This is a genomic window from Streptomyces sp. NPDC048361, from assembly GCF_040651795.1.
Taxonomy (GTDB): Bacteria; Actinomycetota; Actinomycetes; order Streptomycetales; family Streptomycetaceae; genus Streptomyces.
Genome location: NZ_JBEZKW010000023.1, coordinates 56,268 through 109,145 on the forward strand (window position 1 = coordinate 56,268; position 52,878 = coordinate 109,145).

General features: G+C 73.3%; 42 protein-coding genes and 1 pseudogene. 15 read left to right on the forward strand and 28 right to left on the reverse strand.

Features of this window, described 5'->3' with window-relative positions:
* The first annotated feature begins 66 nt into the window (after positions 1-66).
* Positions 67-1,182: an AI-2E family transporter gene (locus AB0D31_RS15890; RefSeq protein WP_362722547.1), complete on the forward strand. Its 1,116-nt coding sequence runs from the start codon at positions 67-69 to the stop codon at positions 1,180-1,182.
* Between the two features lie 41 nt (positions 1,183-1,223).
* On the opposite strand, the gene AB0D31_RS15895 is transcribed toward AB0D31_RS15890, so the two are convergent.
* A complete protein-coding gene (locus AB0D31_RS15895) occupies positions 1,224-3,395 on the reverse strand; it encodes a SpoIIE family protein phosphatase (RefSeq protein WP_362722550.1) in 2,172 nt (723 codons plus the stop codon).
* Positions 3,396-4,006: 611 nt separating this feature from the next.
* Here AB0D31_RS15895 and aspS point away from each other — a divergent pair.
* Positions 4,007-5,776 (forward strand): aspartate--tRNA ligase, encoded by a 1,770-nt coding sequence (gene aspS / locus AB0D31_RS15900; RefSeq protein WP_362722553.1) that lies wholly within the window; start codon positions 4,007-4,009, stop codon positions 5,774-5,776.
* A 164-nt stretch (positions 5,777-5,940) separates the two neighbouring features.
* On the opposite strand, the gene AB0D31_RS15905 is transcribed toward aspS, so the two are convergent.
* Entirely contained in the window at positions 5,941-7,005 is a 1,065-nt protein-coding gene (locus AB0D31_RS15905) for an aldo/keto reductase (protein WP_362722556.1), read from the reverse strand.
* A gap of 132 nt (positions 7,006-7,137) precedes the next feature.
* On the opposite strand from AB0D31_RS15905, the gene AB0D31_RS15910 reads away from it, so the two are divergent.
* Complete coding sequence (locus tag AB0D31_RS15910) at positions 7,138-7,971, forward strand: helix-turn-helix transcriptional regulator (RefSeq protein WP_362722559.1); 834 nt, start codon at positions 7,138-7,140, stop codon at positions 7,969-7,971.
* A gap of 47 nt (positions 7,972-8,018) precedes the next feature.
* Here AB0D31_RS15910 and AB0D31_RS15915 read toward each other — a convergent pair whose 3' ends face one another.
* Positions 8,019-8,663, reverse strand: a complete 645-nt coding sequence (locus AB0D31_RS15915) for a class I SAM-dependent methyltransferase (protein WP_362722561.1) — start codon at positions 8,661-8,663, stop codon at positions 8,019-8,021.
* 609 nt (positions 8,664-9,272) lie between these two features.
* Between AB0D31_RS15915 and AB0D31_RS15920 the strand changes: the two genes are divergently transcribed.
* Complete coding sequence (locus tag AB0D31_RS15920; RefSeq protein ID WP_362722564.1) at positions 9,273-9,854, forward strand: XRE family transcriptional regulator; 582 nt, start codon at positions 9,273-9,275, stop codon at positions 9,852-9,854.
* Positions 9,855-9,921: 67 nt separating this feature from the next.
* Here AB0D31_RS15920 and AB0D31_RS15925 read toward each other — a convergent pair whose 3' ends face one another.
* From AB0D31_RS15925 to AB0D31_RS15960, 8 genes are read right to left on the reverse strand one after another with little or no spacing between them, the layout of a single operon-like run.
* Positions 9,922-11,172, reverse strand: a complete 1,251-nt coding sequence (locus AB0D31_RS15925) for a zinc ribbon domain-containing protein (RefSeq protein WP_362722567.1) — start codon at positions 11,170-11,172, stop codon at positions 9,922-9,924.
* 6 nt (positions 11,173-11,178) lie between these two features.
* The gene (locus tag AB0D31_RS15930) at positions 11,179-11,748 is read right to left on the reverse strand and encodes a phage tail protein (protein WP_362722570.1); all 570 of its coding nucleotides are present in this window, start codon (positions 11,746-11,748) and stop codon (positions 11,179-11,181) included.
* Entirely contained in the window at positions 11,745-13,691 is a 1,947-nt protein-coding gene (locus AB0D31_RS15935; RefSeq protein WP_362722571.1) for a putative baseplate assembly protein, read from the reverse strand. The genes AB0D31_RS15930 and AB0D31_RS15935 overlap by 4 nt, the downstream gene beginning before the upstream one ends.
* Complete coding sequence (locus tag AB0D31_RS15940) at positions 13,691-14,131, reverse strand: GPW/gp25 family protein (protein WP_362722574.1); 441 nt, start codon at positions 14,129-14,131, stop codon at positions 13,691-13,693. The genes AB0D31_RS15935 and AB0D31_RS15940 overlap by 1 nt, the downstream gene beginning before the upstream one ends.
* 10 nt (positions 14,132-14,141) lie before the next feature.
* Positions 14,142-16,076: a VgrG-related protein gene (locus AB0D31_RS15945; protein ID WP_362722577.1), complete on the reverse strand. Its 1,935-nt coding sequence runs from the start codon at positions 16,074-16,076 to the stop codon at positions 14,142-14,144.
* Positions 16,073-16,798 carry a LysM peptidoglycan-binding domain-containing protein gene (locus AB0D31_RS15950; RefSeq protein ID WP_362722579.1) on the reverse strand — a complete coding sequence of 242 codons (726 nt, stop codon included), beginning with the start codon at positions 16,796-16,798 and terminating at the stop codon, positions 16,073-16,075. Before AB0D31_RS15950 ends, AB0D31_RS15945 begins: the two co-directional genes overlap by 4 nt.
* Before the next feature lie 2 nt (positions 16,799-16,800).
* On the reverse strand, positions 16,801-17,238 hold the full coding sequence (locus tag AB0D31_RS15955) for a phage tail protein (protein ID WP_267058993.1): 438 nt from the start codon (positions 17,236-17,238) through the stop codon (positions 16,801-16,803).
* A 48-nt stretch (positions 17,239-17,286) separates the two neighbouring features.
* Entirely contained in the window at positions 17,287-19,002 is a 1,716-nt protein-coding gene (locus AB0D31_RS15960; RefSeq protein ID WP_362722582.1) for a hypothetical protein, read from the reverse strand.
* Positions 19,003-19,429: 427 nt separating this feature from the next.
* Here AB0D31_RS15960 and AB0D31_RS15965 point away from each other — a divergent pair, with 427 nt between their 5' ends.
* Positions 19,430-20,200 carry a hypothetical protein gene (locus AB0D31_RS15965; RefSeq protein WP_362722585.1) on the forward strand — a complete coding sequence of 257 codons (771 nt, stop codon included), beginning with the start codon at positions 19,430-19,432 and terminating at the stop codon, positions 20,198-20,200.
* Positions 20,201-21,066: 866 nt separating this feature from the next.
* Here AB0D31_RS15965 and AB0D31_RS15970 read toward each other — a convergent pair.
* The 5 genes from AB0D31_RS15970 to AB0D31_RS15990 all read right to left on the reverse strand — a co-directional run bounded on the left by AB0D31_RS15970 (position 21,067) and on the right by AB0D31_RS15990 (position 24,307).
* Complete coding sequence (locus AB0D31_RS15970; protein WP_162952566.1) at positions 21,067-21,225, reverse strand: DUF6760 family protein; 159 nt, start codon at positions 21,223-21,225, stop codon at positions 21,067-21,069.
* Positions 21,222-21,695, reverse strand: coding sequence for a hypothetical protein (locus AB0D31_RS15975; protein ID WP_362722588.1), 474 nt, complete (start codon positions 21,693-21,695; stop codon positions 21,222-21,224). Before AB0D31_RS15975 ends, AB0D31_RS15970 begins: the two co-directional genes overlap by 4 nt.
* Positions 21,695-22,138 (reverse strand): phage tail protein, encoded by a 444-nt coding sequence (locus AB0D31_RS15980; protein WP_328311868.1) that lies wholly within the window; start codon positions 22,136-22,138, stop codon positions 21,695-21,697. Before AB0D31_RS15980 ends, AB0D31_RS15975 begins: the two co-directional genes overlap by 1 nt.
* A gap of 56 nt (positions 22,139-22,194) precedes the next feature.
* Positions 22,195-23,778 carry a phage tail sheath subtilisin-like domain-containing protein gene (locus tag AB0D31_RS15985; protein ID WP_362722591.1) on the reverse strand — a complete coding sequence of 528 codons (1,584 nt, stop codon included), beginning with the start codon at positions 23,776-23,778 and terminating at the stop codon, positions 22,195-22,197.
* Between the two features lie 373 nt (positions 23,779-24,151).
* Positions 24,152-24,307: a hypothetical protein gene (locus AB0D31_RS15990; RefSeq protein WP_362722594.1), complete on the reverse strand. Its 156-nt coding sequence runs from the start codon at positions 24,305-24,307 to the stop codon at positions 24,152-24,154.
* A gap of 467 nt (positions 24,308-24,774) precedes the next feature.
* Between AB0D31_RS15990 and AB0D31_RS15995 the strand changes: the two genes are divergently transcribed.
* From AB0D31_RS15995 to AB0D31_RS16005, 3 genes are all read left to right on the forward strand, one after another.
* Positions 24,775-28,266, forward strand: a complete 3,492-nt coding sequence (locus tag AB0D31_RS15995) for a BTAD domain-containing putative transcriptional regulator (protein WP_362722597.1) — start codon at positions 24,775-24,777, stop codon at positions 28,264-28,266.
* Positions 28,267-28,316: 50 nt separating this feature from the next.
* Positions 28,317-29,882 carry a peptidoglycan-binding domain-containing protein gene (locus AB0D31_RS16000; RefSeq protein WP_362722600.1) on the forward strand — a complete coding sequence of 522 codons (1,566 nt, stop codon included), beginning with the start codon at positions 28,317-28,319 and terminating at the stop codon, positions 29,880-29,882.
* Positions 29,883-30,112: 230 nt separating this feature from the next.
* Entirely contained in the window at positions 30,113-31,549 is a 1,437-nt protein-coding gene (locus AB0D31_RS16005; protein WP_362722603.1) for a hypothetical protein, read from the forward strand.
* 523 nt (positions 31,550-32,072) lie between these two features.
* Here AB0D31_RS16005 and AB0D31_RS16010 read toward each other — a convergent pair.
* From AB0D31_RS16010 to metG, 4 genes are all read right to left on the reverse strand, one after another.
* Complete coding sequence (locus AB0D31_RS16010; protein ID WP_362722606.1) at positions 32,073-34,112, reverse strand: ATP-binding protein; 2,040 nt, start codon at positions 34,110-34,112, stop codon at positions 32,073-32,075.
* A complete protein-coding gene (locus tag AB0D31_RS16015) occupies positions 34,109-34,741 on the reverse strand; it encodes a DUF4255 domain-containing protein (RefSeq protein ID WP_362722609.1) in 633 nt (210 codons plus the stop codon). The genes AB0D31_RS16010 and AB0D31_RS16015 overlap by 4 nt, the downstream gene beginning before the upstream one ends.
* A 64-nt stretch (positions 34,742-34,805) precedes the next feature.
* The gene (locus tag AB0D31_RS16020; protein WP_362722612.1) at positions 34,806-35,483 is read right to left on the reverse strand and encodes a response regulator transcription factor; all 678 of its coding nucleotides are present in this window, start codon (positions 35,481-35,483) and stop codon (positions 34,806-34,808) included.
* Positions 35,484-35,776: 293 nt separating this feature from the next.
* The gene (gene metG / locus AB0D31_RS16025) at positions 35,777-37,357 is read right to left on the reverse strand and encodes a methionine--tRNA ligase (protein WP_362722615.1); all 1,581 of its coding nucleotides are present in this window, start codon (positions 37,355-37,357) and stop codon (positions 35,777-35,779) included.
* A gap of 109 nt (positions 37,358-37,466) precedes the next feature.
* Between metG and AB0D31_RS16030 the strand changes: the two are divergent.
* Positions 37,467-37,619: pseudogene (locus AB0D31_RS16030) on the forward strand (two-component sensor histidine kinase); the annotation flags it as partial.
* 23 nt (positions 37,620-37,642) lie between these two features.
* On the opposite strand, the gene AB0D31_RS16035 reads toward AB0D31_RS16030, so the two are convergent.
* The 4 genes from AB0D31_RS16035 to AB0D31_RS16050 form a co-directional block, all read right to left on the reverse strand.
* Positions 37,643-39,193, reverse strand: a complete 1,551-nt coding sequence (locus AB0D31_RS16035; RefSeq protein WP_362722618.1) for a VWA domain-containing protein — start codon at positions 39,191-39,193, stop codon at positions 37,643-37,645.
* A 147-nt stretch (positions 39,194-39,340) separates the two neighbouring features.
* A complete protein-coding gene (locus AB0D31_RS16040) occupies positions 39,341-40,309 on the reverse strand; it encodes a hypothetical protein (protein ID WP_362722621.1) in 969 nt (322 codons plus the stop codon).
* 14 nt (positions 40,310-40,323) lie between these two features.
* Positions 40,324-41,811, reverse strand: a complete 1,488-nt coding sequence (locus tag AB0D31_RS16045) for an APC family permease (protein WP_362722623.1) — start codon at positions 41,809-41,811, stop codon at positions 40,324-40,326.
* A 298-nt stretch (positions 41,812-42,109) separates the two neighbouring features.
* Positions 42,110-43,138, reverse strand: coding sequence for a LysR family transcriptional regulator (locus AB0D31_RS16050; RefSeq protein ID WP_362722626.1), 1,029 nt, complete (start codon positions 43,136-43,138; stop codon positions 42,110-42,112).
* 241 nt (positions 43,139-43,379) lie between these two features.
* Between AB0D31_RS16050 and snpA the strand changes: the two genes are divergently transcribed.
* Genes snpA through AB0D31_RS16065 form a run of 3 tightly spaced genes read left to right on the forward strand, consistent with a single transcriptional unit; the run spans position 43,380 to position 44,563 of the window.
* Positions 43,380-44,030, forward strand: a complete 651-nt coding sequence (snpA, locus tag AB0D31_RS16055) for a snapalysin (RefSeq protein WP_362722629.1) — start codon at positions 43,380-43,382, stop codon at positions 44,028-44,030.
* Positions 44,031-44,050: 20 nt separating this feature from the next.
* The gene (locus AB0D31_RS16060) at positions 44,051-44,272 is read left to right on the forward strand and encodes a hypothetical protein (RefSeq protein WP_362722631.1); all 222 of its coding nucleotides are present in this window, start codon (positions 44,051-44,053) and stop codon (positions 44,270-44,272) included.
* 36 nt (positions 44,273-44,308) lie between these two features.
* Positions 44,309-44,563 carry an SdpA family antimicrobial peptide system protein gene (locus tag AB0D31_RS16065; RefSeq protein ID WP_362722634.1) on the forward strand — a complete coding sequence of 85 codons (255 nt, stop codon included), beginning with the start codon at positions 44,309-44,311 and terminating at the stop codon, positions 44,561-44,563.
* Positions 44,564-44,895: 332 nt separating this feature from the next.
* Here AB0D31_RS16065 and AB0D31_RS16070 read toward each other — a convergent pair whose 3' ends face one another.
* From AB0D31_RS16070 to AB0D31_RS16080, 3 genes are all read right to left on the reverse strand, one after another.
* Complete coding sequence (locus AB0D31_RS16070; RefSeq protein WP_362722636.1) at positions 44,896-46,863, reverse strand: FUSC family protein; 1,968 nt, start codon at positions 46,861-46,863, stop codon at positions 44,896-44,898.
* A gap of 258 nt (positions 46,864-47,121) precedes the next feature.
* Entirely contained in the window at positions 47,122-48,135 is a 1,014-nt protein-coding gene (locus AB0D31_RS16075; RefSeq protein ID WP_362722639.1) for an endonuclease/exonuclease/phosphatase family protein, read from the reverse strand.
* A 76-nt stretch (positions 48,136-48,211) separates the two neighbouring features.
* The gene (locus tag AB0D31_RS16080) at positions 48,212-49,015 is read right to left on the reverse strand and encodes an alpha/beta hydrolase (protein WP_362722642.1); all 804 of its coding nucleotides are present in this window, start codon (positions 49,013-49,015) and stop codon (positions 48,212-48,214) included.
* Between the two features lie 59 nt (positions 49,016-49,074).
* Here AB0D31_RS16080 and AB0D31_RS16085 point away from each other — a divergent pair, with 59 nt between their 5' ends.
* Positions 49,075-50,436 (forward strand): PLP-dependent aminotransferase family protein, encoded by a 1,362-nt coding sequence (locus AB0D31_RS16085; protein ID WP_362722645.1) that lies wholly within the window; start codon positions 49,075-49,077, stop codon positions 50,434-50,436.
* Here AB0D31_RS16085 and AB0D31_RS16090 read toward each other — a convergent pair.
* Positions 50,348-50,782 carry a hypothetical protein gene (locus tag AB0D31_RS16090; protein ID WP_362722647.1) on the reverse strand — a complete coding sequence of 145 codons (435 nt, stop codon included), beginning with the start codon at positions 50,780-50,782 and terminating at the stop codon, positions 50,348-50,350. The two genes, AB0D31_RS16085 and AB0D31_RS16090, sit on opposite strands and share 89 nt — an antisense overlap.
* A 101-nt stretch (positions 50,783-50,883) precedes the next feature.
* Between AB0D31_RS16090 and AB0D31_RS16095 the strand changes: the two genes are divergently transcribed.
* Both AB0D31_RS16095 and trpS read left to right on the forward strand, forming a co-directional pair.
* Positions 50,884-51,300 carry a hypothetical protein gene (locus AB0D31_RS16095; RefSeq protein ID WP_362722650.1) on the forward strand — a complete coding sequence of 139 codons (417 nt, stop codon included), beginning with the start codon at positions 50,884-50,886 and terminating at the stop codon, positions 51,298-51,300.
* Positions 51,301-51,633: 333 nt separating this feature from the next.
* Positions 51,634-52,680 carry a tryptophan--tRNA ligase gene (gene trpS / locus AB0D31_RS16100; protein ID WP_362722652.1) on the forward strand — a complete coding sequence of 349 codons (1,047 nt, stop codon included), beginning with the start codon at positions 51,634-51,636 and terminating at the stop codon, positions 52,678-52,680.
* Positions 52,681-52,878 lie beyond the last annotated feature (198 nt).

Sequence of the window (52,878 nt, forward strand, 5' to 3'; positions counted from 1 at the left end):
GACGGGGCGTCACCCGTGTGGGTCGCCCGGCGGGCGGAACCGGCGCGGGGGTGGTCGGCTGGCACCGTGGAGACGTCCAGGCATCTGCTGCCCGAAGCCGCCCGTCGGATCGCCGCCTGGTGCGGCGTCGTGCTGCTCGTCGCCGGGGTCGTGGGCGTGGGGGTCTGGCTGTGCGCCGTGTTCAAGACGGCCGTCACACCCGTGCTGCTCGCCCTGCTCGGTACCGCGCTGCTCGGGCCCGTCCACCGGTGGCTGGTGCGGATCGGGCTGCGGCGCTCGCTTGCCGCGGGGCTGACCTGCGTCGCGCTGGTGGCGGTGGTCGGCGGCGCCGGGTACGTCGTGGTGAGCGCGCTCATCGACACCGGGGACCAGATCCTCGCCTCGCTCAAGCAGGCCGGCCAGTGGGTGGCCGACCACTTCGGGGTGGCCGGCGGGGACGGTGTCACCAACATCGCCGACAACGCCAAGAAGCTGCTGTCCAAATTCGGGGCGAGCGCGGTCGGCGGGGTGCTCCAGGGGCTCAGCCTGCTCGGCACGCTCATCGCCACCAGCGTGCTCGCGCTGCTGCTGACCTTCTTCTTCCTCAAGGACTCCGACCGGGCGGTGGGCCTGGCCCACGCGGTCGCGCCGCGCGGCGCGGGCGACACCGTGGAGGCGATGGCGCGGCGCGCCTTCGAGGCGGTCGAGGGGTTCATGCGGGGTACCACGCTCATCGCCCTCATCGACGCCGTCTGCATCACGGTCGGACTGCTCATCCTCGGCGTGCCCGGCGCGATCGGGCTCGGCGCGCTCGTCTTCATCGGGGCGTACATCCCCTACCTGGGCGCCTTCGTGTCCGGCGCGGTGGCGGTCCTCGTGGCGCTCGCCGACCGGGGGTTCGGCACCGCGCTGTGGACCCTCGGGATCGTCCTCGCCGTGCAGCAGCTCGAAGGACACATCCTGCAACCCGTCATCCAGAGCCGAACCGTGCAGATGCACCCCGCGATGATCATGATCGCCCTGACCGCGGGCGCGGATGTCGCGGGTCTGGTCGGCATGCTGCTCGCGGTGCCGGTGGCTGCGGCCGCGTTCGGGGTGCTCGGGGAGGTGCGCAAGCGGTACGGGGGCGGCGGGGCGCCTCAGCCCGATGTCGGGGCGCCTCAGCCCGGTGCAGGGCCCGCCGGGCCTGCCGGGTCTGTCTAGTCTGCCGGACCTGGCGGACCTGCCGGGGCGGGCGGGTCTGTCTAGTGTGCCGGGCCTGCCGGGGCATCCGCTCCCGCCGGGCCCGACTCGTAGAGCTCGAACCAGATCGACTTGCCGTCGCCCCGCGGGTCCACTCCCCACGCGTCCGCCAGCATTTCCATCAGGATCAGGCCCCGCCCGCTCGACGCCATCTCGCCGGGGCGGCGGCGGTGGGGGAGTTCGTCGCTGGCGTCGGCCACCTCCACGCGCAGGCGGCGGGTGCCGAGCGGGCCCCTCGCCGCCGCCACGAGCAGCGCGTCGCCGTCCGTGTGGACCAGGACGTTGGTGATCATCTCGGAGATCATCAGGACCGCCGAGTCGACCTGCTCCTCGTCCGCCCAGTCGTGCAGCAGCTCGCGCAGCTGCCGGCGCGCGCCCGCGATCTGCTGCGGCTCGGCCTGCGCGACGGTCAGTGCGGTGCGCCGCACCACCTCCGGCGGGATGGTCCCCAGGGAGGTGGCGACGTCGTTGCGGCGCAGCAGGAGCAGCGCGATGTCGTCCTCGCGGCGGTCCACGAGCGGGCCCGTCGTGTGGTGCGAGGAGGGGCCGTGCACGGCCTGGACCAGTTCGTCGGCGAGCTGCTCCAGACTGTCGCCGGTGTGCAGTTCGAGGACCGGCCGCAGCCGCGTCCAGCCGCTCGCCATGTCGTGTCCGCCGGTCTCGATCAGACCGTCCGTACAGATCATGATCGTCTCGTCGGGGTCGAGGACGAGCCGGGTCGTCGGGTAGTCGGAGTCCGCCTCGATGCCGAGCGGGAGGCCGCCCGCGGTCGGGCGGATCAGGGCGGTGCCGTCGGCGGTGCGGATCACCGGATCGGGGTGGCCGGCGCGGGCGATGTCGAGGGTGCCCGCGGCCGGGTCGACCTCGATGTAGAGGCAGGTCGCGAAGCGCGGCGCGTTGTCCTCGTACCCGTCGCCCGAGGGCTCGGGAAGCCCGTACGACTCGGTGATCCCGTACAGGAAGCGGGAGGCGCGCGAGAGGACCGCGTCGGGGCTGTGGCCCTCGCTCGCGTACGCCCGCAGCGCGATCCGCAGCTGGCCCATGAGCCCGGCCGCCCGCACGTCGTGACCCTGGACGTCGCCGATGACCAGCGCGAAGCGGCCGCCGCCGCTGTCCGCGCCGGAGCCGCCGCCGGGCAGCGGAATCATGTCGTACCAGTCGCCGCCGACCTGGAGGCCGCCGCCGGTCGGCACATAGCGGGCGGCGACCGTCATGCCGGGGATCTCGGGGCCGAGCGTCGGCATCATGGAGCGTTGCAGGCCGAGCGAGAACTCGCGCTCGTTCTCCGCCTCGCCCGCCCTGGCCAGGGCCTGGGCCAGCATCCGGGCCACGGTGGTGAGGACCGAGCGTTCGTCGGGCGTGAAGGCCACCGGGTGCTTGAACGCCGCCATCCACGCGCCGATCGTGCGCCCGGCCACGATCAGCGGGACGAACGCCCACGACTGCCTGTCGAAGCGCTGGGCCATCGGCCAGGTGGCGGGGAAGCGGCGCCGGTACTCCTGCGGGCTCGGCAGATAGATCGCCCGGCCGTTGCGTACGACGTCGGCGGCCGGGTAGTCCGTGTCGAGCGCCATGTCCGCGAACGGGCCGTCGTCCCCGGGGTTGTGCCCGTGGTGCCCGATGATCGTCAGCCGCTCGCCGGCCACCCCGAACACGGCGAGGCCGTCCGGCGAGAACCCCGGCATGGAGAGCGAGGCGGCGACCCGCAGCACCTCGGAGGTGGAGCGGGCCTCGGCGAGCGCGCGGCCGGCGTCGAGCAGGAACGCCTCGCGCGAGCGCCGCCAGTCGCCGGTGATGGAGGGGTGCGCGGCGGTGGTGCCGGGCTGGGGCTCGGCGACCTCCTGAATGGTGCCGATGAGCAGATAGTTGTTGCCGTTGAGCATGGGCTTGGAGCGGCTGCGTACGGTACGCAGGACGTGGCCGTGCTCGTCCATGATCCGCAGCCGGACCTCGGCGAGGGTGCCTTCGGCGAGGGCGAGGTGGACGATGCCGTCGACTTCGTTCCAGTCGACCGGGTGGAAGCGGGAGCGGGCGGCGGCCTCGGTGAGTGTCGCGGGGCGGGCGGGCAGCCCGAGGAGCCGGGCGGCCTCGGCGTCGAGGGTGACCGTCCCGGAGGCGTTGTCCCAGCGCCACAGGCCAGTCGCGATCGCGGCCAGGACGTCCTCTGTGCGCATTGCCCCTATTTAAGAAGATGTACGCGTGGGGCGCCACGCGGAGCTTCGCGTTTCTTGGCTCCTCGGGGCGGGCCCGCCCCGAGCGGCTGCGGCCGGGGCATGCGATGGGCTCGCTTTTCGGTGGCGGGCCGGGGCACACGGTGGGCTCGCTTTTCGGTGGCGGGCCGGGGCACACGGTGGGCTCGCTTTTCGGTGGTGCGCCGGGGGATGTGATGGGCTCGCTTTTCGGCGGCGGGCCGGGCCACGTGATGGGTCGGTTTTCGACTGCGGACCGTGCGTGGCTGGTCGCGCAGTTCCCCGCGTCCCTCAACTACTCGGTGCCGGGCAGCATGGGCATGTTCAGCCGGTCCGGCGATCGAGGACGGGCGCCCTTCAGGCGGGCACGGGGTCTGGGGCGGAGCCCCGGAAACGCCGTCGTCTGCGGACCGTGCTCGCGTCCCGCGCAGTTCCCCGCGCCCCCAGGTGGGCTCTCCTTGGCGGGGTGCCCAGTGCGGGCACGCGGGATGGGGGTCCCGCACCGGGCGGTAACCTGGGCGGGTTGATTCCCGCCTGTCTCGCGAAGAATCTCGCGAAGAAGTCGCGACCACAGTTCGCGAAGAATTGGATGAACGATGCACCGCTACCGGTCCCACACCTGCGGCGAGCTCCGCGCCACCGACGTCGGCAGCGACGTACGGCTGAGCGGCTGGCTGCACAATCGCCGAGACCTGGGCGGCATTCTCTTCATCGACCTGCGGGACCACTACGGCATCACGCAGCTGGTCGCCCGCCCCGGCACCGCCGGCGCCGAGGCCCTGGACAAGCTGTCCAAGGAGACCGTCGTACGCGTCGACGGCAAGGTCGTCTCGCGCGGCGCCGACAACGTCAACGGTGAGCTCGCGACCGGCGAGATCGAGATCGAGGTCGGCGAGGTCGAGGTGCTCGGCGCCGCGAACCCGCTGCCGTTCACGATCAACGCCGAGGACGGCGTCAACGAGGAGCGGCGCCTGGAGTACCGCTTCCTCGACCTGCGCCGCGAGCGCATGCACCGCAACATCATGCTGCGCAGCGCCGTGATCGCCTCGATCCGCTCGAAGATGGTCGCGCTCGGCTTCAACGAGATGGCGACGCCGATCCTGGCGGCGACCTCCCCCGAGGGTGCCCGCGACTTCGTGGTGCCCTCCCGCCTGAACCCGGGCAAGTTCTACGCGCTGCCGCAGGCCCCGCAGCAGTTCAAGCAGCTGCTCATGATCTCCGGCTTCGACCGGTACTTCCAGATCGCGCCCTGCTTCCGCGACGAGGACGCCCGCGCCGACCGTTCGCCGGGCGAGTTCTACCAGCTCGACGTCGAGATGAGCTTCGTCGAGCAGGAGGACGTCTTCCAGCCCATCGAGAAGCTCATGACCGAGCTGTTCGAGGAGTTCGGCGGCGGCCGCCACGTCACCTCGCCCTTCCCGCGGATCCCGTTCCGCGAGTCGATGCTGAAGTACGGCAACGACAAGCCCGACCTGCGCGCCAAGCTCGAACTCGCCGACATCACCGACGTGTTCGAGGGCTCGGAGTTCAAGGCGTTCGCCGGCAAGCACGTGCGCGCCCTGCCGGTGCCGGACGTCGCCGGCCAGTCCCGCAAGTTCTTCGACGGGCTCGGCCAGTACGCCGTCTCGCTCGGCGCGCAGGGCCTGGCCTGGGTGCGGGTCGGCGAGGACGGTTCGCTGTCCGGCCCGATCGCGAAGTTCCTCACCGAGGACAACGTCAAGGTCCTCACCGAGCGCCTCGGCCTCGTCCCCGGGCACGCGGTGTTCTTCGGCGCGGGTGAGTTCGGCGAGGTCTCCAAGATCATGTCGGGCGTCCGCGTCGAGGCCGCCAAGCGCGCCGGGCACTTCGAGGAAGGCGTGTTCCGGTTCTGCTGGATCGTCGACTTCCCGATGTACGAGAAGGACGAGGAGACCGGCAAGATCGACTTCTCGCACAACCCCTTCTCCATGCCCCAGGGCGGCCTGGAGGCCCTGCAGACCCAGGACCCGCTGGACGTCCTGGGCTGGCAGTACGACATCGTCTGCAACGGCATCGAGCTCTCCTCGGGCGCGATCCGCAACCACGAGCCCGAGATCATGTTCAAGGCGTTCGAGGTCGCGGGGTACGACCGGGAGACCGTGGAGCGCGAGTTCGGCGGCATGCTCAAGGCGTTCCGCCTCGGCGCCCCGCCGCACGGCGGCATCGCGCCGGGCGTCGACCGCATGGTGATGCTCCTCGCGGACGAGCCGAACATCCGCGAGACCATCGCGTTCCCGCTGAACGGCAACGCGCAGGACCTGATGATGGGCGCGCCGAGCGAGCTGGACGAGTCGCGCCTGCGTGAGCTGAACATCGCGCTGCGCAAGCCGGTGGCCGACAACAAGTAGTCAGCTGTAGCAGGGGAGTTGAGCCCCTTTCGACCCCCTGGGCCCCGTGCCCGGGGGGTCGGTTCGTTTCCGGCCCGCGAGTCCCACGCCGATCCCCGACGAGTCCTGCGTCGGCGCCGCATGCGGTCGGCGGCCCCCGGAGTTCACGGCGCCGGGGCACGTACTCAGCCGCGCGGCTGGATCGTCAGCTTCCCCCTCGTCGCCCCGCGGGCATGCGCGCTCGCCAGCAGTCCGTGCGGGATGCCGGGCTCGATCGCGCCGGCCTCGTCGAGCCGGGCCAGGTGGGCGGCGGTGAGTTCGACGTCGAGGGCGCCGAGGTTGTCCTCCAGCTGGGCGAGCGTGCGGGCGCCGATGACGGGGGCCGTCACGGCCGGGTTCCGCAACGTCCAGGCGAGGGCCACCTGGGCCGGTGTGTGGCCGGTCTCCCCGGCCACCTCGCGCACGGTGTCCGCTATGGCGAGATTGCGCTCGCTCACCATGCCCAGAGCGGCGTTGTGGTCCTTGCGGCTGGTCCCGCCGGAGGGGATGTCGGTGCCGGGCAGGTCGGAGCGGCTGTACTTGCCGGTCAGCAGCCCGCCGCCCAGGGGCGAGTACGGGACCACGCCGAGCCCCATCTCGCGGGCCATCGGGATCAGGTCGCGCTCCCCGGTGCGCTCGACCAGGCTGTACTCGATCTGCAGCGCCACCAGCGGCGACCAGCCCCGCAGGTCGGCGATGGCCTGCATCCGTGACACCTGCCAGGCCGGGACGTTGGACATCGCCACGTAGAGGATCTTGCCCTGCCGGACCAGATCGTCCAGGCCGCGCAGGATCTCCTCGACCGGCGTCGAGAAGTCCCACACGTGCAGATAGAGCAGGTCCAGGTAGTCCGTGTTCAGCCGGCGCAGACTGGACTCCACCGACGCGAAGAGGCTTTTGCGGTGCGGGCCACCGGAGTTGGGGTCGCCCGGGCGGCGCAGCGTCGTGTACTTCGTGGCGAGCACCAGGCTCTCGCGGCGGTCCCCGGCGAAGGCGCCCAGCATCCGCTCGGAGCTGCCGTCGGTGTAGGTGGTGGCGGTGTCGATGAAGTTGCCGCCGTGCTCGACGTACCGGTCGAACAGCCGGCGCGACTCCTCCTCCCCGGCGCCCCAGCCCCACTCGGTGCCGAACGTCGCCGTGCCGAGCGCCAGCGGTGAGACCCGCAGTCCGGAGCGGCCCAGCAGCCGGTAGGTGTCGAGGGTGAGCGACATGGTGTCCTCCTGTGGTGGCGCGGAGCCCGTTCGTGATCCGCCGCTGAGAGCAACCCTGCGCCTGCCATGAAGCGGGCATAAGGGAAGGGCGATCCTGGGAACAGCGTTCCCACCCCGGCTGTTGGACCGGGCATGACGATCTCCGCCGTGGACGCGACACAGGAGCTGGCCGTGTTCCTGCGGACCCGGCGCGAACGGCTCGACCCCGCCGACCTGGGGCTGCCCGCGCGCCGGGGGACCCGGCGGACCCCGGGGCTGCGCCGCGAGGACGTCGCCGAGCTGGCCGGGGTCAGCGTCGACTACGTCGTACGCCTTGAACAGGCGCGCGGGCTGCGGCCCTCGGCGGACGTACTCGAAGCCCTGGCCCGTGCGCTGCGCCTGGCCCCCGTCGAACGCGCCTACCTCTTCGACCTGGCCCAGCGGCGCCCCCGTACCACCGGCTCCCCCGCCACCACGGCGGCGCCGCCCCTGGCCCAGCTGGTGACCGACCTGTCGCCGCTGCCGGCCATGCTCCTGAACCACCGCTACGACATCCTGGCCTGGAACCGCGAAATGGCGGCGCTGCTCCTGGACTTCGGTACGGTGCCGCCGGCGCGGCGCAACGCGATGTGGCTGTGCCTGGCACATCCGGAGATCCGCGCGCGGTATGCCGACCGCGAGCGCGTCGTACGGGACGGGGTCGCGCACCTGCGTGCCGCGTGGGCCGCCCACCCGCAGGACCGGAGGCTGTCCGGCCTCATCACCGAACTCCTCTCGAACGACCCGGAGTTCGCGCTGCTGTGGGCCGAGCGGGACATCGCGTCCGGCGGTCGCGGGCACAAGGTGGTGCACCACCCCGAGGTGGGCCAGGTACGGCTCGGTGCCGAAGTCCTGGCGCCCCTGCACGACCCGGATCAGCGCCTACTGCTCTTCCGCCCGGCGGACGAGGAGAGCCGGGCGGCCCTGAGCCGGCTGAGCGGGGTCTGAGCGCGCTCCGGTCCCCCAACTTATGCCCGGGGCAGCGGAGTTCGTGCCTATCGACCCCGGCGCGCGAACAGGACCGCTCCTGGTGGCCGTTGGTTCAGGTCGAGCAGGAACTCGGCCTCGACGGTGAACCCGGCATCGTGCAGCCAAGCCGTGACGTGGGCGGGGCGGCGCAGATGGATGTGGACCTTCATCGGGTGACCGCCGTACCCCTGGGTCTTCAGGCGGGTCTCGTCGCCCAGGTGGAAGCCGAGCAGCAGGGGTGCGCCCGGCGGCGTCACGCGGTGAAACTCGGCGAAGACCCCGGGAATCGCCTCGTCGGGGATGTGGATGAGGGACCAGAAGGCGAGTACGGCGGCGACGGAGGCGTCGGCCAGGGGGAGGTCCGTCATCGAACCGACCTCGAAGCGCAGCGCCGGATGGTCGCGGCGGGCCACGTCGATCATGCCGGGCGAGAGATCGACGCCGAGGGCGTCCACCCCCAACTCCCCCAGGTGCGCGGTGACACGACCGGGCCCGCATCCCACGTCGGCGACGGTCCCGCCGCCCGCGTCCCGCACGAGTTCGGCGAAGAGCGCCAGGACCGCCCGCAGATACGGCTCGTCCGCGATGGCGTCGCGCAGATGGTCGGCGTAGCTCGCGGCGACGGTGTCGTAGGAGGTCCGGGTGTCCGCCAGCCATGCGTCCGCGCTCATGGGCGGCACGCTAGCCGACCCATTCGGATGAGCGGCACGTCATGTGCGGGTTGTGCGGCCCAGGCCCGTCAGGCGTCAGGGAAGAGCGGGATTTCCCGGCCGTGGACTTCCCGCACATGACGGCGGAGCCGCACCCTGGCATCCACCTCCTGAGAAGGGTTGCGGTCCTGCTGGGCTTGGCTCAATTGGGCAATGATCACCGTGCAGGGCCCGCACCCCTCCTCCCCGTGAAGTGGTTCCGGAGTCGTGTGCGGCTCGTAGGGCGACGGCGGTTGGATGGCATGCATGGGCGCTCCTTCAGGCCCCGGTGCGGGGCGTGTCGGGTCGATCGTGCGACACCCTTTGAGGCGTATCTCCCGTCATCCGGGGCGGCAGTTGGGACGTCCGTCGATACGGTCGGGCACGGCCCGAACGCTCGCAACAAGGGGGTTGACAGTGAACCTGGCCCTTCGTACGGCCATGGACGGCAAAAGGCTGTCCGCTCGACAACTCGCCTTGCGGGTAGGGGTATCCGTGAAGCAAGTGGAGCGATGGCTCGGGGACGCCGAGGTGACCCCTCACGCCAGGAACCGCGTGGATGCCTGTCAGGCGTTGGGAGTGGATGAGGACGTGATCTGGCCGCGGGCGGTCAAGGACCGCATCAAGACGGGCGGGGACCGTGAACTGGTCCACAGCTACCCCTATCGTTCCGCGTGCCCTTCCACGGTCTGGACCGACCTGGTGGAGCGCGCGGGATCCGACATTCTCCTCGCGGGGTACACCAACTACTTCTTCTGGAGCCAGGTCCCCGCTTTTGAGGCGCTCGTACGGAGGAAGGCCGAGTCCGGCTGCCGGGTCCGGTTTCTCCTGGGCGATCCCGACGGCGAGGTGACACGGCAGCGGGAGGCCGTCGAGGACGTGGCGCTGACCGTGTCCACCCGTATCCGGATCACGCAGGAACACTTGGCGCGGCTCGGTGCCGTGGACGGCCTTGAGGCGCGGTTCAGCGCGCCTGGGGATGCCGTCAACCATGTGAGCCTGTCCGTCTTCAGGTTCGATGGCGACGCGCTGGTCACGCCGCATCTGGCCCGCCTGGTCGGCCATGACTCGCCGCTTCTGCATCTGCGGCGGCACGGCCCCGGCGGCATGTTCGACCGTTTCGCCGAGCACGCGGAAGAGCTGTGGGTCCGGGGTGTGCCCATGGGGCGGTAGGCCCTTGAGAACACCCCGGGCCGGGCCCCGCCCTCTGTGCGGAGAAGGGACCCGGGCCCGACCGGCGTCAGGTCTTCGAGCGGGCGAAGAACTCCACCTCCGCGATGGCCACCTGCTTGTCCTTGGCCGAGCCGAAGGCCGAGCGCAGGATGATGCGGACCGAGGCCGCGTCGCGGACGCGGACGTCGATGCGCTGGACGCCGCCGTCGTTGATCGACCGGTGCGAGACGTGCTGCTTGCCGCTGGTGTCGGTCACCACCAGGTCGAACTCCTGCGGCCTTGCCTGCTCCGACTGCTGGCCCGCGCGCTTCGACGTGCCTGGGGTGATCAGCAGCGCCAGCAGGTCGGTGGGCTGGCCGAAGGTGGCTTCCAGGTAGGTGCCCTGGGCGTCGCCCGCGTAGCCGGTGCCCCACCAGGTGTTGGAGTAGCTGTCGCCGGCCAGGCCCGGGGCGTGCTTCGGGTCCCAGTGCGAGGCCGTCCAGGAGGTCGGGTGGACGGCGACCCGCTTGGCGAAGTGGTCCTGTACCGCGCGGGCCGCCGGGGGGCCGCCGAACACGCCGCCCACGATCAGCGCCACCACGGCCGCCGCCACCAGAACGCGGGCGATCCAGCGCTTCCTGTCCCGGTGCAGCGGCGGCCGCTGACCGGCGTACGGCCCCGTCGCCGTGTCCTCGCGGCGCGGGCCGAGCGGGGTCGCGCAGCTCCGGCAGAAGACGCGGTGCTGGTGGTTGGGGGTGGAGCAGGCCGGGCAGGGGGTGCCGTTCTCCGGGGCGGGAGCGGGCGTCGAGGGGCGGACCCGGGGGCGGGCCGCCTCGGGGCGCCCGGGCAGGACCGTACCCGGGGCCTCGTTGGGCCGGGGCGCCGACGGCTCCTGCACGGGGACGAGCAGAGCCCGCGCGGCGTCGGTCGCCGAGGTGACGCGGGCCTCGGGCAGGGGGGTGGTCTCCCCTGCGTCGTCCGTGACGGCGGGCGTCGGGACGGTCACCGCGTCCGGGCGGGCGGGCGGGGCCGCCGGGGCCGGGGGCTGCTCGGAGCCGGTCGCGCCGGGCACGAAGACGGGGGTGCCGGCGGGCGGCGTGGGCGCGTCCGGCGCGATGCTCCGCGCGGCGGCGGGGCCGCCGGCAGGCTGCTCGGCCGGCTCGGACGCGGGCTCGGTCGGCGGCGTGGACGCGGCGGTGTCGGCCGGCGCGGCCGGCTTCGCCGGGCCCGCCGGGGCGCTCCAGCGCAGGAAGGCTCCGCAGGAGTCGCAGAACGACTGGCCGGTGGCGCGCGCCGGGGTGCCGCAGTCGGGGCAGGGGACCATGGCCGGGGTGGACATGAGAGGTCAGTTCCCTTCGGGGGTGAGGGTCTTGCCGGCGGATACCTCGGCCGTGAAAGGGAGGTGCGCGGGGCGGGCCGCCGCCACCACCGCCTGGAGGCGGTAGGGGTCGACGGTGGACGGATCGGCGACCGTGAGGGTCACCCGGAGCGAAGCCCGGTGCTCGCCCGGGAAGGGGCCGAGCGGACGGGCCGACCAGGACGCCCCGCCGCTCTCGGTGATCTCGGGGCGCACCCCGAAGGCCAGCTCGACGGCGCGGGACAGGCCGAGCGCGGTGCCGCGGACCCGGTGCAGCGAGACCGCCGTGGCCACGGCGTGCCGGCGCAGCTCAAGGGACTCGGTGCCGTCGAGCTCCGTGCCGACCCAGCTGGTGAGCCAGTCCACGAAGTCCTCGGGGGCGAGCGCCGGGTCGAAGTAGGCCTCCAGGCAGTCGAGCACGTTGAACAGGGGGGCAAGGACCACGTCGAGGCCCTCGACGAACCGCTGGGCGAAGTCGTCGTCGGCGTACACCGCGGGCAGCTGGATGCCCAGCGGGTGCGAGGACGCCAGGTCGTCGACGGAGCCGCGCGCGCTCATCGGGCCTCGATGACGCGGACGCGGTGGTCGAAGGGGAAGAGCAGGGCGGAAGGGGAGAGTTCGATGCGGTCCGTGGCGTCGCCGCGGCGGCCGGTCAGCGGGTCCGCCGGGTGCAGCAGCACCTCGTCGACCAGCTCGACGCCCGGGACGCGCTGCAGCGCTGCGAAGATCTCGCCCGCCCGCAGCGGCCGGCCGAAGGGCCAGCCCGTGCCGTGGGCGCCGCCGGTCAGCGGGTCCAGGTAGGAGTACAGCGCGTTGAGCGCCTCGTCGCGTACGTAGTCGGCCTTGGCGGCGCGGAACGAGTGCAGGGTCGCCACCACGGTGACGCCCTGGTAGAACGGCGGGCCCACCGCGAGGCGGGTACCCAGCGGGCGGCGCTCGTCGAGGAAGGAGGTGACGCGGCCCAACAGCTCGCCGCCGGGCACCAGTTGCTCGAAGCGCAACCGGCCGCCCCGGTCGGGCACGGCCTGCGGGACGACCAGGACCCGTACCGCGTTGTCGCCCGACTCGACGTCGTCCGCCGCGAGGCAGGCGATGCGTGCGGTCTCGGGGGCGGCGCGGCGCGCCAGCTCCTCGTAATCGCGGGCGGTCACCGCGCGCTCCTGGGCGCGCAGCGCGATCGGCGCCCGCGTCTTGGCCTCCTCGACGGTCTCGCCGTCGACCCCGCCGCGCGCCGCCTCCCGGTTCTCCACGCGGGAGATGTACGGGATGGAGCTGCGCAGCACCTGGATGGAGCCCCGGGCCACATTGCCGGAGCGGCCGCCACCGGTACCGTAACGGGAGGCGCGGATGGCGGCGCCCTTGAGCGGCACGGCGCCGAACTGCCGTACCGAGCCGTCGGGTTGGCGCACGCCCGGGCCGAAGGCTATCTCGCCGGTGGCCGCGTCCAGGGTGAAGTGCCGGTCGAAGGGGCCCGAGGAGGCGAAGTCGCCCACCATCTCCCACTCCTCCCAGCCCTCGCCCGCCGAGATCTCCAGGCGTACGCCGCCGACGACGGGCGCGTGCGCGAGCAGCAGCCGCTGGCCGGGCACGCCCTCGGAGTCGCCGAGCGACTCGTCGCGCACCGTGTCCGAGTGCGAGACGCGGGTGGTGCCGCCGATGGTGAAGGCGGAGGCGCCGCGCACGGTCGGCGAGACGCTGTAGAACGGCTGGCCGGGCGCGGCCTCCACGACCCGGCAGCGCAGCCAGCCCGCGTCGAGGCCGCCCATCCGGGAGACGGCGTGCGCGGCCGGCATGTGCAGGATGACCTCGCCGGGGCGGTTGAGGCCGCCGGTGGAGTCCTCGGCGACCTCGCACTCGGTCCAGCCGTCGGCCGTCCAGGCCTCCCACACCAGCGGGGGCTGGCGCGGGTCGACGCCGACACCGTCGACACGGCTGTCCAGGCGCAGCGCGGCGGTGCAGTGCGGCAGCGCAGCCGTCAGGCCGAACAGCAGCACGTCGCCGGGGAGCGGGCCGGAGCTGAACACCGACACGTCGGTGCCGCCGAGCACGTCCTGCGAGCAGTCCTCCGGCTTGGACGCGGCGGGCTGGCGCAGCAGATGCGAGAGGCTGCACGGCACGATCGTCAGATCGTCCTCGGAGGCGAAGACCACCGCCTCCTCGGTCTCGGTGCGGCCGGTGGCCACCTCGGTGCCGCGGGGCAGCACGACCGGCTCCGGCTGCGGGGCGGAGAGCCAGAACGTCACCGACGCGCGGGCCGCCGACGGCGGGAACAGGGTCACGCCCAGCAGGTCGAGGAAGGCCAACTGGTTCTTCTCGGGGACCCGGTTGAGGCGGTACACGACCTGGTCGGCCATGTGCGCGACGGCCTCGATCAGGGTGACACCCGGGTCGGAGACGTTGTGGTCGCTCCATTCCGGGCAGCGCTGCTGGATGTAGCGCTTGGCGTCGTCGACGAACTGCTGGAAACGGCGGTCGTCGAGGTGGGGTGCGGGCAGGGCCATCAGTGTCGTTCGCTTTCGCCGGCCGTCGGGCCTGGCTCGTCGCCGCCCTCGGAGGGAATCACATAGAAGGGGAAGACGAGGCTGCGCGGGTTGTTGGTGCCCCGCACCGAGTAGCGCACGTCGATGTAGAGCACGGTCGGCTCGTCGGGCGCCGGGGTCACCGTGACGTCCTCGACCTCGATCCTGGGCTCCCAGCGGTCGAGCGAGGTGCGCACCTCGTACCGGATGCGCCCCGCGGTGGCGTCGTTGACGGGCGCGAACACCATGTCGTGCACCGCGCAGCCGAACTCGGGGCGCATCGGCCGCTCGCCCGGCGCGGTCGCGAGCACCAGGCGCATCGACTCCTCGATCTCGCGGTCGCGCCGGGCCAGGGCGATGCCGCCGCCCGGCTCGGTGCGCATCGGAAAGGCCCAGCCGGCCCCGACGAAATGTTCGCTCATCTCGACTCTCCTAAAGGACCGGCATGCCGTTGGCGAGCGGCATGCCCGCCAGGGTGTTCAGGGCCAGGCCCCCGATGCCGTCGATGAGGACGGTCCCACCGTTGATGGCGACGTTGGCGCCGCCGTTGACGGCCACTTCCGCCACGGCGTCCACCGTGACCGCGGCGCCCGCGGCGATGGACGCCTCGGCGCCGGCCGTCGCGTTGAAGGCGAGCCCCGCGTCGATGGTCACGCCCATGCCCGAGGCGATCTGGATTTCGCCGCCCGCCTTCATGTTGATCATTCCGCCGGCCTTCAGGGACAGGTCGGCGCCCGCCTCGATGTCGACGGACCGGTTGCCCTTGATCTCGACGCTGCCGTTGCTGTTGATGGTGATCGAGGTCTTCGCCTCGTTCATCTGGATGTGCAGCCGGCCCTTGCCGGTGCGCAGCCGGATGCCGCTGGACAGCCGCGCCGCCCCGCCCTCTTCGAGGATCTCCACGGTGTGCCCGCTGCGGCCGGTCAGGGAGCGCCAGTTGATCTGCCCGCTCGTCGGGTCGACGGCCGGATAGTTGTCGGGTTCGCGGGTGTGCTTGTCGACGCCGTTGTAGAGCCCGGCGATGACGTACGGGTGCTCGAGGGAGCCGCGGTCGAAGGCGCACAGCACCTCGTCGTTGACCTCGGGCAGCAGCAGCCCGCCGCCGTCGCGCCCGCCGAACTGCGCGACCCGGCACCAGTCGCTCTCGTACGTCGCGGACAGCCACGGGAACGACAGCCGGACCCGGCCCATGCGCAGCGGGTCCTTGGTGTTGGTGACCAGGGCGACCGCGACGCCCGGCATCGGCGGCGCCTGGTCGGTGCCGCCCGAGGCGAGCCCGTACAGCGAACGGAACTGGCGGCCCGACACGGTCAGCCACGTCGTGTACAGGTCGCCGGAGGCGAAGACGTGACGGACACCGGTCGCGGTGTACTTGCCCTCGAAGGGAAAGCCCGCGCCCTTCACGGCGACGGGGGTGCCCGGGGTGAGCTTGGGGTTGCCGGTGACGGCGACCTCCAGCTCGGCGTAGGAGCCCGCCACGTCGTCGGCCAGGGCCTGCGAGGCGTGCATGACCTGCGAGAGCGTGGTGTACGGGACCTGCGTGGCGGTGAGCTCGGATGCGCCGAAGGGCAGTGTCACCTGGCCCGGCTTCATGTCGGCGACGATGTCCTTGCTCTCGACCGCGGGCAGGGGCGCCTGGAGCCTCTGCCGGGTGCGCATGTCCCAGCCGCGCACATTGACCTTCCGCACCTGCCCGGCCGCCGTCATCGTGGCCCGGCTGTGCAGGTTGTTGGCGCCGAAGTCCAGGACGTACGGGCTCTGCGCCGCCGGGGTGGTGTCGGAGGGGGCGCCGGAGGCGGGGTCGAGCCCGGTGAAGTTGAGCTTGCCCATGTTGTCGAAGGACAGCCGCACGTCGTTCTCGGCGGCGAGCCGCGACAGGAAGTCCCAGTCGGTGATGTTGGGCTGGGTCGCCAGGTCGTACACCGTGGGCGTCGACTCGATCTTGCCGATCTTCAGGCCGTTCTGCCCGGCGATGCGGCGCACGATGTCGGAGGCCGTCATGTTCGGGTAGCCCTCGACGCGGCGGTTGCGCAGCAGACGGTGACCGGGATCGTAGCCGCGCACCAGCAGATGGCGGCCCAGGCCGGGCTCGGAGTCCATCTCCAGACCGGTGACCTCGCCGGTCAGCATCGGCTCGCCACGCTTGCCGTCGGTGAACGGGCTGATGACGACCTTCGCCCCGATCTTCAGCATCGGGAACTTGGTGGTGACCTTGGAGTCCTTGTCGCTGAACGTGAGCTGGAAGGCGGCCGGCACGTTCACCGAGGAGTCCACCCAGCCCTCGACGAGCCGCAGCGCGAGTTCGTCGGGAAGGACGGAGCCGCCCAGCTGGACGTGGAGGACGGTGGTGAAGGTCTTCTCGGTCACGTGGTTCCCTCCGAGGAAGCGGGCAGCAGCAGCTCGGTGCCGGGGCGCAGCCGCATCGGGTCGTCGATCTCATTGGCCTCGGCGATGACCCGCCACTGGGTGGCGTCGCCGTACTCGCGCCAGGCGAGGGAGGCCAGCGTGTCCCCGGCGACCGTGCGGTGCACCCGGCGCGCCGACAGCGCGCCCGACGTCGGGTTCTGCCGCTTGGTCTCGCTGGAGACCTCGGTCAGCGCGAGGGTACAAGTGGCGCGCAGCGGAATGCCGTTGGGGCTGAACAGGGTGTAGTTGGCGTTGACACTGGTGACGTACGCGATGAACTGGACCGTCGAGAACGAACCCCAGCTGAACTCCACCCACGGCGGCGACGGCGCCTTCGCGCTGATGCTCTGCGACGTCACCTCACAGCACGAGAGCAGCAACTCCACCTGGCTCTGCACGGTGGTGGAGGTCGGCGTGCCCGACGCGTCGAGGAAGACCTCCAGCTGGAGCGAGGCCGGCATCGCGCCGGTGAACTTGGGCGGCGCGCCCCGGCTGTAGGAGATCGCGGGTGTGGTGATCCAGTTGGCGGACCGGCCCAGCTGCACCTGCGACGGGTTGAACTGGAACTTGACCTCGCCGATCCGCCCGCCCATGGAACCGCCCAGGTCGGTGGGCGGTTGATGGATGGCGAGGGTGGCGCGGGAGAGGCCTTTGGCGGCCTTGCCTCCGACGGGAGCGGCCATGCTCACGCACCTCCCGCGTCGGTGAAGCCGTGATGGGCGATCTCCAGCGTCTCGGTGGCCACGCTCGGGCTCGCCGGGTCGAGGCTCGGGCCGGTCCAGCGCACCGGAAGCACCTCGACCAGACCCCACTGCGCGACGATCGAACCGTCCGCGCGCAGCGCCGCGATCTGCGCGGTGGGCCGCGTGATGCCGGTGGCGAGCGAGGAGATCCAGGAGGCGACCTTGGAGGTGTCGGCGGTCAGCGGCCGGGTCAGCCGGATCGTGGAGAACGTGACCCGGGTGGGCAGCTGCCACACGAACCCGTTGTTGCCGCCCTCCTGGCGCTGCTCCACCTCGACCTCGGAGGCGAGACCGTCGCAGCCGTTGAACAGGCCGAGGTTCTGGCCGTCGATGGTCAGCTTGAAGAAGACGGTGGAGCCGGGGTCAAGGGTGGTGGGCATGGGGTGGTCTTCCGTCGGTGGGAGTGGTTACGGGCGGGTCGTACGGGGTCAGCGGTCGCGCACGCGCCCGATCCGTTCGCGGTCGCCGCGCAGCTCGGCGCGGAGCAGCCGCGACAGCGGTGCGACGAGCTTGCGCGCCAACGCGTCCAGATCGGCGGGCGGTTGGGGCTCTGCGGTCGGCTCGGCCGCGGTGGCCGAGGCGCTGGTCTGGGTGGCTGTGCGCACGGCCGGCGCATCCGCCTGCCGCTGTACGGGGGCTGGGAACGCCGGCGCGGGCGGGGGAGCCGGGGCCGGGGCGGGCAGAGGGCTCGCCCGGCGTACGGGGACGACGGCCGGCCTGTCCTGCGCGGGAGCCCGCTGCACCGAACGCTGCACCATCCCGCCGGGCTGCGCGGGCCCGCGCAGCGGCACCACGGGCCGGCTGTCGCCGGTGGCGGGCGGCGCCGCCCGCTTGAGCGGCGCGGGCGTGGGTACGGCGGCCACCGGGCTCGGGGCGTCCTGGTGCCGGGTGGTGAGCGGCCGGGCGGAGGCGAGCGGCGGACCGGCGATCTCCATGCGCTGAAGCGGGGCGGGCCCGGGGAGCCGCACCTTGCGCAGCGGGGTGGGGGGCGCGGCGGCCCGCTGGATGGCGGGTGTGGGTGTGGGTGTGGGTGCGGGTGCGGGCGCGGGTGGTGCTGGTGCCGCCGGGGCCGGGGTGGCCGCTGGTGCCGGGGTGGGCGCAGGGGTTGGGGCCGGGCTGGGTGCCGGGCCCGTGATGGGCGCGCCGATCAGCGGCCTGCGCCGGGGCGCGTCCGGAGCGGCACTCTGCACCCGGCTGACCCGTCGCACGATGGGCTTGCGCTGTACGGGGGGTGCGGACGCCGGGGCGGGCGCAGGGGCCGGGGTGTCCACCGGGACGACCGGGGCGGGTGCCTCGACCGGGGCGGGCCGGACCACGCCGACGGGGTCGAGCTGGTAGGAGGGCCGCACCGGGCGGGGCGCGGAGGTGAGGGAGCGGGGTGCGGCGGCGCGCTGAACGGGGCTCGGCCGGGCGGGAGTCGACGCCGAGACGGGTGTGGGCGCCGAGACGGCTATGGGCGCTGCCTCCCCCGTCGCCGCTCGCTGCACTGCGGGGCCTGTCGGTGCGGACGGAGTCGCGCCGATCGGGGCGCGCACCGGGAGGCCGGAGCCGCTCTCGCCGAGGGTGCCGCGATCGGGCAGCGCGGAACCGCCCTCGGAACCAGGCGCGGACGGTGGAGCCGTACGCGGGAGGCTCGGCGGGGCCGCCGCGGCGCGCTGCACGTGCGGAACCGGCCTGGCGGCGCCGGGCGTGGCGCCGGGTGCGCTCTGCGTGGTGTCGCCCGAAGGGGTGCGCGCCGGGCTGCTCGACGGAGTTCCGGTACCCGGCGCAACAGTGCGATGGGCAGGGCGAGTTGAGGGAGCCGAGGGCGGTGCCGCGGGCGCGGACGGAGCGCGGCCCGCCTCCTGCCGGGGTGCCGACGAGGGTGTCGTGCGGGATTCGTGGGCTTGGGCAGGCGGGGGTGGCGTGGCGGCGCGCTGCACGGCCGGGGTCGCTGGGGTGTTCGCCGGGCCGGACGCGGGCGCGGTGCCGGGTGCGCTCTGGGCGGGCGGGGGCGTGGCGGCCCGCTGCCCGCCCGGGTCGCGGGTCGTGCCGGGTGCGGACGCCCGCTGGATGGGGGCGCCGATCGGGTTGGTGCGGCGCGGCTCGCCGGTCCGGCCGCGTACGGGCGGGGTCTGGGGAGCGGGCGCGGCGGTGTTGCTCACCGGGCCGGGAGCGGGGGTGGCGGACCGCTGCACCGGGGGCTGTGCGGACGAGCTGTCCGCCGGGCCGGGAGCGGGGGTGGCGGACCGCTGCACCGGGGGCTGTGCGGAAGAGCTGTCCGCCGGGCCGGTTCGGGGGGCCGCCGCGCGCACGGGTCGGACGGCAGGGGCGTCGGGCGCGGTCGGCGCGGTGGCGCCCGGCTGCGTACCGGGGTTGCTCACCGGGTCGATCGGGCGCCCAATGGCACGCTGTATGCCGTCAGTTGAGGAAGAAGACGTCGGTGCACCGGGCCCCGGGTGCGTGGCGGGACGGTCCGTCGGCCGGGTCGCAGGGGTGGCCGCACGCTGCACGGCGGGGGTGGCGCCGGAGTCACCGTGAGTCGCCGAGCCCGGGGTCGCGCCGGGCGCGCTCGGACCGGGGCGGTTCGGGGTGCGCGGACTCGGGGTGCTCGGACTCGGGGTGCTCGAACTCGGGGTGCTCGAACTCGGGGTGCTCGGACTCGGCGTATGTGTACCGGAGTTGGGTGCGGCCGGGTTCGGCGTTCCCGTCGAAGGACTCGGGATGTTCGGCGGTGTGGCGGCGCGCTGCACGGCGGGCGTGGTGCCCGAGGTGGCGTTCGACGCGGGGGCCGACCCGGGGCCGCTCGCGGGGCCGGTGGCCGGCCGCGTCGACCCGGGGGCCGGGGGCGTGGCCGGCGTGGAGGACTGGGTGGTCGAGCCGGGGCGACTGGTGGTCGCGCGCTGCACGGGCGGGGCGGCGGGCTCCGGCGCGTTGGGGCCTGGCGCGGCTGCCGGGTTGGTGGCCCGCTGCACGGCAGGGGTGGAGCCCGGCGGCGTACCGGGGTTGTCCATGGGGCCGGTCACGGCCGCGCGCCGAGCGGCGGGAGGCGTACCGGGTCCGTCGGGGGTGGACGCCGGGCCGGGCCGGCGTGTGGCGGACCGCTGGACGGCGGAGTTGGCGCTGGGCGCGGCCGGGCCGGAAGAGGGCCCGGGTCCGTTGGCCGTGCCGGGCTGGGGCGGGGCGGCGCGCTGGACGGCGGGGTTGGCGCTGGGGGTGGCCGGGTTCAGGGGGGTGGACCCGGTGCGGGTGTTGCCCGTGCCGGGCTGGGACGTGGCGGCGCGCTGGACGGCGGGGTTGGCGGTGGGCGTGGCCGGGTTCGCCGGGCTGGATCCGGCGGGAGTGGCCGCCGGGCCGGACTGAGGCGGGGTGGCGCGCTGCACGGCCGGGGCGGTGCTGGGCGTGGCCGGGCCAAAAGCGGGTCCGGCGGGGGTGGTCGCCGGGCCGGGCTGGGGTGTGGCGGACCGCTGTACGGCCGCCGGTGCCGTACCGGACGCGGCCGGGCCGGAAGCTCGCCCGGCGGACGGGCCGGACGGATCAACTGCGCGCTGGACAGCGGGAGTTGAACCATGCTCGGCAGACGGGGTTGCCGGAGCCGACGGCGTACCGAATCCGCCCGACGACGGGTTCGAGGGTGTCACGGACCGCTGCACCGCATTCGGCGCGGAGGCCGGACCCGGTGCCACGGACCGCTGCACCGCACCCGGCGCGGAGGCCGGACCCGGTGCCACGGACCGCTGCACCGGACCCGGCGCGGAGGCCGGACTCGGTGCGGTAGCCCGAGCCGCCGCGCCGGACGGCCATGCCGGACCCGCGCCCGCTTCCGTACCCGTACCCGCGTCCGCGTCGGACGGCGGCTCGGGCGTGCGGCCCGCGACCGGCAGTCGAAGCAGGGGCAGGGGCAGGTCGGAGGGGCGGCCCGCGACCGGGGTCACGGCGTTGTGGAGGACGCCGTGCGGCGCCGTCGGCGACACGGCGTGGGTGAGGGGACGGACGACCGAGAGGTCCTGGTGCGCGGCGAGGGTCGAGCCGAAGCCGGCCTCCGCCGTGAGGCGGGGGGCGGCCAGGGCACGCTGGATCGTGGGCGCGGCGGCCCAGCCGCCGTCACCCTGGACGGGTGACGGCGACGCGGACGCCGAAAGCTCCGACACGGCGGCCGACGCCGCCGCGTCCGCCCCGGCGGCCTCGGCCGGCCGGTTACGCCGGCGCTTGAACAGGGCCATCCCCCGTCACCGCTCCCCTTCGCCTTGTTCCACCAGTGCCGCCACCCGCCGTACGTACGCCCGCCGGTCCGCATGCTCCAGATCGAGGATGGAGTCCATGTCCCAGTGGAAGTGGTAGGCCAGGTACGCGGTCTCCTCCTCGATCCGGTCGGCCGCGTACGTCACGATTCCCCCAGGCGGCTCCCGGCCAGCTCGACCTCGAAGGACTGCTCGCAGTGCGGGCAGGCGACGGCCGCGCGGGTGTGGCCCTCCGCGTTGATCTGCCGGTAGAAGTCCTGGAGGAAGGCCAGGTCGGAGGCGAACATGTTCTCCACCGTGCCGTCGTGGACCGCACCGAGGGTGCCGAGCCGGGTGATGACCCGGCCGAGCAGCACCACCGACAGATACGCCGGGTTCTCGCGGACCCGTACGTCCCGCAGCGGCAGCAGCTCGTCGCGGGCCGTGGCGAGCCGCATCGCGCCGCGCCGGTGCACGGTGCCCGACTCGTCGACGTACCCGCGCGGCAGCTCGAACTCGAACTCGGTGCGCAGGGTTTCCCGTACGCCGGTCGCCACACCCGCACCCGTACCGGGGGCGGACGGGGCCTCGGCTCCGGGGAGCGCCCCGCCGGGGATTCCAGGACCTTCGCGGCGCATTACTCGATGACCAGCTCTTCGAAGGTGATGGAGACCTGCTCGGTCATGGCGGCGGCGTCGCCGGCCTTGACCGCGCTGATCTCGACCTTGTTGCACCAGGCGTTGCGCAGGTGGTAGCGCTTCACCGGGTTGTCCTGGTAGTCCATCATGATGATCGAGGCGTTCTTGCGGGCCGAGCCCATGTTCCCGTCGATGGACTCCTTGATCCACTCGGAGAACGTGGCGGACTGCGTGGCGCCCCGGGTCACGGTGCACTCGCCGGCCTTCTTGACGCCGGGCAGCTTCTTGATGATCGGCTTGCCGTCGGACGAGACCTGCTGGTACTCGATGACGTCCTGCTCCATCGAGAGGCTGCTGACTTCCTGCAGGTACTCGACCATGATGCCGTCGATCTGCAGGCCGAAATTGTGGGTGGTGAGCGCATCACCGGGCTGAAGCGACATGCTGGGTTACTCCTGTTCGTGCGAAATCGGCTGGGGGTGGGCGAGTTGGTGAGGTCCTACTCCTCCAGCTCGCCGCCGCCGCCCGAGAACTGGGCGAGCCGGAACACGACGAACTCGGCGGGCTTCACGGGCGCGATGCCGATCTCGCAGACCACACGGCCGAGGTCGACCGACTCCGGCGGGTTGGTCTCCTCGTCGCACTTCACGTAGAAGGCGTCCTCGGCGCGCTGGCCGAACAGGGCGCCGCTGCGCCACTCGTTGACGAGGAACGCGGAGATGTTGCGGCGGATGCGGGCCCACAGCGCCTGGTCGTTCGGCTCGAACACCACCCACTGGGTGCCGATCAGGATCGACTCCTCCAGGTAGTTGAAGTAGCGCCGCACGTTCAGGTAGCGCCACGCCGGGTCGGAGGCGAGGGTACGGGCGCCCCAGACGCGGATGCCGCGGCCCGGGAAGGCGCGGATGCAGTTGACGCCGACCGGGTTGAGGAGGTCCTGCTCACCGCGGGTGATCTGGAGCTCCAGGTCGACGGCGCCGCGCACGATCTCGTTGGCCGGGGCCTTGTGGACGCCGCGCTCGGAGTCGTTGCGGGCCCAGATGCCGGCCATGTGACCCGACGGCGGGACCAGCTTGGTCTGGCCCGTGGACGGGTCGAACGACTTGATCCAGGGGTAGTACAGGGCGGCGTAACGCGAGTCGTAACCGGCGCCCTCCATCCGCCACTTGCGGATGTCACGGGCGTTGAGCCCGGGCGGCGGGTCGAGGACGGCCATGCGGTCGCCCATCAGCTCGCAGTGCGCGACCAGACCGAGCTGGACGGCCTTGACCTGCTCCAGGTCGATCAGACCCTGCTGGTAGGCGGCCATCAGGTCGGGGACCGCGACCATGTTGATCTCGTCGAAGGCCTCCAGGCCACCGAAGCCGGTACGGTCCGCGGAGTCGCCGATGAACTGGCCGGACTCCAGGCGGGCGACCGTGCCGCCGGTGGGCGCGGACGGCGCGGGGGCGGCGACCGGCGGGGCCAGCGTGACGGCCTGCGCGTCCGGCTTCGCCAGCTGGCCGCCGGCCACGGCCTCCTCGACGGAGATCGTCTTGGAGCGCTGCTTGACCTGCGTGACGACGAAGTTGCGCGCCGACTTCTTCGCGCTGACGTCGAAGTTCTCAACGACGGACTCGCCGTCCTTGACGACCAGCTTGAAGCGGTCGCCGTTGCCCTCGCCCTCGGCGTCCTGCACCTCGACGGTGAGCGGGCCGCCGCCGGTGCCGGCCGCGATCGCGGACACCTTGAACGTGCCGAGCGCGACGGCCTCGCCGGCGGTGATCGCCTGCGGGGCGGGGGCGGAGGTCTGCGCCGTGGCCTTGCCCGGTCCGTCCTCGGAGCCGCCGACGCGTACGACGTAGGCGGCGGTGCCACCGTTGTTGAAGAAGCCGTAGACGGAGTGCGCCAGGTAGTACCCGTCCGTGAACTCACCGAACTCGGCGACGTACTGCGACCAGTTGGTCACCAGCGTCGGCTCGTTGAGCGGTCCGACGGGCGCGAGCCCGACGAAGGCGGCCACCGACGTGCCGACCCCTTCGATGGGGCGGGATCCGCTGGCGACTTCCTCGACGTAGACGCCGGGGGACAGGTAGTTGGGCACGGGAAGCTGCTCCTTGTTGCTGGATTACCTGGATGACAAAGGTGTCGGCTGGCGCCCGAAGGCGGACGGGCTGTGCTGTGTGCGGGGAGGACCACTCATCCCGCATCAGAGCTGCACACGGTTGTCTGTCCCGCCCCCGAAAACGCTGCTACCGGCCCATTACCGTTCCAGCCTCGCGCGGCACGGCCCCCGCGGGGAGGGGAGAAGGTGCGTGGGCGAGGGCAGCGCGAGGTGCCCTTCCGGTCATCGGCGGGCGTTCTCCCGGCCGGATGGGGTACGGGAAGGGGTTCCGCGCCCGGCGCTCACGGCCGCTGCCACGGACCGCGGCACGGGTCAGCTCTCGGCCGCCGCGGCCGCAGGCCGCGGTGCGAACTCAGCTCTCGGCCGCCGCGTCCGTCGCCGGCCCGGTCTCCTCGGGCGACGCCGGGCGTCCCGTGCTCACCCGGTTCGCCTCGCGGACCTTCTCCAACAGCTCTTCCCTTCGCCTGGCGTCCTCGGCCGCCTGGTCGTCCGCCCTGCTGCCGCTCATGCATGTACCCCCTGGGCTCCTCTGCCGACTCCCCGCGCTGTCGGGGACGGTGAGCGTGCGCTCGCTGTCCGTTCTCACAGCAGCGTGCTCCCGGATGGGCGGACTGGCCAGGGGGTGGCGCCCGCCGGAGCGGCAGTGGCATGAAATCGCCCCGCGGGCGGAGCGGCGGTTTCGCCGGGTCCCGCGCGACGGCGCTTCCGCCGGCGACCGTCTCGCGATTCTTGGTGCCCCGCCGAGGGAACGCAGGAGACGCGAGGCCCGTCTTGGGGGCAGGGGGGGTGCCCTTTCGACCGGTTACCCCGGGGATACAGGGACAGTTCAAGCCAACTCCTTGTGCGATACATGTGCTGATGCGGGCCTGCGGGCGGTCCTGGCGTAGCGTTCCGGTGACCGGACGAACAGGATCCGGGGGCCGAAAGGGCAGACGTCGGGGGACGATTCGGCCGGGCGACTGAGAGGGCGACGGCGTGGCGGTATCCGGCGGAACGAGCGAGGGCGGCATAACCGGCGGCGTGGACGGTGCCAACGGCGCCGGCGGCATCGCCGGTGGGTTGCGGTTCCGCATGCTCGGACCCGTCGAGGGCGACCTCGACGGCCGGACCCTGCCGCTGGGGCCACCTCAACAGCGGGCCCTGCTCGCCGTTCTGCTGCTGCGCGAGGGCCGGCCGGTCTCCATGCCCGAGCTGCTCGACGCGATCTGGGGGGAGCGGCTGCCCCCGCGCGGCGTCGGCACCCTGCGCACCTACGTCTCGCGTCTGCGCACCCTCCTGGAGCCGGGCCGTCCCTCGCGTACCCCGGCCAGGCTCCTGGTGTCGGCGGACGACGGTTACGCGCTGCGGGTCCCTGCCACGGCTCTTGACACCGTTGTCTTCGAAGCGCGGCTCGCGGAGGCGGCCCGGCTGCGCGGCGCGGGGGACACCGAGGCCGCCCAGCGCGAGCTGACCGGCGCACTCGCCCTGTGGGGCGGCAGCCCGCTCGCGGGTCTGCCCGGCCCGCACGCGGAGCGCGAACGCGACCGCCTCACCGAGCTGTGGCTCTCCGCCCGCGAGGACCACTTCCACGGCGCCCTCGCCCTCGACCGCCACGCGGCGACGATCGCCTCGCTCCGCGCGTTCGCCGCCGAACACCCGCTGCGTGAACGCACCCAGGCCCTGCTGATGCTGGCGCTGCACCGGGCCGGCCGGCAGGCCGACGCGTTCGCCGTGTACGAGGCGACCCGGCGCACCCTGGACGCCGAACTCGGCGTGCCGCCGGGCCCCGAGCTGACCGCCCTGCACACCCGCCTCCTGACCCGCCCCGCACGCGATCCCCGGCCCGCGCAGCAGCCCCGCCCCACCCACGAGCCCCGCCGACCGGGAGGGCAGAGCCCCACCTCCGCCGAGTCGCAGGCCACGCGACGTGAACCCCGCCCCGTGCAGGGACCGACGCCGCCCGGTGCGGCCCGCACCCCCGCCCCGCCGAACGGACCGGGCATCGCCCGCGAGCACATCGGCCCGACCGCACCGCGTCGTGCGGACGCACCCCGCCGGTCCGGCGAGGACCGCCGACCGGACGCCACCGCGTCCCGCCCGGTGGGCGGGGCCCGCCCCTCGGGCGCACCCCGGCCGTTCGGCGTGACCCGCCCCTCGGGCGCGCCCCAAGAGGCCTTCCCCGTCTGGGAGTTCCGCCGCACGGCCGCGCCCCGGCCAGGCGCGCCCAGCCCGGCCGGCGCGCCCAACCCGGCCGACGTACCTCGCCCCGGCCACCCGCGTCCCTCCCAACTCCCGCCCGCAATCGCTGACTTCACCGGGCGTGTGGGGTTCCTCGGCGAGGTGTCCGACCTGCTTCAGGAGGCCTCCGACGGGCGGTTCACCGGGGTGGGAGTCCTCACCGGACTCGGCGGCGTCGGCAAGAGTGCCCTCGCCGTGCGCGCGGGCCACCGCATGCGCCGGGCCTTCCCCGACGGGCAGCTCTACGTCGACCTGCGCGGCAGCGACGCCGAGCCCGCCGACAGCGCGGACGTCCTCGCCCACCTGCTCCACTCGCTCGGCGTCGCCGAGGAGGCCGTGCCCGACGACGTCGGCCAGCGCGGCGCCCTGTACCGCTCGCTGCTCTCCGGGCGGCGCGTCCTCGTGCTGCTGGATGACGCGCACTCCACCGCGCAGCTGCAGCCCCTGCTGCCCGGCACCCCCGGCAGCGCCGTCCTCGTCACCAGCCGTACCCGCATCGTGGGCCTTCCCGGGGCCCGGGTCGTCGACGTGGAGGCGATGAGCGAGCAGGACGCGCTGACCATGCTCGAAACGATCGTGGGCGCCGAGCGGGTACGCGCCGAACCCGAGGCGGCCCGTCAACTCGTCGCCACCTGCGGCCGGTTGCCGCTCGCCGTGCGTATCGCGGCGTCCCGGCTCACCGCGCGCTCCGACTGGGCGGTAGCCGACCTGACGGCCCGGCTGCGCGACGAACGCCACCGCCTGGACGAGCTGGAGGCCGACGGGCTCGGCGTCGACGCCGCGTTCCGGCTCAGCTACGAAGGGCTCGCCGCTCCCGCCGCGCGCGCCTTCCGGCTGACGGCCGCCGCGGCCGTGCCGGTCTTCGGTCGGGCCACCGCCGCCGCCCTGCTCGACGTCGACGAGTACGCGGCGGAAGAGGCCCTCGAAGCGCTGGTAGACGCCGGTCTCCTGGAAGCGTGCGGGGTGGACCGCTACCGCTTCCACGACCTGGTGCGGATCTTCGCCCGGCGTGTGCTCGACGCCTCGCCCGACGCCGCCGAGCGCCCGGCCGCCCTGCGCAGGCTCCTCGACCACGTCCTGGCGACCGTCCGCAACACCGTGCGCTGTCTGCGCCCGCTCAGCCGCGTCCCCGACCTGCTGTACGCCCCGGACGTGCCCGGATACCGCCCGGCCGACGCCGAGGCCGCGCGGGCCTGGCTCCAGGAGTCGCACCAGCTGATCCGGGACACCGCCGAGCAGGCCCTCGGCAAGGGCCCCTGGGGGGAGCTGGGCGCGGACGCGCTGCGCCCCGCCGTCGACCTCCTCACGGGCTGGGCCCACCTCGTGCTCGGCACGGCGAGGCGCAGCGAACTCCACGGCCCGGCCCGCCTCGCCCTGTCCGTGGCGCACCGCCACGGCGACTCCCGCTCGGCGGGCCGTGCGCTGCGCCTGATCGCCGCCGTACCGCAGCAGAACGGCGACACCTACCGCCGTACCGAACGCACCCTGCGGGAGGCCCTGCGGTGCGCGGCGCTCGCCTGCGATCCGCTGACCGAGGCGGAGGCGGCGCACGAACTGGCCATGATCCTCGCGGCGATGGGGCGCCCCGCCGACGCGCTGCCCCTGTTCGAGCAGGCGTACGCGCGCTTCGTGGAGCTGGGCAGCAAGGGCGAGGCGGTGCGCGTACTCGCGCATGTCGTCCGCGCCCACATGCTCCTCGGCCACACGGAACGCGCCGAGTCCGCAGCCAACGAAGTGCTGCGCTCGGCAAGGGAGTTGGGCGACCGGGGTACGCTCGGACATGTGCTGTACCAGATCGGCTGCGCGTTGCTCGCGGGAGGCCGGCCGGTGCGGGCCGCGGCTCATCTGCGGGAGTCGCGCCAGCACCACCAGTGGGTCGGCGATCTGCGGTGGGAGGCGATGGCGTGGGCACGGCTCGCGCACTGCGCGCTGGCCAGGGAGCGGCCCGGCGAGGCCGCGGCCTGTGCCACGCAGGCGCTGTCCATCGAGGGCGACCTCGGCGACCCGTTCTGCCGGGGCCTGGCGCTCGCGGCCCGCGGCCGTGCGCTGCTCGCCCTCGGCGAGACACCGGCGCTCTCCGCGCTGGCCTCGCTGCGCACCGCGCACCGGCTGCTCAGCGCGCGCGGGGCGGCGGAGGCCGACGAGCTGACGTCGCTGCTGCGGACCGTGCCGTCGGTGCCGGGGCAGCCGTCGGGCCCGCGGGGAGGCGCGGTGGGCGGGGCCACGAGTGCAGCGAGGGCTGCCCTCTGACAGAGCCTTTCGGGCAGGGGAGCTCCGGGCGCGCCGCCTAGCCTTCCCCCATGACCATGTGGACGTCTCTGGACCCGGCCGCCGTCGCCGTCGATCCCGGTGGGCGGGCCACCGCACGGCTGCGCGTGCGCAACACCGGGGACACCGTCGAGGAGTACCGCCTCTCGGTCGTCGGCGCCCCCGCGGGCTGGGCCCGGGTGGAGCCGGACACCCTGCGCCTGTACCCCGGAAGCGAAGGCACCGCGGAGATTTCGTTCGCGCCGCCGCGTTCCCCCGACGCCCTGGCGGGGCCGGCCGCGTACGGCATCCGCGTGGAGCCCCGCGAACACCCCGGCGTACGGGACGTCCTCGAAGGCCAGGTCACGGTCGCGCCGTTCACCGAGGTCCGCGCCGAGCTGCTGCCGGCGACGCTGGTGGGCCGGTTCGGCGCGCGGGCTTCGGTCGCCGTCGACAACGTCGGCAACACCACGCTCACGGCGTCCCTGACCCTGCGCGACGAGACCAACCGGCTCACCTACGAGATGGCACCCAACGCGGTTCAAGTGGCGCCCGGGCGGGCCGCGTTCGCGAAACTGCGGATCCGGCCGCAGCGGGTGCGCTGGACGGGCGGCACCGAACACCACCGTCTGACGGTGGCGGTGCGCCGCTCCGGCGACGACACGGCGCTCGACCTCGTCGGCACCTACGAGCAGCGCCCGGTGGTGCCGCGCTGGCTGCTCGTCGTCGGCAGCGCGGCGGTCGCGGCCTCGGTGGCGTGCGTGATGCTGTGGCTGAGCTTTCAGCCGAAGGTCACCACCGCGGCCGGCGAGATGCAGACCGGCTCCGGCGCCCAGCCCGTGCCGCAGGGCGCCGAGGCCCCGCTGCCGCCTGCGCCGGCGTCCGCGCCGCCCGTCGCACCGCCGGGCGCGTCGGCGCCGGCCGGTGACGGCTCGGGCGGCGGCGACGGTGGCGCAGGCGGTGACGCCTCGCAGGTCGGCGGCGGCCCGCCCGTCCCGCCGCCCGCGCCGAAGACGGCTCCCAAGGCGGCCGCCGACGCCCCGACCGGGCCCGTCTGGGACATGGGGTACAAGCCGGACGCCATCGTCACCTACGCGCAGTACCGTCTGGCCACCCTCGGCAACGAGTGCGCCCTGAAGGACGGCTGGACCGCGGCGGTCATCGACAAGGCCACCCAGACCTCGCTCGCCTGCTACCAGCGGCACGTCATGGCCGACCAGAAGTCGAGCCGCCAGCTGACGGCCACCGACAAGAAGTACGGCACGCTCGGCCGGGCCACCCTCACCTCGATGTGGGCCCAGGGGCTGCGCCCGGAGGACGTGAAGAGCGGCGCGAACAGCTTCAAGGTCAGGATGCTCGCGGCGTCCCTGTGGTGGGCCAACCAGTCGTCGATCTCCGACGTCGACCTCGACCGCGACCGCGGCTACGCCAACCAGGGCATCGCCTACTTCAAGGACCCCGGCAAGGGCGTGCCGATGAAGGCGGACGCGGGTCTCACGTCGGCGATCAGGCAGTACCAGCAGAACGTGGGTCTCTCGCCGACCGGTGTCGCCGACTCCAAGACCCTCAACTGGCTGGTCGGCGGCGCGGTCAAGGATCCCGGCAAGACGGGGCGTTAGCGCGGGCGTTAGCGGGCGTTAGGGCCTGCTGATCGCGGCCTGCGAGGCTGGCCGCACGCATCGACTCCCGTGCGGTTGTTCCCCCGCAGCCGCCCGGGTCCACTCGGTCGGACGGCCCCGGCCCCCGGGGCGCCCGACGGGCGGCCATGGCCGCTCGGGCAGCCAGTCCTGCCCCCGGAACTGCCCCTTCCGTCCCTGTACTTCATCCCCCGGCCCACTTGACTCATGGGGTGAGTATGTGGACTGCCCTGGAGCCCCCCGCCACCACCGTCGCCCCCGGTGACAGCGCCGTCGTACGACTGCGGGTGCGCAACACCGGGGACACCGTCGAGGAGTACCGGCTGTCTCCGGTCGGTGACCCCGCAGGCTGGGCGAGCATCGAACCGGCCGTGCTGCGGCTCTACCCCGGGGCGGAGGGAACCGCCGACATCACCTTCGCGCCGCCGCGCACCCCGGACGCCATCGCGGGCCCGAATCCGTTCGGTATCCGCGTGGAGCCGCGCGAGCACCCCGGGGACGCCGACGTCGTCGAGGGCCGGCTCACCGTCGGCCCGTACGCCGAGCTCCGTACGGAGCTGGTGCCGCGCACCGTCCGCGGCCGGCGCCGGGCCCGTGGCCGGGTGGCCGTCGACAACCTCGGCAACCAGCCGCTGACCGCGTCCTTCTCCACCCGCGACAACGGCGACGCCATGACCGTGGAGGCCCTGCCCACCGCGGTCCAGGTCGACCCGGGCCGGGCGGGCTTCGCCGAGGTCCAGCTGACCGCGACCAATGTGAGCTGGTTCGGCGGTGTGCGCCAGCACCCCTTCACCGTCTCGGTACTGCGCTCCGGCGAGCCCACGCCGAACGAGCTGCGCGGCACCTTCGTCCAGCCGTCGGTCTTCCCCGGCTGGTTCCTCGCGGTCGGCTCGCTCCTGCTGGCGCTCGCCGTGGCGTTCGCGGTGTTCTGGTTCCAGCACGACATCGGCGTCAAGAGCCAGGCCTCCGAGCAGGCGGCCGCCCGGGAGGAACCCCTCCCGCAGGGCTCCAAGGCGCCGCTGCCGTCGGCCCCGGCCACCCCGTCGAAGGCGCCCGACCCGCCGTCCTCGGCTCCCTCGGCGCAGGCTCCCCAGCAGCAACAGCCGCCCAAGCCGCAGCCCGGCGGGGGCGGTTCGGGTGGCGGCGGTGGCGGTGGCGGTGGCGGGCCGAAGGAGCCCCAGTACGACCCGAACAAGCTGGTACGCATCCAGTCGGGCCTGGGCAAGTACCTGACCACGGCCACGGACCAGAAGCCCGAAGGCCGGTACGTCTACTCCTGGGCCGAGATCGACAACAACCCCACGTGGGACCAGTACTGGTACGTGCGCCCGCTGCCGAAGCATGAGTTCGCCTTCACGTCGTCGACCGAGCCGTGGGCTGTCGCCGACAACACGCGGGAGGGCAACCAGGTGCAGATGTGGGGGGCGTCCGGAGGGAAGGCGAGCCTGACGAACGGCCAAATGACGTCCAACCAGAAGTGGGCGATCGAGCCGATCGAGGGGGCGGACGGGTTCGTCCGGCTGATCACGAAGGACGGGGGCTGGTGTCTGTCCGACCTGTCCCCCAACGACAAGGTGATGCAGGTCGCGGAGGTCCGCCCCTGCGGAGCCCTCCCGGCCGACCAGCAGCGCTGGCGCATAGTCAACTAGCCCCGTCCCGTGCCGGGTGCCCTACGGGTCGCGGGGCCGCGCCTTTCGCGCGGCTCCGCCGCGGTGGGCGCGGGCGGTGGGCTGCGACTCCGGGTGCCCTACTAGGGGCGCGGGGCTGTGCCTTTCGCGCGGCTCCGCCGCGGTGGGCGCGGGCGGTGGGCTGCGACTCCGGGTCCCCTACTAGGGGCGCGGGGAACTGCGCGGGTGTCCCAGCACGGTCCGCACCCGAAAGCGGGGTTACTGGGGCTCCGCCCCAGACCCCGTTCGCGCCTGAAGGGCGCTCGTCCTCAAACTCCCCCAAGGCCTCAAGGGCCAGGGGGGACCCCCATGACGGGCTGAAGATGTGCGTGCCGCCCGGCATCGAGTAGTCAGGGGCGCGGGGAACTGCGCGAGACGCGAGCACGGTCCGCAGACGAACGCGGGGTCGGGGCACGGGCCCCGCCCGAACGGCCGAGCTGAGGGCGCGGGCCCCGCCCGAACGGCCGGGCTGAGGCACGGGCCCCGCCCGGAAGCGGGGCCGGGGTCAGGGGGTCCAGGCCGTACCCGTGCCCGGCACGAGGCGGCCGGATTTGACGTACTCCCGGCGCGCCCCGACCCGGACGTCCGCCGAGGACACCGCCTCACCCCGCCCCGCCGCGAGATACCCCGCCGTAACCGCCGCGGAGCGAATCGCCCCGCCCGCCAGCTCGAACTCCTTCGCGCAGAGGTCCAGCTCCGCCCCGAGCCCGGGCTCCTGCGGCACCCCCGCGAGGCAGCTGCGCCACAGCTGGGCGCGCAGCTCCACGTCGGGGAACGGGAAGTCCACCACCAGGTCGAGCCGGCGCGTGAAGGCCTCGTCGATGTTGGCCCGCAAATTGGTCGTCAGGACGGCGATTCCGTCGAAGGCCTCCAGACGCTGCAACAGATACGCGCTCTCCAGGTTCGCGTACCGGTCGTGCGAACTCTTCACCTCCGACCGTTTGCCGAACACCGCGTCCGCCTCGTCGAAGAGCAGCACCGAGTCCGTCCGGTCCGCCTCGGCGAAGATCTTCTCCAGGTTCTTCTCGGTCTCGCCGACGTACTTGTCGACCACCGACGACAGGTCGACCACATACATGTCCAGGCCCAGCTCCCCCGCGACGACCTCCGCCGCGAGCGTCTTGCCCGTACCCGAGTCGCCCGCGAACAGCGCGACCACGCCCCGCCCGCGCCCGCCGCCCGTACGCAGGCGCCATTCGCCGAGCACCCGGTCACGGTGCCTGGCCCGGCCGGCCAATTCCCGCAGCATCCCGAGCGGCTCATCCGGCAGCACCAGGTCGGCGAAGCCGACGGCCGGCCGTACCCGGCGCGCGTGCCGGTCGAGCAGCGGCGCCGACAGGAGCCGGGCGCTGCGCTGTACATGGCCGAGGCCCACCGGCACCCCGTCGAACCCGGCGAGCGCGAGCGCCCCCCGCGCGGCCCGCCGCACCTGACCGGCGCCGAGCCGGTAGGGCCCCACCGCCTCCGCCAAGTCACCCTCATATGAGGGGAGTTCCTCGCTCCATGCCGTCAGCGAGTCGGTTTCGGGCGCCGTGTCGTCCAGGGCAAGCAGCGCGGCCGCCGGCGCCCACGTGGGGTCGTACGGCTGGGTTCCGGCGAACACCACCGTCACGTCCGGCGCCGCCAGCTCCCTGACCAGCGGCCCGGGCTGCTCGTCCGGCAGCTCCACGACCACCGCCGTGCCCGCCCCGCGCAGCCGCGCCTCGCGCAGCAGCGCGCGCGCCGCCCCGTGGTCGACGTGTTCGGGGCGGTGACGCAACACCGCCCGGCCCGCGCCGCGCAGCGCGAGGCTCACCGCGTCCGCGCCGCTGCCCGCCCTGCGCTCGCGCAGATGGACGGCGACGGGCCGCTCGGCCAGCGCGATGCGCGCCGCGACCCCGTCCTCCGGCGCGGCGCCGCCCGGCGCCAGCAACTCCACTCCCGCATGGCCCAGTTGACCGTCCAGGGTGTCGTCACCCAGGAGGTGGGCGACCACCCGCTCCGGGACGCGCAGCGCCCGGCCGGGCAGCGGCCGCTCCTCGTCCTCCAGGGCCACCAGGCCCTTGGCGACCAGCGGTGCGCCGGGGTGGAACCGCCCGCGCGCCTCGGGGTCGTACGGTCCCGTCCCGGAGAGTTCGAGGGCGAGGGCCACCGAGGCCCTGCGGCGGCCCACGTCGTCGTTGAGGTAGCCGTACAGCGCCTCGAAACGCCGGTCCACGTCGGGCGCGAGCGCCGCGAGCAGGACTGCTGCGTCGAGCTCGCTCAGGCCGAAGTCCCCGGCGAGGAGCGCGAGGCGATCGGCCGACGGCGGCAGCGGCTCACCTGCTTCCGGAGGCGTCAACTCGCCTGGCTGTACCGGAATGTGGGCGGCCACGGCGGCCGGCGCCTCCGGTGTCCGCGGCAGTGGCGTCGCGGCCAGACGGGCCGCCGTGTCCGCCGAGACGTACAGGCCGCGGAGCGGGTCCTGTGCCGTCGGGTCGTCGGCGGACCGCGACTCCACCAGCGCCGCGACGGAGGTACGGAGGTGTTCGAGACGGAGCAGCAGCGCGCGGGCGGCGTCCTTCATCGGGCGCCCCCGTCCCGGTTGGTCCGCATCATGCGCGGCTTGGCGTCGTCGGGCACACCGTCGCGGCCGCGCACGGTGATCACACCCTCGGTGACCGGCGGGGCGACGTCGTACACCGGCGTGACCGGGAACGGCGTCGTGATGACCACGTCGAGCGACGGCTTCAGCTCGCCGCCGAGCGCCGACCAGATGTCGGCGAGCGAACGCGACTCGGCGGGCGGCACCCCCACCGTCAACGGAAGGCTCACGTTGTACGACTCCAGGGCCGGCGGTACGTACTCCCCGGGCAGCATCTCGTGCGGCAGCAGGCACGCCAACGCCCCCGACAACAGTCGGTGTTCGTCCTCGGGGCGGCTCGTCCACGCCGTGAGGAGATAGGAGAGGCGGTACCAGCGGGGCGGCTGGCGCCTGCGCAGCACCACGCCGTTGGCGTCCCGTTCCGCGATCGAGCCGCGTTCGCGGCGCGCCACGTCCTCGCGGATGTCGTACAGATAGGCGTTGAGGGTGGGGGTGTTGCGCCGGGCCGCCCAGTCACGGGTGGGCGCCTCGAAGACGACATCCCCCGTTCCGTCGGGCAGCGCCCCGCCGCGCAGGATGCGCCGCAGCGCCTCGTCTATTTCGTGGATCATGGAGCCAATTTCCCAAATCGGTGGGCATCGCCGGGCGGGACGGGTGGAGCACCGCCACCGGATGCTAGATGTAGCCCTCGCGCAGCGCGTAGGCCACCGCGTGCGCACGGTTGGTGAGCTGGAGGCGGGTCATCAGGGCGTGCAGAATGTTCTTGACGGTGCGTTCGGAGTAGGCGAGCTTCTCGGAGATCTGGCGGGTGTCGAGGCCCTCGGCGACCAGGCGCAGCACATCGACCTCGCGCGGCGCCATGCCGAAGAGGGGCGCCGCCGACGAGGAACCGGCCGAAGCGGAGGTGGTCTCGGAGCGGCGCAGCCGTCCGACCTGGACGAGCAGCCGGCTGATCAGGTCCGGCGGCAGCTCGCCCTCGCCGCGCGCCGCGCTGTGCACGGCCTTCAACAGCCGTTGCTCGGTGGCCTGGTGGCGCCAGAGGATGGCCCGCACCCCGTACTCGACCACGGTCAGGAGATCGGGTTCGCGCAGCTCGCGCGCGATGAGCACCACGCGCTGCTCGCCGCCGCGCACGACGCGGCGCAGTTCGGCGGAGGCCGAGTCGTCGACCTGGTCGACGAGCATCACGGCAACGGTGGGATCGGCCGTCCGGCCGTCGCCCTCGCGCGGTTCACGTGTCTCGCGCAGGACTTCGACGGTGGGCTGGTGCTGCAGATGACTGATGACTCCGGCCCGGCTCAGCGGATCGGAGGCGTGAACGGTCACCGTGACACGATTCGCGAGCAATGGCATTCCCTGTCCTTTCCTTCCCCGTGCGTACCGACCGGCACAGTCTGGTCGGGCCCGATCAACAGCGAATCAACAACGGTTGAATGGGCTACCGATCCGGTCGGACACGAACGGAAACGGCAGAGAAGGTGGGACGGACCGGCTTCATCCGGGCGGCCCGGCCCCGTCCGGTGGGTGGGCCCCACCCGGGCGGATGGGCCCTGCCCGGGCGGGTGGGCCCTGCCCGGGCAGGCCGGCCCTCTCGGCCGCCCTGGCCAGTTCAGATGGGGCCCGCCCGCTCAGACCGGCCCGCCCGCTCAGGCGGGCTTCTCCTCCAGGCGCGGGAAGAGCACCGCCCCCTTGGTGACCTTCGCGCCGGCCGGCAACACGCCCCAGACGCCCGCGTCTTGCACCCGCTGCCCGGCGAGCGCGCCGAGCGGGACCTCGGCGCCGAGTGAGTCCCACAGCTTCTGCGACGTCTCCGGCATCACGGGGTTGAGCAGCACCGCGACCCCGCGCAGCGCCTCGGCCGCGGTGTAGAGGATCGTCGCGAGCCGGGCCCGGCCCTCGGCGGACTCGTCCTTGGCGACCTTCCACGGCTCCTGCTCCGTGAGGTAGCCGTTGACCTGCTTCACGAAGTCGAAGACGGCCAGGATGCCGCCCTGGAAGTCGAGTTCGTCACCGATACGCCGGTCGGCCTCGGCGACCGCGTGCGCGAGCCCGTCCTTGACGGCCTGCTCCGCCGCCCCGTCGGCGGCCGGCGCGGGCAGCTCGCCGCCGAAGTACTTGCCGACCATCGCGGCCACCCGGGACGCCAAGTTGCCGTAGTCATTCGCGAGTTCGGAGGTGTAGCGGGCGGTGAAGTCCTCCCAGGAGAACGAGCCGTCCTGGCCGAAGGCGATGGCCCGCAGGAAGTACCAGCGGTAGGCATCCACGCCGAAGTGCGAGGTCAGGTCCTGCGGCTTGATACCGGTCAGGTTGGACTTCGACATCTTCTCGCCGCCGACCATCAGCCAGCCGTTCGCGGCGACCTTCCCCGGCACCGGCAGGCCGTTGGCCATCAGCATCGCGGGCCAGATGATCGCGTGGAAGCGCAGGATGTCCTTGCCGACCAGGTGTACGTCGGCCGGGAAGATCTCCTCGAAGCGGGCCTGGTCGGCGCCGTAGCCGACCGCCGTCGCGTAGTTGAGCAGCGCGTCCACCCACACGTAGATGACGTGCTTGGTGTCCCACGGCACCGGCACGCCCCAGTCGAACGTGGAGCGCGAGATCGACAGGTCCTGGAGGCCCTGCTTCACGAAGTTGAGCACCTCGTTGCGGGCCGACTCGGGCTGGATGAAGCCGGGGTTGGCCTCGTAGAACTCCAGGAGCTTCGGACCGTACTCACTCAGCTTGAAGAAGTAGTTCTCCTCCTTGAGGAGCTCCACCGGCTTCTTGTGAATGGCACACAGCTCGGCGCCGTCCTCGCCCTTGATCAGGTCGCCGGGGAGCTTGTACTCCTCGCAGCCCACGCAGTACGGGCCCTCATAGCCGCCCTTGTAGATCTCGCCCTTGTCGTACAGGTCCTGAACGAACTCCTGCACCCGGTCCGTGTGCCGCTTCTGCGTGGTCCGGATGAAGTCGTCGTTCTGGATGTTCAGGTGCTCCCACAGCGGCTGCCACGCCTCGCCGACGAGCTTGTCGCACCACTCCTGCGGGGTGACGCCGTTCGCCTCGGCCGTCCGCATGATCTTCTGGCCGTGCTCGTCCGTGCCCGTCAGGTACCAGACCTTCTCGCCGCGCTGGCGGTGCCAGCGGGTGAGCACGTCACCGGCGACGGTGGTGTAGGCGTGGCCCAGGTGCGGGGCGTCGTTGACGTAGTAGATGGGCGTCGAAACGTAGTACGTCGGCGAAGGCATGCACTGAATCCTATCCGCCGGGGTGCGGACAGCCGCCCGGGATGTCCGGATGCCGGACGCCTCGACGGAGGACCGCGCGGAGGGCCTCGACCTGGACGCCGACGACTACCTCGGCAACACCTCCGTTCTCTCCATCGTCATCGCGCACGGCGGGACGGCCACGGCGGAGCCCGGCGCCGGGGGCGGGCTCACCGTGACCGTCTCCCTGCCGAAGGCCGCGCGACGCGGTATGGGCAGTAGGGGAATTACGGCCGGGCGGTAGGGGAATTACGGGCGGTAAGGGCATTACGGGCGGTACGAGCTGAGCAGCCCCTGGTAGACCTCGGCGTCGCTCAGCTCGCGCGGCGCGGGACCGGCGTGGAAGAACCCGACGTGGTCGTGGTCGTCCTCGGCCGTGCGCAGGAAGTCGAACGCCTTGGCGTCGGTCTCGCCGAACGCCACGAACTGCCAGTACAGCGGCTTGTCGGCGACATCGGCGAGCGCCTGGCGCGCGGGCAGCTTCGCGTCGGGGGCGCCGTCGGTCTGGAACACGACGAGCACCGGCCCGCCGTGTCCCGCCTTCTCGACGTGCTCGACGACCTCCTCGACACCCCGGTGGTAGCTGGTGCGGCCGAGCCGGCCGAGCGCGGCGTGCGTCTCGTCAACGAGGCCCTCGTACGCGTCGAGGGTGAGGTCGACCGACCCGTCGATGTCGGTCGAGAAGAACACGGTGTGCACGGTGGCGTCCTCGTCGAGGTGTGCCGCGAGCGCCAGCACCTGCTCGGCGAGGCCCTGCGCGCTGCCGTCCTTGTAGTACGGCCGCATCGACCCGGAGCGGTCGAGCACGAGGTACACCTTGGCCCGCGCCCTACCGAGCCCCGCCTTCTTGAGCGCGGCCCCGGCGGCCTTGTACGCCCCCGCGAGCCCGGGCGCCCGCGACTTGACACGTGCGGCGGCCACGGCGGGCTTGGCGGCCTTGGCCCCGGTTTCGGTCCCGGTCTGCCCTTCGGTCTCGGTCTCGGTCTGCCCTGTGGTCTCGGTCTGCCCTTCGGTCTCGGCCTCGGCCTGAACGGGCACGGCCTGAATGGGCACGGCCTCCGGCTCCGCTTCGACGACGGGCTCGGTCTCCGGCTCCGCTTCCGCCGTGACCGGCGCGGACGCGGGCTCGGGCTCGACGACGGCCTCGGGCTCGACGTCGGGCGCGACCTCGGGCTCCGGCTCGGCGACGGGCTCGGCCTCCGCCTCCACCTTCGCCGGCTCATCAGCCGCGATCTCGGGCTTCACGGGTTCGGGCGCGGGCTCGGGCTCGCCGACCGGCTCGGCCGGTACGGGCTCAGCCTTCGCCTCGACGGGCGCGGGCTCCACCACGGGCTCCGGCTGGTCGACCGGCTCCGGCTCGGCAGCCTTCTCCGCCGCGACCGCGTTCTCCGGCTCCGGTTCCGGCTTCGCCTTCGCCTCCGCCCGCGGCTGGGGCACCTCGGGGGTGGCGGCGGGCTCGGGGGTGGCGTCCGTGGTGTCGGAGGACATGGTGTCGGAGGACGACGGGCCGGTCGTGCCCGGGGTGTGCGACGACGGGGTGTCCGTGCCCGGGGCGGGCGGGCGCGGGCCGTCGAACGCGGCGGCCACGAGCGCCTCCGCCGCGGACAGGTCGCCGGCGCGGCCCGGCGCCGGCACGGAGGGCGTGTCGGCCGAGGTGGCCGAGGTGGCCGAGGTGGCCGGGGTGGCCGGGGTGGCGGCCGGTGTCCCGGAGGACTCCAGGGTGCGTTCCGTCTGGGGCGGTACGGAAGCCGCCGACGCGTCGGCACGCTCCGCGCGATCGCGTCCGAACACCTTGCGCAGCAAGCTCCGAATGCCCATGGGCGAGGCCTTTCGCATGAGTTGGGTGCGATACGTACCGCACTGCGCCGACCGGTCCGGGGTCCGATCCCTGGCCAGCGCGGACACGTAAGGTTAGCGACCCCGCCGGGGGTTTCCCGGAAAGGGGCCGGGGCAAGTCCGCCGGGCTCAGCCCCGGGCCTGCTCGCGCCAGCGCAGAATCTGCTGGGCGGGATCGCCGGTGTAGACCCAGGGCACCGTGGAGACCCGCTCGCCGAGCAGCCCGACCAGAGCCATCGCCTCACGGGTGAGCCCCGCGCAACAGGCCGCGTGTGCGAGGTAGTTGAGCTCCGCGGCCTCGGCGGTGCGGACGGGCCCGGGGGGGCGCCCCCCGAGCCACCGGTCGTAGGTGCGCCGCAGCTCGGTAATGGCGAGTTCGTGGTTCCAGTGCTGCCCGAAACCCCGCACGGGGCGCCCCTTCGCGCCCTCCGCGACGTACCGGTACTCCTCGACGCGGGCGATCTGCACCAGAATCGGCAGCGGTGACCCGGCGGGGGCGGCGCCCGCCGCGTCACGCGCGAAGTCGTACATCGAGCCGTGGGTGCCGTGCCAGCGTGCCGAGAAGTAGCGCACCATCTGGATGTGGCCTTCGAGGTGGTACGGGTCGCGGCGGCGCAACTCCTCCCACCAGGAGCGCAGTTCGCGCCGCGCGACCCCGCCGTCGTACAGCCGCACCACGGTGAGCAGCGAGGCCCACGGCATGGGGTCGGCGGGGTGGGCGTCGGCGGCGGCGAGGCAGGCCATCACGGCGACGTCGACGCCGTCGCGGTCGGTGCCGGCGCCACGGCCTGCGGCGATGGCACTGTTGAAGACCCGGGTCACCTCGGTCGCCGCGCGCAGCACCGCGGCGTCCGGGCTGTCGGGCTCGGCGGCCCGCCAGGCCTCCACGATGGACGATCCGGCGGCCGCGCCGGCCAGCAGCCGGATGCGGTGGGTGCGCAGCGGCCAGTCGTCGCCGGTGGCGCGCAGCAGGTCGCGTACGCCCTGCCAGCGGCCGATGGCGATGTCGTGCCGGGCGACGGTGAGGGCGTGATCGCCCAGGTCGGCGTCGAAGCGTACGACCGTCTTGCGCCCGGAGCGGCGGCGCAGTGCTGCCATCCGCGTCACCCCTGTCAGAAGTCGGTGGGGTGCCCGGCGTGGGTGTAACCGGCGGGCCGAGTAGGAGAGGTGGGCTGTCCGGCGCCCGCTTCGAAGGCGCGGGCCGCGTCCAGCCGGGCGGGGCGGTAATAGGGGCTGCCGCGGCGCCAGTACCGGAGCATCGGGACGATCCCCGCGAGGAGGCTGCCGATGCCGATGGTCACGGCCGCGGTGCTGAGCCGGGTCAGCGAGAGCCCGAAGACGCAGAACATGAAGACCGAGCCGAGCAGCGGCCACACGCCGCCGAGCAGGAACGAGCCGACGGACCGGGTGAGCGTCCTGCGGTAGGCGACGACCGCGGCGAGGCCGGCGAGACCGTAGTACAGGGTGGTCTGGAGGCCGATCGCGGAGAGCGCGTCGGCCATGATGTCCTGCACCGAACCGAGCGCGTTGGAGGCGACGAACAGCAGCAGCGCCACCGCGCCGACGACGACGATCGCGACCCACGGCGTGTTCCACCTCCGGTGTACGGCGCCGAGCGCGCCCGGCATCGTACGGTCGCGGCCCATCGCGAACAGGGAGCGGGTGACCTGGATGAGGGTGGTCTCCAGGGTGGCGATGGTGGAGAGGACCGCGGCGAGCACCATGAGCCTTCCGCCGGCGCCGGGCCAGATCCGCTCGCCGAGCAGGGCCAGGACGCCGGTCTGGCCGTGGGTGATCTCGTCGCCGGTGAGCAGGGCGTCGGTGGCGACGGTGAAGGCGACGAACAGGGCGAAAACGACACCGACGCCGACGAGGGCGGCGAGCCCGGCGGTGCGGCGGCTGTCGCGGGTCTCCTCGCTGAGGTTGCTGGTGACGTCCCAGCCCCAGTAGTAGAACGCGGCGATGAGGGCGCCCGCGGCGAACCCGGAGACGCCGTCGAAGTGGCTGAAGCCGAGCCAGGACCAGTCGAAGGGGACGGCTCCGCCGCCCTCGCCGACCCGGATGAGCGCGCCCCCCGAGAACCCGAGAAGGATCGTCAACTCGACGCCGGAGATGGCAAGTTGGGCCCGAGCCGACAGACGCGCGCCGCCCAGGACGACCCCGAGCATCAGCAGGAACCAGCCGGCGCCGGTGGCGGTGGCGAGCACGGTGTTGTGGGCGAGGGAGGCGTCGAAGAGGCCGAGGGTCATCTGCCCGGCGGGCAGCGAGCCGGCCACCATGAACAGGGTGGCGGCGACCACGAGCGCCCAGCCGCTGAGGAAGCCGAGGAAGGGGTGGAGGGTGCGGCCCACCCACGAGTAGGCGGCGCCCGCGTTCACGTCGATCCGGCCGAGCCGCCCGAAGGCGAGCACGATGCCGAGCATGGGTATCGCGCAGTACAGCAGGGCCGCGGGGCTCGCGAGGCCCACGGACCCCACGAGCACGGTGGTGGTGGCGGCGAGCGAGTAGGCGGGGGCGCTGCCCGCCACCGCCATGACGACGGTGTCGAAGGTGGACAGGACGTTGGGCTGGAGCCCTCTGCCACTAGTGCTGCTGCTCATGGCCGAACATCCTTTGACGACACGGCATATGGCGGTATGTCAGGAACGCCGGGCGCTGCGTTCCCGTGCGACAGGCGCGGCGCTCTGGTGCGGCAACCCGGAGTCGACCGCATCGTAGTCGCCGGGACAGCGTGCGGTTGCCGTGCGCGACCCGCGGGCGCGGAACACACCGTACGGCGAACGGAATGCGCCGCACCCGAGCCCACCCGGGTGGCGACGCCTGCGCGCAGACGTACGCGATATACGGGACGACCCTGTACGCGCCCTGCGACGGGCAGGTGGTGTCCGCCGCCGACGGTTACGGGGACGCTGCACCGGGGGCGGGTCGTACGGATCTGAGGGCGGCCGCACCCGAGGGGTGGACCCAGGGCCGCGAGGGGTGGCTGTAGTTGCCCCGGTTCTCCAGCCAGGCCTGGTAGGGCGGCGAGGTGGACGCCGCCTCCCAGTACGCCGACTCCAGGTCCGCGCCAACCCCGGCTAGCGCGCCCCCGTACGCCCCGCTGCGGACGGCGAGCAGGAGGCGGACGCCCAGCGGGTCGCCGCGCAGGGGGCGGATGGCGAAGTCGGAGCGGGGGCGGGAGGTGGGCTGGCACAGGGTGACGATCTCGCCCGTGGCGACCAGACCCGCCGCCGTCAGGTAATCACCGTGCAGGACACGGGGGTTGAGGCCCGCCGCGTGCAGGACCCGGTGCAGCCCCTCCCACTCGCCGTCCACGCTGGGGTCGACCATCCACTGGTCGGCGGCGAGATCGGTCAGGTCCACGACGGGACGGCGGGCCGCGGGGTGATCGGCGGCCAGGCACACGAACTGGGGCTCGCGCTCCACGAGCGTACGCACGTCGAGACCCGGCGGTACGCGCAGCGGGCACCCTTCCACCTCGTGCACGAAGGCGACGTCGAGCTCGCCCGCGGCTACCTGGCGCAGGAGCGCGGTGGCCGAAACCGCCACCTGGAGTTCGGTCTCGGTGCCGGGCAGGCGTTCGCGCAGCCGGCGCAGCCAGCCGGGGATGGCGCGGCTCGCGGTGGAGCCGATGCGCAGCCGCTCGCCGCGGGCGGAGCGGGCGGCCGCGGCCCGGGTCTCGGTGACCAGGGCGTTGAGCGCGGCGAGCAGCGGCCGGGCCCGGCCGACCACACCACGGCCCAGCACCGTGGGCACACAGCCGGTCCGCTCCCGCGAGAAGAGGCGCCCGCCCAACGTGTGCTCGATGCGCCGCAGCTGGGTGGTCAGGGCGGGCTGGCTCGTGCCGAGCGCCCGGGCCGCGCCGTGCAGACTGCCGGCGTCGGCGATGGCGCACAGCACCCGCAGATGTCTCACCTCCAGCTCCATGCGGCTGAGGTTAGGCGGCGCCAACTCCGCACGCCAGGTGTCCAAAACCGCATCGATACGCGGGAGTTATCGCAGATCGGCATCATTCCCGTCCGTCGCTGTGGCCTCCACAATCACCGGGACGACGCCGCGCCGAGGCTCACCCGGCCGGGGCGGGGCGCGTCGACCGGTCAGTGCACACCCCCACCCGGGTGCGGCCCACCCAGCCGCACGCGGATCCCCCACAGATTGGTAACCCCCCATGAGACACCCCCGTACCTTCGCCGTGACCGCTGCCCTGGGCCTCGCCCTCGCCGGGTTCGGCGCGATCCCCGCCGCCGCCACCGCCGCCACCCCGTCCACCGCCGCCGGCGCGCACTTCACCCCGGGCGCCAAGCACTCCGCCGCCAACGATCAGGCGTTCTACGACGCCGTCATGAAGTCCGTCGCCAAGAAGCGCGCCGCCAACCCGCTGGCTGCCTCGGTGACCGTGTACTACAGCACCGCCAACGCGCCGAGCTTCCGCTCGCAGATATCGCAGGCAGCGCAGATCTGGAACGGCTCGGTGCAGAACGTACGCCTCGCCGAGAGCAGCTCGGGCGCGGACTTCCAGTACTACGAGGGCAACGACACGCAGAACGGCTCGTACGCCTCGACGGACGGGCACGGCAACGGCTACATCTTCCTGGACTACACCCAGAACCAGCAGTACTACTCGGTGCGGGTCGTCGCGCACGAGACCGGGCACGTGCTGGGCCTTCCCGATCACTACTCGGGGCCGTGCAGTGAGCTCATGTCGGGCGGCGGGCCGGGTACGTCGTGCCGCAACGCCTACCCGAACAGCACGGAGAAGTCCCGCGTGAACAGCCTGTGGCGCAACGGGCTCGCCTCTGCGTTCAAGCCCGCCGCGTAAGCCTCTGGCAGCATGGGGGGATGCCGCAGCTCTCCGTCTCCCCGCGCCGCACTTGCCCGTCCTGCGGTCGATCCGTCGCCGTGGTGGCGGGCAAGTTCGTGCGCCACGATCCGCGCACGCACCGGGGCGCCGAGCTGGTCCTCTGCGCCGGCTCCAAACAGCGCGCCCCCCTCGACGCGTCCCAACGCCCCTTGGACGGCTACGACCTCCCCCCAACGCCGGGCCAACTCCCCGTGTTCTGAGGGGGCTACTGCCGTCGGCTCCGCGCGAAATATGCGTTGAGCAGTAGGCATTCCAAAGGGATCAGACCGGCACTCAACATCCTCACCCCGGAGACCTGGGCGTTCTTCACGCGGAATCCCGAGTCCGTGCAGAACGGAATCTACGGATACGACCACGCGGGCGGCGTACGAAATCTGCTCCGCACGCCGCAGGGGAACCCGGCGAACATCTTCGGTCTCTCCCGCACCCAGCGGGCCCAAGGACCCGAACTGGGATACATCCATGCCCCCGCGCCCCAAAGGCCCTGGTGAGCGTTTGATTCTCGCCGACCCAGCGGCGGGGTTGGACGGTGAAGTCGGGTGTGCGTGGGCTGCCCGCCCGGCAGCCACGCCCACCCTGGCCGGCACCGAGCAGTCAGGGGCGCGGGAGCTTGCGCGAGAGGGGACCGAGAACGCCCACGCCGGCCGGCGCCGGGCAGTCGGGGGTGCGGGGAACTGCGCGGGTGCCCCACCGCGATCCGCACCCGAAAGCGGGGTTGCCGGGACTGCGCCCCCGACATCGCACCCCGCCAAGGAGAGTTCACTCAGGGGCGCGGGGAACTGCGCAAGGGGGCCGAGGGCGCGTGCCGGGCGGGGCCAGGGGGCTAGGAGACCCGCCGGGACGGAGACGTGGTGATGGCCCGGGCCGCCTGGACCTCCTGGCGGAGCGGGGCCAGGACACCCTCGTCGTCCCCGGCGAGACGCACCTCCCCCACCCGCGTGGAGCCCCGCCGCACGCCCTCCGCCAACTCCCGCAGCTCCCCTGCGATGTCCCCCACCTCGCCGGCCGCAGGCCACGGCGCGCCGTGGTTGACCCGGACCCGCGCCGCCGTCGTCGCGTCCACGACCCGCTCGACCGCGACGACCAGCGGCCACCACGCCGCCGCCCGCGCGCCCATCGGGGGCGGCTCCGTCAACGCGCGCTGGAATTCGCTGCGTACCGTCGACAGGTCCCGGTACAGCCGGCGCCGGCGCCGGACGCGTTCGGCCCGGTCCGCCTCGGAGCCGAAGGCGTACTCCACGTACTCCGCCGTGTCGGTGACCGCGTCCGCGAGCCGCGCCCCGATCCGGGTGTGCCAGCTCTCGGGCCACAGCAGATACCCCGCCACCAGCGCGATCGCGCAGCCGATGAGGCTGTCGGTGAGGCGCGGCAGGACCAGGTCGAAGCCCTGGTGGTTGAGCATGTCCGACAGGAGCAGGATCACCGGTGTGATGGCGGCGGTCTGGAAGGCGTACCCCTTCGCCGAGAACGCCGGGATCAGCGCGGCGAGCAGCATCAGCACCGGCACGTCCCACCAGCCGCGCGGCACCTCGGACAGGACGGCCGCCGCGATGAGGAGGCCGCCCGCGGTGCCGACCGCCCGCATCAGGGCGCGGGCGAAGACCGACCCGAAATCGGGCTTGAGGACGAAGACGATGGTCAGGGCGACCCAGTACGAGCGTTCCACCGGGACCACGGACACCAGCACCTGCGCGAGACCGATGCACAGCGCCAGACGCAGGCCGTAGCGCCAGGAGGCCCCGGAGAGCAGGACGTTGCGGGTCGCGCGGCGCAGCCGGATGCGCAGGGCGGCGGGGCGGCCGAGCCGGTCGTCGATGTTGGTCTGGTCGGGGTCGGGGTGGTGCACCACCGCGAAGGCGTGCCGCACCGCGCCGTCCAGGGCGCGCTCGGCGGGCGTGGTCGGCGCGGGCAGCTCCGGCTCGACCGGGTCGGTGCGGCTCTCGGCGACCGCGTCCGCCAACTCCCGTACGGCGGCGGGGAACGCGGGGTCCACCCCCCAGCCCCGCAGATGGACGGCGGGGGCCGCCTCCACGATCGGGATCACCACGTTGAGCTGCGCGGAGAGCCGCACCAGTTCGCCCCGGCGGCCGTGTTCGCGGGCGCGGCGGCCGAGGATGAGGTCGTAGGTGGTGTCGAGGGAGTGGGTGACGGCCTGGCGGCGGGTGTCGTACGTGTCGCTCGCGGCGGCCTCGATGGCGTCGGCGGCCGCGCGGTAGGTCCCGGCGACGGCGTCGCGTTCGGGCTCGGTGCGCCGCAGCGGCCAGGCGAGGAGGCTCAGGAGCAGCACGAACAGGCCGCCGATGCTGAGCAGCAGGGGCGCCTTCCACCAGGGGCCCGGCATGGGCAGGCCCGCGCCGACGACGGCGTTGAGCAGGAGCAGCAGCCCGGACACGGAGGCGACCGCGCCGATCGAGGAGATCATTCCGGAGACCAGGGCGACCAGGGTGAGCGCGCCCACCGCGAGCCAGTCGTGCCCGAAGACCTGGCTGCCGACGGTCACCCCGATCGCGCCGAACAGCTGCGGCACCGCGATGTTGAAGATCCGCATCCGGTACGCGTCGGCGGTGTCGCCGATGACGCCGCTGAGCGCGCCCATGGAGGCGAGCGCGCCGTAGGCGCTCTGCCCGGTCGCGAGGCCCACGGCGAGCGGCGCGGCCAGGGCGATCGCGGCGCGGGCGACGGCCGGCCAGGGGATGGGGGTGGAGGCGGGCCGCAGTCCGCCGATGAGCCACTCCGGGGGCGCAGGGAACCCGCCCCGCCCACCGTTCCCCGTCCGCTTCTGATCAGCCATGAACACACGACACCGCAAAAGGATCACTTGGCGCAAACGGGACGGCCAACAGAATCGTAAATGTTGTCCACAGGCTGTGGATAATTTCTGGACGTCGCGTTCCTGCCGCGTGCCTGGCACTGGAGGGCGCGTGCCTGCCGCTGGACGATGCGTGCCTGCCGCCGCAGGACGCGTGCCTGCCGCCGGATGTCGCGTGACCGACCCGGGGTGGCGCGTGGCTGCGGCTGGATGGCGCGCGACGATCGGGGCCGCCGGCCGCTACCCGCCGTACAGCCCGAGTTTCACGAGGAGCGCGCGGTGGTCGGTGCCGCGCAGGGTGAGGAAGCGCGCCGACGTCGCCTTGAAGTCGTCGCTCACCAGGACGTGGTCGATCTGCGCACGCAGCGGGGTCGTCCGGTCGGCCGGCCACGACCAGGCCCCCGCCTGGCCGGCGAGCCGCGCGCTGTCGTGCAGGGCGCCCTCGTCGAGTACCGAACGGAACAGGGCATGGTCCTGCGTGGCGTTGAAATCGCCGGCCAGGACGACCGGACCGCCCTTGGCCGACTTCGCGAACTCCCTTATCCGGCCCAGCTCTTGACGCCACGGCGTATCGGCTCCGGGAAGCGGCGGCATGGGGTGCGCGAGCTGGAGCCGCACGTCGCGCCCGCCGATCGTGGCGACCGCGCCCGGCATCGCCATCTCCGAGGGGATCGGCTCGGTCCGTTCGAGCGGGAAGCGGCTGAGGATCGCCGAGCCCGCCGAGCCGTCCTCGCGGACGACGTCACGGTAGGGGTAGTCCGAGGCCGCGACGCGGGCGGCGAGCGCGTCGGCGCAGCGGAAGCTGCACTCCTCGACGAAGACGATGTCGGGCTTCTCGCGCGCCACCGCCGCGATCAGGTCGTCCGTCGCCCAGCCGAACTCGGTGTTGGAGGTGAGCACCGAGAACTCGGCGAGGATCGACCCCTTCGGCCGTGTCGTGGCGTCACCGTACGGCTGGGTGTACCAGCCGGTGACGGCGAGCACCGCCAGGCCCCACACCATCCCGGTGCGCCACCGCCCGAGCGCCGCGAGCACGAGCCCCGCGCCGCCGGGCACCAGCAGCCACGGCAGGAAGGCGAGCGCCTGCGGCACCGGGGTGATCCCGTCCGAGTCGGCGGCCCGGCACCCCACCACCGCACTCACCCCGGCCAGCAGCAGCGCCCCGGTCAGCGAGGAGACCACCCGCCAGGGATGCCGGCGGCGTACCTGCGGCACCGCGCGCTCCGCCACGGTCCCGGTGCTCAAGGTGTCCAAGGCGGCCTGCCTCCTGCTAGCCGGTCACAGGGTTCGCATCCTCTCGCACAGACGGTCCCGCGCCCGGCACGGTTGCTCAAGCCTTTGCTCGCGCCGCCACCGTGGACAGCAGGCCGCGCAGCGCCTCGTTGAAGAGCGCGGGCTGTTCGAGGTTGGGCATATGGGCCGCGTTGTCGACGACGACCAGGGCCGATCCGGCGATCGCCGCGTGCATCGCCTCCGCGTCCGCAACCGGCGTGTAGGTGTCGTCCCGGCCCACGACCACCACGGCCGGCACGTCGACCGTAATCAACAGGGCGCGGTAGTCGGGGCGTCGGGCCCGCCCGCGCAGGGCCGCCGCAGCGCCCTCGGGGTGCGTGGCCGTCATCATGCGGCGCACATGGGCCCGTACGGACTCCGGCGCGTACGGCGCGACCATCTTGTCCAGGACCTCCTCGGCGTACCCCGCCATGCCCTCGCGCACCAGGTGCTCCGCCATGGCGTCGCGGGCAACCCTGCCCTCGGGAGTCTCGGCCGCGGGGAAGGTGTCGGCGAGGAGCAGGCCCTCGATGCGCTCCGGGAAGAGGCGGTAGCACTCCATGACGATCTGGCCGCCCATGGACAGGCCGCCGAGCGTGAAGCGTTCGACGCCGAGCGCGTCCGCGAGCGCCAGGACGTCCGCGGCGAAATCGCCGAGCAGGGTGGTCCCGGGGGCGGCCGGTGCACCGCCGTAACCGCGCAGATCGGGGGCGATCACCCGGTGCGTACGGGAGAACTCCTCGATCTGCGGGGCCCACATGGTGCGGTCGAAGGGATGGCCGTGGATGAGGAGCAGAGCGCTGCCCGTGCCCTCGTCCGTGTGGAGGGGCAGCGGGGCGCCGGGCTGGTGGGTGCGGGACATGGTGAGGAGGCTAGGCGCGGTCAACTCGTCGGTGCAATAGGCTCTTTGCTCTCGGTGCAATGCCGGGGAGGCGCACCGGGGAAGGGGTGGGGGCCGTGGATTACCGCAGGGTGGCCGACGAGATCGCACGGGAGATCGCGTCCGGGGCGCTGCGCCCGGGTGACCGGCTGCCCACGCAGCGGGCCTTCGCGCGCCGCCGGCGGATCGCCGTCTCCACCGCGATCCGGGTGTACGGGGAGCTCGGCCGGCGGGGTCTGGTGGTGGGCGAGGTCGGGCGCGGCACGTTCGTGCGGGCCGCGCCGCCGCATCCGGGTTCGGTCCTCGCGGAGGACAGCGGGCGCACCCCGGTCAACCTAGAGCTCAACTACCCTGTGGTGGAAGGGCAGTCGGAGCTGATGGCACGCTCGCTCGGGGGGCTGCTGCGGCCCGACGTGCTCACCGGGGCCACCCGTCCGGCGGCGGCCGACGGCACGGCGCAGGCGCGCGAGGCGGCCGCGGAGCTGCTCGCACGGCCGGGCTGGCGGCCCGGCCCCGAGCGGATCCTCTTCGCCGGGAACGGCCGCCAGGCGATCGCGGCGGCGCTGTCCTCGCTGGTACGCGCCGGCGGCCGGCTCGGCGTCGAGGAGCTGACGTATCCGCTGGTCAAGGCGATTGCCGAACGGCTCGGCATCGATCTGGTGCCGATCGCCACGGACGCCGGGGGCGTGCTCCCCGAGGCCTTGGCGGCGGCCCATCGCCGTGCTTCGCTCTCCGCGATCTATGTGCAGCCCACCCTGCACAACCCGCTCACCCTGACCATGGACGGGAAGCGCAGGGCCGAAGTGGCCGATGTGATCCGGGAGTTGAGGATCACTGCCGTCGAGGACACGACGTGGGCGTTCCTCGCCGCAACGGCGCCGCCCCCGCTGGCCGCGTACGCGCCCGACCACACCGTCCTCGTCGACAGCCTCTCCAAGCGGCTGGCCCCCGGTCTGACCACGGGGTTCCTCGTGACGCCCGAGAGTCACGCGCCGACGCTCGCGCAGGCGCTCCGCTCGGGGGCGTGGACGGCGGGCCGGTTCCAGCTGGAGGCGGCGGTGCGCTGGGCCGTGGACGGCACGATCGAGGCGGTGGCCGCCGCCAAGCGGGCCGACGCGGCGGCCCGCCACGCCCTGGTGCGTACGGGTCTGGACGGCTTCCGGGTGCGGGGTGACGCGGCCGCGTACTACTGCTGGTGGGAGCTGCCCGCGCCCTGGCGGGCCGAGACATTCGCGGCGGCCGCGGCCGAGCGGCTCGGGATCGCGGTGACGCCGGGCACCGCCTTCGCGGTGGGCGGACGGGTGCCCGACGCGGTCAGGATCGGACTCGCGACCCCGCCGGTGCCGGTCCTGGCCGGGGCGCTGCGGAGTCTCGCCGCGCTCGCCGCCACGGGCGGCCCGTGAGCCAGGCACCGAGCGCGAGGACGAGCCCGACGGCGAGGGCGGCCCACGCCGCCGTGGTGAGGAAGCCGGTGAGCGTGTCGTAGACCGCGCCCGCGGCCGCGGGGTCGGAGTCCGCGGGGAGCCCGCCGAGCGTGCGAGACCGGCCGACGGCGACCAGCACACGCAGCACGGCGGCTCCGACGACGAGCCCGGCGCCCATCCCGATGAGGGCGCGCCGACGGCGTACCGCGCGCACCGCACCGGCCGCCGCCACCAGGCAGGCGACCGCGGCCGCGAGGGCGATCGGCACCGCCGATGCGACCGCGGCCGCAAGGGTGATCGGCACCGCCGACAGGAAGCTGCGCACCCGTCCACGTAATCCCGGGTTGCCCATCGGCGCCCGCGGGTGTGGGCTGTATGGGGGACACCCGCACCCATGTGTCCCGGGCAAGCGGAAGGAGTGCCGCCATGGCCGCACACGCTTCGGTACCCGTCACGAGCCGCCGCACGGACCGCCGCACGGCGCACCGCCCGGGCACCGCCGCCCTCGCGGTCCCCGTCGTCCTGGGAGTGGCGTACGGCATCTGGGCCGCCGCCATCCAGCGCAACGCCGGCAGCAGCGGTGTGCTCACCGGCGGCCAGATCGTCCTGGGCGTCGTCTCCGGCGTGGTCCTCATCGCGCTGGGCCTCGGCCTTCTGCGCGTCCAGTCCGCGCTGCCCCGCGAGATCCGCGCGGCGGCGTACGCCACGGTGTTCGGCTGCGCCATGGGGTTCCTGTACAGCCTGTCCGACCACAGCGTCCTGCGGTCCTCCGGCATCGGCGCCATCTGGGGCGGTGCCATGCTCCTCGTCTCGTTCTATGTGTTCTACACACACGAGCAGTGACCGCGCGCGAGCAGTGACCGCGCGCGAGCAGTGACCGCGCGCGAGAAGTGACCGGGCGCGATAAGTGGCCCACACCTGAGAAGTGGCCGCGCGCGATAAGTGCCCGCGCCTGAGAAGTGGCCGCGTTACAGTGGCTGCATGTCGTCCGCGTCGCAGTGTCGCTCCCACCTCAGCTGGTGGCGCTCCTCCTAGGAGCGGCCACGACCTCCACGCACGCCATCGTCATCGGGCCGTTCATCACCGGACGGCCCTTTTTGTTGCCCTCGCTGGATCCCGCAGTGGGCGCCGTCCAGGCCCGCCCCCGTCACCCCACTGCCTCCCGAGGAGCCCACGATGACCACGACCCTGCGCCCCACCACCACCCCCACCCCGGCGGCCGGCCCCGCCGCCACCGGCCCCGTCGCCCCCGACCGCGTCCTGACCGGCGACCGGCCCACCGGGCCGCTCCACCTCGGCCACTACTTCGGCACCCTCCGCAACCGGGTCCGCCTCCAGAACGAGGGCGCCGACCTCTTCCTCGTCATCCCCGACTACCAGGTGCTGACCGACCGGGACGTCGCGGAGCGACTGAGCGAACACGTGGAAGGCCTGGTCCTCGACTATCTCGCCGCCGGTGTGGACCCGGACCGCGCGACGATCTTCACGCACAGCGCGGTCCCCGCCCTCAACCAGCTGCTGCTGCCCTTCCTCAGCCTGGTCTCGGTCGCCGAACTCGGCCGGAACCCCACGGTCAAGGACGAGATCGCCCACTCCCGCCAGGCCGCCGTCTCGGGCCTGATGTTCACCTACCCCGCCCACCAGGCCGCCGACATCCTGTTCTGCAAGGCGACCCTCGTGCCCGTCGGCCGGGACCAGGAGCCGCATCTGGAGCTGACCCGCACCATCGCCCGCCGTTTCAACGAGCGCTACGGACCGGTCTTCCCCGAGCCGCGCACCCTGCTCTCCGAAGCGCCCCTGCTGCTCGGCACCGACGGTACGAAAATGAGCAAGAGCCGTGCCAACTCCCTTGCGCTGAAGGCGAGTTCCAACGACACGGCGCGCCTGATCCGGGGCGCGAAGACGGATGCGACCCGGCTGGTCTCCTACGATCCCGAGCGCCGCCCCGAAGTGAGCAACCTGGTGCTCCTCGCCGCGCTCTGCCAGGACCGCGACCCGCACGAGGTGGCCGCCGAGATCGGCGAGGGCGGCGCCGCGGCCCTCAAGGCGGCGGTCACGGACGCGGTCAACACCCACCTCGCCCCCCTGCGGGCCCGCCGCGCCGCATACGCCCAGGAGTTGGGGTACGTACGCCAGTTGATCCGCGAAGGCAACGAGCGGGCCAACGCGGTGGCCGAGGCGACCCTGGACGAGGTGCGCCGGGCGATGGGCACGTTCCGCTAGCGCGGTTACGGCTACCCCGGTGTCGGGGCGGCCCGCCTCCCCCGCGCGGGGCGGCCCGCCTCCCCCGCGCGGGTGAGGCCGATGGTTCGCGCGGGGGATGGAACCGCGGCGCAGTGGCGCGAACCTGGAGGGGCACGGGGGAGTGGCGGCGACGACGGCCCACAGAGCGGAACGGAAGAGCACACCTCTGAACACCAG

What these genes read in the sequence shown, in the direction of transcription:
- aspS (WP_362722553.1), top strand. Translation starts at nt 4,007, where the DNA reads ATGCACCGCTACCGGTCCCACACCTGCGGCGAGCTCCGCGCCACCGAC.
- AB0D31_RS15980 (WP_328311868.1), bottom strand. Translation starts at nt 22,138, where the DNA reads ATGTCGCTTCAGCCCGGTGATGCGCTCACCACCCACAATTTCGGCCTG.
- AB0D31_RS15990 (WP_362722594.1), bottom strand. Translation starts at nt 24,307, where the DNA reads ATGAGCGGCAGCAGGGCGGACGACCAGGCGGCCGAGGACGCCAGGCGA.
- AB0D31_RS16080 (WP_362722642.1), bottom strand. Translation starts at nt 49,015, where the DNA reads ATGTCCCGCACCCACCAGCCCGGCGCCCCGCTGCCCCTCCACACGGAC.
- AB0D31_RS16085 (WP_362722645.1), top strand. Translation starts at nt 49,075, where the DNA reads ATGCCGGGGAGGCGCACCGGGGAAGGGGTGGGGGCCGTGGATTACCGC.
- AB0D31_RS16060 (WP_362722631.1), top strand. Translation starts at nt 44,051, where the DNA reads ATGCCGCAGCTCTCCGTCTCCCCGCGCCGCACTTGCCCGTCCTGCGGT.
- AB0D31_RS15935 (WP_362722571.1), bottom strand. Translation starts at nt 13,691, where the DNA reads ATGGCCCTGCCCGCACCCCACCTCGACGACCGCCGTTTCCAGCAGTTC.
- AB0D31_RS16050 (WP_362722626.1), bottom strand. Translation starts at nt 43,138, where the DNA reads ATGGAGCTGGAGGTGAGACATCTGCGGGTGCTGTGCGCCATCGCCGAC.
- AB0D31_RS15895 (WP_362722550.1), bottom strand. Translation starts at nt 3,395, where the DNA reads ATGCGCACAGAGGACGTCCTGGCCGCGATCGCGACTGGCCTGTGGCGC.
- AB0D31_RS16010 (WP_362722606.1), bottom strand. Translation starts at nt 34,112, where the DNA reads ATGAAGGACGCCGCCCGCGCGCTGCTGCTCCGTCTCGAACACCTCCGT.
- AB0D31_RS16095 (WP_362722650.1), top strand. Translation starts at nt 50,884, where the DNA reads ATGGCCGCACACGCTTCGGTACCCGTCACGAGCCGCCGCACGGACCGC.
- AB0D31_RS15905 (WP_362722556.1), bottom strand. Translation starts at nt 7,005, where the DNA reads ATGTCGCTCACCCTCGACACCTACCGGCTGCTGGGCCGCTCCGGACTG.
- AB0D31_RS15930 (WP_362722570.1), bottom strand. Translation starts at nt 11,748, where the DNA reads ATGAGCGCGCGCGGCTCCGTCGACGACCTGGCGTCCTCGCACCCGCTG.
- trpS (WP_362722652.1), top strand. Translation starts at nt 51,634, where the DNA reads ATGACCACGACCCTGCGCCCCACCACCACCCCCACCCCGGCGGCCGGC.
- AB0D31_RS15955 (WP_267058993.1), bottom strand. Translation starts at nt 17,238, where the DNA reads ATGCCCACCACCCTTGACCCCGGCTCCACCGTCTTCTTCAAGCTGACC.
- AB0D31_RS16020 (WP_362722612.1), bottom strand. Translation starts at nt 35,483, where the DNA reads ATGCCATTGCTCGCGAATCGTGTCACGGTGACCGTTCACGCCTCCGAT.
- AB0D31_RS15950 (WP_362722579.1), bottom strand. Translation starts at nt 16,798, where the DNA reads ATGGCCGCTCCCGTCGGAGGCAAGGCCGCCAAAGGCCTCTCCCGCGCC.
- AB0D31_RS15925 (WP_362722567.1), bottom strand. Translation starts at nt 11,172, where the DNA reads ATGTCCACCCCGGCCATGGTCCCCTGCCCCGACTGCGGCACCCCGGCG.
- AB0D31_RS16035 (WP_362722618.1), bottom strand. Translation starts at nt 39,193, where the DNA reads ATGGGCATTCGGAGCTTGCTGCGCAAGGTGTTCGGACGCGATCGCGCG.
- AB0D31_RS15910 (WP_362722559.1), top strand. Translation starts at nt 7,138, where the DNA reads ATGACGATCTCCGCCGTGGACGCGACACAGGAGCTGGCCGTGTTCCTG.
- AB0D31_RS16015 (WP_362722609.1), bottom strand. Translation starts at nt 34,741, where the DNA reads ATGATCCACGAAATAGACGAGGCGCTGCGGCGCATCCTGCGCGGCGGG.
- AB0D31_RS16070 (WP_362722636.1), bottom strand. Translation starts at nt 46,863, where the DNA reads ATGGCTGATCAGAAGCGGACGGGGAACGGTGGGCGGGGCGGGTTCCCT.
- AB0D31_RS16000 (WP_362722600.1), top strand. Translation starts at nt 28,317, where the DNA reads ATGACCATGTGGACGTCTCTGGACCCGGCCGCCGTCGCCGTCGATCCC.
- AB0D31_RS15975 (WP_362722588.1), bottom strand. Translation starts at nt 21,695, where the DNA reads ATGCGCCGCGAAGGTCCTGGAATCCCCGGCGGGGCGCTCCCCGGAGCC.
- AB0D31_RS16040 (WP_362722621.1), bottom strand. Translation starts at nt 40,309, where the DNA reads ATGGCAGCACTGCGCCGCCGCTCCGGGCGCAAGACGGTCGTACGCTTC.
- AB0D31_RS15915 (WP_362722561.1), bottom strand. Translation starts at nt 8,663, where the DNA reads ATGAGCGCGGACGCATGGCTGGCGGACACCCGGACCTCCTACGACACC.
- metG (WP_362722615.1), bottom strand. Translation starts at nt 37,357, where the DNA reads ATGCCTTCGCCGACGTACTACGTTTCGACGCCCATCTACTACGTCAAC.
- AB0D31_RS15940 (WP_362722574.1), bottom strand. Translation starts at nt 14,131, where the DNA reads ATGAGCGAACATTTCGTCGGGGCCGGCTGGGCCTTTCCGATGCGCACC.
- AB0D31_RS16045 (WP_362722623.1), bottom strand. Translation starts at nt 41,811, where the DNA reads ATGAGCAGCAGCACTAGTGGCAGAGGGCTCCAGCCCAACGTCCTGTCC.
- snpA (WP_362722629.1), top strand. Translation starts at nt 43,380, where the DNA reads ATGAGACACCCCCGTACCTTCGCCGTGACCGCTGCCCTGGGCCTCGCC.